Origin of the sequence: Cronobacter dublinensis subsp. dublinensis LMG 23823 (assembly GCF_001277235.1) — a bacterium.
Lineage (GTDB): Bacteria > Pseudomonadota > Gammaproteobacteria > Enterobacterales > Enterobacteriaceae > Cronobacter > Cronobacter dublinensis.
Genome location: NZ_CP012266.1, coordinates 400,687 through 458,357, shown reverse-complemented (window position 1 = coordinate 458,357; position 57,671 = coordinate 400,687). Strand labels below are relative to the sequence as shown.

Below are 57,671 nucleotides of genomic sequence, written 5' to 3'. Positions count from 1 at the left end.
CGCGCCATGCCGCCGGAGAGTTCAGACGGCATCAGTTTCGCCGCGCCACGCAGCCCAACCGCTTCGAGCTTCATCATCACGGTGCTGTGCAGCAGCGGTTCCGGCAGGCGGGTATGTTCACGCAGCGGATACGCGACATTCTCGAAGACGTTCAGATCGGTAAACAGCGCCCCTGACTGGAACAGCATGCTCATGCGCTTGCGCACTTCATAGAGACGCGAGCGCGACATGGCGGGAATGTTTTCACCGTCGAAGAGGATCTCCCCGCAGTCCGGCGCTATCTGCCCGCCAATCAGGCGCAGCAGCGTGGTTTTACCGATCCCCGACGGCCCCATAATGGCGGTCACCTTACCGCGCGGCACGGTAAGCGAGATATTATCGAAAATAGATCGGTTGCCGCGCGTAAAGCTCACACCTCGCACGTCAATCAATGTCTCACCGATCTGGCTCATCAACGCATCCTTTATCGTTCACAGAGTTGTTCATAATGGCGCCAGTCGACACCGCAAAAGGGTTATTTTTACAGAATATACCCGGTTGAGGTTAGCGAAAGCTGGCATTTGTTTTACTTTTGGCGCGCATCTGGTCAAAATTAAGAATTTACTTCGTTCCTTGACGATCTGTATGCGCGGCCAGCAACTCAGGCACAGTGGACCGGCGATTATACCTGAAGAAAGGACTTTGCATGCTTTTAGCTACGGCGCTGTTGATTATTGGTTTGCTTTTGGTGGTATACAGCGCCGATCGTCTGGTTTTCGCCGCCTCGCTTCTCTGCCGCAGCCTGGGCGTACCGCCGTTGCTGATAGGCATTACCGTCGTCGGTATCGGCACTTCCCTGCCTGAAATTATCGTCTCTGTCGCCGCCGCGCTGCATGGCGAAACCAGTCTCGCCGTCGGTACGGCCATAGGCTCGAATATCACCAATATTCTGCTGATCGCCGGATTAACCGCGCTGCTGCGCCCGCTGGCGGCGCACTCGTCGATGCTGCGCCGCGAGCTCTCCGCCATGCTGCTGGTCAGCGCGCTGGCGGGACTGGTGCTGTGGGATGGCGTGCTCGCGCGCGCCGAAGGTCTTTTCCTGTTGCTCATCGCCGCCGCCTATTTATGGTTTATCATCCGCATGGCGCGCCAGGCGGAACGTGAAGGTAACGACAGCCTGACGCGCGAGCAGCTCGCCGAACTGCCGCGCGAAGGCGGACGCTCAGTGGCGTTTCTCTGGCTTGGCGTGGCGCTGATTATTATGCCGATGGCGACGCGCATGGTGGTCGATAACGCCACCGTGCTGGCTCACGGGTTCGCCATCAGCGAGCTCACCGTCGGTCTGACCGCCATCGCTATCGGCACCAGCCTGCCGGAACTCGCCACCGCCATCGCCGGTGCGCGCAAAGGCGAAGACGATATCGCCATCGGCAATATTATCGGCTCGAATGTTTACAATCTGGCTATCGTGCCTGGCCTGCCCGCGCTGCTGGCGCCCGGACGCTTCGATGCGCTGGCGTTTACGCGCGATTACGGCGTAATGCTGCTGGTCAGCGTCATTTTCGTGGTGTTGTGCTGGCGTCCTGAGCAGTATCTCGGTAAAAAAACCGGCGCCGGATTATTATGTGGGTTTATCGTTTGGATGGTGATGCTGTTCTGGGCGTCGCCGCGTCTCGTTGGATGAATCGGAATCGCACTTATGTCACAACTAGATTTACCGCCAGGTTTTGACTTTGAACAGGCAGGGAAGGATGTCCTGACCATTGAACGCGAAGGTCTGGCCCAGCTGGATCAATACATCAACGCCGACTTTGCCCGCGCCTGCGAAAGCATGTTCTATTGCCGCGGAAAAGTCGTGGTCATGGGCATGGGCAAATCGGGCCATATCGGTAAAAAAATGGCGGCGACGTTCGCCAGCACCGGCACGCCCGCGTTCTTTGTTCACCCGGCGGAAGCAAGCCATGGCGATTTAGGCATGGTGAGCGGACAGGATATCGTCATCGCGATTTCCAACTCCGGCGAATCCAACGAAATTCTGGCGCTGATCCCGGTACTCAAGCGTCTTCAGGTACAGCTCATCTGCATTACGGGCCGCCCGGAGAGCGCGATGGCGAAGGCCGCGGATATCCACCTGTGCGTCAAAGTGCCGCAGGAAGCCTGTCCCCTCGGCCTCGCGCCGACCACCAGCACCACGGCCACGCTGGTGATGGGCGACGCGCTCGCGGTCGCGCTGCTGAAAGCGCGCGGCTTTACCCCTGAGGATTTCGCGCTTTCGCATCCCGGCGGCGCGCTCGGGCGCAAGCTGCTGCTACGCGTGAACGATATCATGCACACCGGCGACGAAATCCCGCATGTCAGCAAAGACGCGTCGCTGCGCGACGCGCTGCTCGAAATTACCCGTAAGAATCTGGGCATGACGGTTATTTGCGACGACCTGATGAAAATCGAGGGCGTCTTTACCGACGGCGACTTGCGCCGCGTCTTTGATATGGGCGGCGACCTGCATCAGATGAAGATTGTCGATGTGATGACGTCAGGCGGTATTCGGGTGCGTCCCGGCACGCTCGCCGTCGATGCGCTGAACCTGATGCAGACGCGCCACATTACTTCCGTCATGGTGGCTGATGGCGACCAGTTGCGCGGTGTGATACATATGCATGATTTGCTGCGCGCAGGCGTGGTGTAACAAAGGAAAGGTTTAATGAGTAACCCTGATGGCGCCATCTCTACCTGCTACGGGCCGGTGAGCGCGCAGATCATTGAGCGGGCGGCGCAAATCCGCCTGCTGATTCTGGATGTCGACGGCGTGATGTCCGACGGCCTGATTTACATGGGCAACAGCGGCGAAGAGCTGAAAGCCTTTAACGTGCGCGACGGCTACGGCATTCGCTGCGCGCTGACGTCCGGCATTGAGGTAGCGATCATCACCGGGCGAAAAGCGAAGCTGCTTGAAGACCGCTGCGAAACGCTCGGTATTACGCACCTTTACCAGGGCCAGTCCGATAAGCTCATCGCTTACCGCCAACTGCTGGAAACACTGGCGCTTGCGCCGGAAAATGTCGCTTATGTCGGCGACGATTTAATTGACTGGCCTGTGATGGCGCAGGTCGGGCTCAGCGTCGCGGTGGCGGATGCGCATCCGCTGCTGACGCCGAAAGCCGATTACGTCACCCAAATCCCGGGCGGACGTGGCGCGGTGCGCGAAGTCTGCGATCTCCTGCTGCTGGCGCAGGGAAAATTAGCTGAGGCCATAGGGCAATCCATATGAGTAAGACCAGACGCTGGATAATTATCCTGCTGGCGCTGGCCGCGCTGGTGCTGATTGGCATTAACCTGGCCGATCAGGATGAAAGCGGCCCGCTGACGGTAAATAACAACGAGCCGACGTACCAGAGCGAGCAGTCCAACACGGTTGTCTACAGCCCGGAAGGCGCGCTGAACTATCGCTTAATCGCGCAGCACGTCGAGTATTTCTCGCAAGACGGCGTCTCCTGGTTTACGCAGCCGGTAATGACCACCTTCGATACCAACAAAGTGCCGACCTGGTCGGTCAAAGCGGATCGTGCCAAACTGACCAATGACAGGATGCTCTACCTGACCGGTCATGTGGAAGTGAACGCGCTGACGCCAGATTCGCAATTGCGCAAAATTACGACCGACAAGGCGGAGATCAACCTGGTCACCCAGGATGTTACCTCTGATACGCTTGTCACTCTTTACGGCACCAGCTTTAATTCCAGCGGCCTGAAAATGCGCGGGAACCTTCGCAGCAAAAATGCCGAGCTGATTGAAAAGGTTAGAACCTCCTATGAAATCCAGAATAAACAAACTCAGCCTTAATCTCGTACTGACTAGTACGCTGCTGGCGGCAGGCTTCCCGGCGTTCGCGCTGACAGGCGACACCGAACAGCCTATCCATATTGAATCTGACCAGCAGTCGCTGGATATGCAGGGCAATGTGGTGACGTTCACCGGTAATGTCGTCGTGACGCAGGGCACGATTAAAATCAACGCCGACAAAGTTGTCGTCACGCGCCCCGGCGGTGAGAAAGGCAAAGAGGTGATTGACGGTTACGGCAATCCGGCCACGTTCTTCCAGATGCAGGACAACGGCAAACCGGTTAAAGGCCATGCCTCGACGATGCACTACGAGCTGCAAAACGACTTCGTGGTGCTGACCGGCAACGCCTACCTTGAGCAGCTCGACAGCAATATCAAAGGCGACAAAATCACCTATCTCGTGAAAGAGCAGAAAATGCAGGCGTTCAGCGAGAAAGGCAAACGCGTGACCACCGTACTGGTACCGTCGCAGCTGCAAAATAAAGACGGCAGCGCCCAGGCGCCAGCTCAGAACAAGAGTAACTAAACCCTTATGGCAACACTCATTGCGAAACACCTGGCGAAAGCCTACAAGGGCCGCCGCGTAGTGGAAGATGTCAGCCTGACGGTGAACTCAGGCGAGATTGTCGGCCTGCTGGGCCCGAACGGCGCGGGTAAAACCACCACCTTCTACATGGTCGTGGGCATTGTGCAGCGCGACGCGGGCAATATCATCATTGATGACGAAGACATCAGCCTGCTGCCGCTGCACGCCCGCGCGCGTCGCGGCATCGGTTATCTGCCGCAGGAGGCGTCGATTTTCCGCCGCCTGAGCGTCTACGACAACCTGATGGCCGTGCTGCAAATTCGCGACGATCTCAGCACCGAGCAGCGCGAAGACCGCGCCAAAGAGCTGATGGAAGAGTTTCACATCGACCACCTGCGCGACAGCCTCGGCCAGTCGCTCTCCGGCGGCGAACGTCGTCGTGTGGAGATCGCCCGCGCGCTGGCGGCGAACCCGAAATTCATCCTGCTTGACGAACCTTTTGCGGGCGTCGACCCGATTTCGGTTATCGATATCAAACGCATTATCGAGCATCTGCGCGACAGCGGCCTTGGCGTACTCATTACCGACCATAACGTACGTGAAACGCTGGCGGTGTGCGAGCGCGCCTATATCGTTAGTCAGGGGCATCTTATCGCCCACGGCACCCCCGACGATATTCTGCAGGATGAACAGGTTAAACGCGTATATCTTGGGGAAGAGTTCAGACTCTGATAGGGTAGAGCAACAGGCAGAAACGGCGCGCCTCCCTGCGCGCCCCGCCGCAACAGGTCTTTTTGACGTTTACACCTGAGGATTTTTGCCCTGAATATGAAGCAAGGTTTGCAACTAAGGCTTAGCCAACAGCTCGCCATGACGCCGCAGTTGCAGCAGGCCATTCGCTTGTTGCAGCTCTCCACGCTGGAGCTCCAGCAGGAGTTGCAACAGGCGCTGGAAAATAATCCCCTGCTTGAGCAAACCGACATTCACGACGAAATTGCCACTCAGGAAACACCGGACAGCGAAGGGCTCGATACCGCCGAAGCGCTGGAGCAAAAAGAGATGCCGGACGAGCTGCCGCTTGACGCCAGCTGGGACGAAATCTACACCGCCGGCACGCCGTCAGGCACCGGCACCGACTACATCGACGACGAACTGCCGGTCTATCAGGGCGAAACCACCCAGAGCCTTCAGGACTACCTGATGTGGCAGGTGCAGCTGACGCCCTTTTCCGACACCGATCGCGCCATTGCCACGGCGATTGTCGACGCGGTGGACGACACCGGCTACCTCACCGTTTCGGTGCAGGATATTCTCGACGGTATGGGCGATAACGATGACGACATCGGCCCGGAAGAGATTGAAGCCGTGCTCAAGCGCGTGCAGCGTTTCGATCCAGTCGGCGTCGCCGCCCGCGATCTGCGCGACTGCCTGTTGATCCAGCTTTCGCAGTTCAGCGCCGACACGCCTTTTCTCGCGCAGGCGCGGCAGATAGTCAGCGATCACCTCGATCTGCTGGCCAATCACGACTTTCGCAGCCTGATGCGCGTCACGCGCCTGAAGGAAGATGTGCTGAAAGAAGCGGTCAATTTGATCCAGTCGCTCGATCCGCGTCCCGGCCAGTCGATCCAGACCGGCGAGCCGGAATATGTCATCCCGGACGTGTTAGTGCGCAAGCATAACGGCCGCTGGGTGGTGGAGTTGAATTCCGACAGCATTCCCCGGCTCAAAATCAATCAGCAGTACGCCGCGATGTCCAACAGCGCGCGTAACGAATCCGACAACCAGTTCATCCGCAGCAACCTGCAAGAGGCGAAATGGCTGATTAAAAGCCTGGAGAGCCGTAACGACACGCTGCTGCGCGTCAGCCGCTGCATCGTTGAACAGCAGCAGGCGTTCTTCGAGCAGGGCGAAGAGTTTATGAAGCCGATGGTGCTGGCGGATATCGCGCAGGCGGTTGAGATGCATGAATCCACCATCTCCCGCGTCACCACGCAAAAATATCTGCACAGCCCGCGCGGCATTTTCGAATTAAAGTATTTCTTCTCAAGCCACGTGAACACCGAGGGCGGCGGCGAAGCCTCGTCCACGGCTATCCGGGCGCTGGTGAAGAAGTTGATTGCAGCGGAAAACCCCGCGAAACCCTTAAGCGACAGCAAACTGACATCTATGCTGTCCGATCAGGGGATCATGGTGGCCCGCCGTACCGTTGCGAAGTATCGAGAGTCTTTATCCATACCGCCGTCAAACCAGCGCAAACAGCTGGTCTGACCCAACCGATAAGGAAGACACTATGCAGCTCAACATCACAGGACATAACGTCGAAATCACTGAAGCGCTGCGCGAGTTTGTCACCACGAAATTCGCCAAGCTGGAGCAGTATTTCGAAAGGATTAATCAGGTCTATATTGTGCTGAAGGTGGAAAAGGTGACGCAAATCGCCGACGCCACCCTGCATGTGAACGGCGGGGAGCTGCATGCCAGTTCGGAAGGCCAGGATATGTACGCCGCCATCGACGGTTTGATTGATAAACTGGCGCGGCAGCTCACTAAACACAAAGATAAACTGAAACAACATTAATTGTCCGGGCGTTTCGCTGGGACATCGACGGCCCGGCCCGTCTGGCGGGCCGTCGCACCAGAAAACGCTTAGGTGAAATTATGATGAATAATGATTCCGCTCTGCCATTGAGCAATGTATTAAACCAGGAATGCACCCGTAGCGGCGTACATTGCCAGAGTAAAAAACGCGCCCTGGAAATTATCAGCGAGCTGGCGGCAAAGCAGCTCAGCCTGCCGCCGCAGGTAGTGTTTGAAGCGATCCTTACCCGCGAGCGGATGGGAAGTACCGGGATCGGCAACGGCATCGCCATTCCGCACGGCAAGCTTGAAGAAGACACGCTGCGCGCCGTGGGCGTTTTTGTTCAGCTCGAAACGCCGATTGCCTTTGACGCCATCGATAACCAGCCCGTCGATTTACTCTTCGCGCTGCTGGTGCCGGCGGATCAAACCAAAACGCATCTGCATACGCTGTCGCTGGTGGCCAAAAGGCTGGCGGACAAAACGATTTGCCGTCGTCTGCGCGCCGCGCAAAGCGATGAAGAGCTCTATCAGATAATCACTGAAACCAGTGAAGAGAGTGAATGACCGTGCCGAAAGGCACAATCCAGGAAGCGCCGGTTAACCGGTCTGAAGTGTGGAGAAACAGCAGATGGTTCTGATGATCGTCAGCGGACGTTCAGGGTCAGGGAAATCGGTCGCCCTGCGTGCGCTGGAAGATATGGGGTTCTACTGCGTCGATAACCTGCCTGTTGTGCTGCTGCCTGAGCTGGCGCGCACGCTTTCTGACAGGCAGATATCCGCCGCGGTGAGCATTGACGTTCGCAATATGCCGGAATCCCCGGAGGTGTTTGAGCAGGCGATGAATAACCTGCCGGACGCGTTCTCTCCGCAACTGCTGTTCCTCGACGCCGATCGCAACACGCTGATTCGCCGCTACAGCGATACGCGTCGTTTGCATCCGCTCTCCAGCAAAAACCTGTCCCTGGAAAGCGCCATTGATGAAGAAAACGATCTGCTGGAGCCGCTGCGCTCGCGTGCGGATCTGATTGTCGATACCTCGGAAATGTCGGTGCATGAGCTGGCGGAAATGCTGCGCACCCGACTGCTCGGCAAGCGCGAGCGTGAACTCACGATGGTGTTTGAATCCTTCGGCTTCAAGCACGGCATTCCGATCGACGCCGATTATGTCTTCGACGTGCGTTTTCTGCCAAACCCGCACTGGGACCCGAAACTGCGCCCGATGACCGGCCTCGATAAGCCCGTCGCGGCGTTTCTCGACCGGCACACTGAAGTGCATAACTTCATCTACCAGACGCGTAGCTATCTGGAACTCTGGCTACCAATGCTGGAAACCAACAACCGCAGCTACCTGACTGTCGCCATCGGCTGTACTGGCGGTAAACACCGCTCCGTTTATATCGCCGAACAGCTGGCGGATTACTTCCGCTCGCGCGGCAAAAACGTTCAGTCCCGCCATCGTACGCTGGAAAAACGCAAATCATGACCGTAAAACAGACCGTCGAAATCACCAATAAGCTCGGGATGCACGCCCGCCCGGCCATGAAGCTGTTTGAACTGGTGCAGAGCTTTGACGCGGAAGTGTTGTTGCGTAATGAAGCGGGCACCGAGGCGGAAGCCAGCAGCGTGATAGCGCTGCTGATGCTGGATTCCGCGCAGGGCGGCCATATTGAGATTGAGGCCACCGGCCCGCAGGAAGAAGAAGCGCTGGCGGCCGTCATCGCGCTGTTTAACGCAGGCTTTGACGAAGACTGACCGCCCTACTCTCAGCGCAGCGCGTGCTGCGCCATTGCGCCGCGCTCTGTTAAGCCCGGGCTATATGACCAGCTGGCAGCAGCTATGGAAGGTGCAGTGCCGGTAATTCTCGCGTGCGAGAATACCGTCCATGTCAGTGATTGTTGAGTGCGTACGCGTGAATTGGCGCATCATAATGTCGTTGAGAAAGTCAGCGTCGTTGACAGCATCTGCACGGTCGCGCTCAAGGGCACTGGTCAATGCATCGCGCAACCCAAAGCTAGTGTCAGGGTGGTCAACGTCTCCTGAATCTCTGCGTTAATTGACTCGGGCGTTGTGTCTTAGTTCTGTTGAACTCCTATCCAGTAGGCATCATGCCAGGCCTGTTCAGGGTAGCCTCCCATGAACTCGGGGTGAAATGGCGAATGTTCACGCTGCCCTACACGGTCATAGAGGGCATCATTCAAGCCCTGGCGGTGGCCTTCTTACTCGCAGAACTGCGGTAGTTCCACGACTTTTATTCCTGAAAATTCCGAGACATGTCGGCCGCTCTACGGCATGCGGCCGAAATGGTTGTAGGAGACTGTCGGGGCGTACTCAGTGGAGTTTTCGTGAGCAATGATCAGGGCCATAAATTACGTCCTTCCGTTGATAGTGTTCATGGTCGTTTTCCAGTGACAGGCAGCTCACCCAAGCTGCCCCCAAAATTCGTACACCCCCCCATCAAAGGCAGAACAAGCAGCCAGCCTTCACAAGCCTTCTCGGCAACCCACTTCAAGCGTTCCATTTTCGACGCACTCATGCGTGGCCAGGGTCAGCAGGTGGGTTTATCGTGTGTGCGTAACTGGGCGAACAGCGCGCTAATCTGCTTGCCGTATTGCTGGGCCCTGGGGATGCGCAGCTGCTTGAGGTAGGCGGCAATCCCATCGCCCTGCCCAAGCAGGGCAAACTCGATCAAGTGCCCGAGCGGGAGCGTCAACGGCAGAGGCTCGTTGACGATGTTGTCCTTGCCGCCTTCGGGCTCGGCGAACATCTCGAGCTTAGCGCCAATGTAGCGCAGGCTCGCCTCGCGCTGCTGCTCGGTGATGGCCAGCAGTGCGCTGGCGTCGAGTCCGGCCAGTTCCAGGCAGTGGTCGTAGAAGTCGCTCAGACCTTCTTCCAACGGCACACGGCCGACCGGCTGGCCCAGTTGCTGCTCCAGCCTGTCGAGAAAGCTGCGGTAATGCGCCAGGGTAATCAGTTCGTCGATGTGCATGGTCATTTCCTCGTGCAATTGCCGGTTCAAGGATTGCCCATCACGCGCTTGAGCGAGAAGTCGAAGTCTTCGTCTGGCAGGGCTGGGGGCAACTGCTGCACCGCCTCCAATCGCAAGCCGTAGCCGAACGGATTCAGGGGCGCTGCCAGTGCGCTGTATCCGCTGATGGCAACCAGATACCGGCCCGGAGCCACCTCCAGGTAGTCGTTGTTCTTCAGCCGTAGCGGGTAGTTCTCCTGGTAGTTGCAGAAGAACGCTGCGTCCCAGTCCATCAACGCGCCGAGGTCCGCCGCAACGAGCACACCCGAGGTGATATGCAGTGGCGCGCCCTGGTAGGTGAAATGCCGCTGTGCGCTGGCGGGTGGCAGGACGCCTTGCTCGAGAAATACCGCGTAGTCGTCGTCGGGTATCTGGTAGATGGGGAAGACTACCCCTTCGCCGATGGCCTGGGCCCCGATCGCCTGATCGTCGATGAACAGGCCGAACACATCGCTGCCCTGGTAACCGACGCGTTGCAGGAAAGCCTGCAGCGTCAGAGGGTCGAACAGCACGATGCCGGAAACGTGCAAGGTGATATTGGCGATGTTCTTCATAGGTCGCATCCTGGTGTTGCAGGAGTCGGTAATTTCAGATAGCCAGCGCCTCTTGATGGGCGCGGGCATTGTCGATAAGTGTTTGCTCCGGCTTTATGATAGCCATGGCCGTTCCCTCATTCCGCCCGGCTTATCCGGCGTATCTACTGGCGGTTCATGAGGATCGGACTAAAGGACTCCCCGCCAAGCTGGCGCATCTGGCGCAAAATCCACTGCTGACGCGTACGCACGTAGCCTGACGGCGCGCTCACTTTAAAACGTATCGGGTTAGGCAAAACGGCCGCGAGCAATGCTGCTTCCGACGCCGTCAGACGACGGGCGGGCTTGTTGAAATACCGCTGCGACGCCTCTTCCACGCCAAACACGCCCTCGCCGAATTCCGCGATATTCAGATAGACCGTCAGGATGCGGCGCTTGCTCCAGACGGTTTCGATGCCGAGCGTTAAACCCGCCTCCAGCCCTTTGCGCAGCCAGCTGCGCCCGTCCCATAAAAACAGGTTCTTCGCCGTCTGCTGAGAGAGCGTCGAAGCCCCGCGAATGCGTCTGCTGCGCTCGTTATGGGAGACGGCTTTCTGTATGGCCGCCATGTCAAAACCCCAGTGCTCCGGGAATTTCTGATCTTCCGCGGCAATCACCGCAAGCCCCATCCACGGCGAGATCTCATCCATGCTCACCCAGTCGGAATGTGCCACATAGCTGAAGTCGCCGCTAAACCAGGCGGAGAACTGCCGCTCGACCATCACCGCGGAAAACGGCACCGGCATAAAACTGAACAGCAAAATACCGGCAAGCCAGACGCCCGCCACGATAAGAAACGCCCTCAGCAGCAGACGCCGCAGGCGAGCAAACAATGAACCGCGCGCTTTACTCATGCGCACATCGCCACCAGCCGCGCCACCAGCTTTTCAATACCGGCCGCGGCTTCGTCAATGCTTTCAGCCAGCATATAGGCGGGCGTGGTCAGGACTTTATTCTCTTCATCCACCACGATATCGTCCACCGGGCACGGCACGTGTTCGCCGCCCATCTCTTCCACCAGCTCGGCCGTGTCGATATCAGTGCCGATGGTCAGGCGCAGCGGCGCGGCGATAATTTTCGGCAGCATGGCGGGCGCGATGCAGATAAACCCGAGCGGCTTACCGGCTGCATGCATCGCCGTTGCGAGCGCATGAAGCGCCGGGTCGACCGCGCATTCGCTGCCGCGCGTCGCAAAATCGCACAGGTTTTTCGCAGCGCCAAATCCGCCAGGCACCACCAGCGCGTCGAGCTCTTCGGCGCGCGCGTGTTCAAGCGGCGTTATTTTGCCGCGCGCGATACGGGCCGCTTCCGCCAGCACGTTGCGCGTCTCGCCCGTCGGTTCGCCCGTTAAGTGATTAATCACGTCCGCTTGTGGTTTATCGGGGGCGAAACAGACCGCCTGCGCGCCGTTGCGGGCCAGCGCCAGCAAGGTAATTACTGCCTCATGTATTTCCGAGCCGTCATAAACGCCGCACCCACTTAACACCACGCCGATTTTTTTCATGATTCATCCTTAAGTTAAACCGTTGAAAATGTGACTAAAACAACATTTAAACGCTATGCTTCACACATTTTACTGATTCATATAACAAATCATTTAAGATTTGCTATCTTATGTACGAGCGCAATGATCACTCAGGCCGCGCCACGTAGTTAAAAAGATCAACATCATTAATCAATGGCGAGGCCACGATTTCCCTGGTGTTGGCGCAGTATTCGCGCACCCCGGTATAGCCGGGGTCATTTTTTTCCGGCACCGGCAACCCACGCTTTCAGCGCCTCAACGTCGTGCGGCCACTCCTGCTTCAGCTCTTCAATCCATTCACCAACGTTATCCCACCACGCCGGCAGATCGGGCGACTGGATTTTCTGCGCCAGCTGCTGCAAATGACGCAGCCCTACCGCGCCAGCGGCGCCTTTGATTTTATGCCCCTCTTCCACGATGCCCTTTTGATCGCGCGCGGTGAGGTTAGATTCCAGAACGCTCAGGTAGCCCGGCATCATCTTTTCGAACATCGCCAGGCCATCGGTGATGAGCTTCGGGCCAACCAGTTGCAGATATTGCTCCAGCATCGGGAGATCCAGCAGCGCCTCCTGCTTGCCGTCATCGCTTGTCGTCACGTCATGCTCCTCGTCGTCAGGTTGCGTATCCCAGAACTTTTTAATGGTCGCGGTCAGGGCCGGCACCGCCAGCGGCTTGCTCAGCACATCGTCCATTCCCGCTTCCAGATACTCTTTTTTATCTTTCAGCACGTTGGCCGTCAGCGCCACCAGCGGCGGCAGCGCGTCGCGAGTGTAGCGGCGGTGCAGTTCGCGTGAGATATCAAGGCCGGTCATGTCCGGGAGCTGGATATCGAGCAGCACCAGGTCGAATTCGCCGGGGCTGAACATCTCCAGCGCCGCGTTGCCCGTCATCGCCACCTCGACGCTACAGCCGAGTTTTTCCAGCACCGAGCTTGCGACAATCACGTTCAGCTCAATGTCTTCCACCAGCAGCACATGCAGCGCCGGCAGCGGCATTTCGTCGTCGGTCAGCGTGTCTTCCACTTCTTCCGCCACGCGCGGCGCCTGCACCGTCAGCACAAACGTCGAGCCCTGGCCTGGCTTGCTGGATACCGTGATATCTCCGCCCATGCTTTTCGCAAGGCGGCGCGACACCGCCAGGCCAATCCCGGTGCCGGTCGCCGGTTTGCCGCCCTGGCTGTCTTTCACCTGGTAATACATGGCGAAGATCTTATCCTGCTCCTCCTGCGGGATGCCGATCCCGGAATCTTCCACCTCAAAGCGTAGCTGCTCATTTTCGTTATAGCTGACGCGCACCGCCACCTGCCCCTGCTGGGTGAATTTCACGGCGTTGCTGATGAGGTTCCAGAGGATCTGGCGAAGACGCGTGCCGTCGGTCAGCACTTTATGCGGCACCGGTCGTACCGGCTCCATCACAAAGCGCAGCCCTTTCTGCTGCGCCTGCAGGCCGGAGAGGTTTTCCAGGTCCGCCAGGAAGCTGGTGAAATCGACAGGCTGATTGTCGAGCTGCACTTTGCGCCGCTCGATTTTATCCATGTCGATAATATCGTTGAAAATATTGCCGAGCGTCACGGCAGAAACGTGGATCGTCTTCAGGTATTTTTCCTGCTCGGCGCTCAGCTCGGTGTCCAGCAGAATGCGGCTCAGGCCCACGATGCCATTAAGCGGCGTGCGCAGCTCATGGCTGATGGTGGAGATAAACGTGGTTTTGTCGCGGCTGGCGCGCTCCAGCGCGTCCTGATAGCGCTTACGCTCGGTGATATCGCGCCCGAAGCCCATCAGCCCGTGACGTTTGCCCACGCGGTCGTAATACGGCACCTTGCGGATCTCAAAACAGGCTTTGCGCCCGTCCGGATAGTCGAGCCACTGCTCGTAGGTCAGCGAGACGTTATGGCGGAAGACTTTTTCGTCGGTCTCCAGCACCTTTTCCGCCGCTTCGGGTGCATAAACTTCATGCGGTTTCAGGCCAATGAGTTGCTTTTCGCTTTTGCCGGTGAGCAATTCCATGGCGCGGTTGCAGCCGGAAAATTCTTTGTCTTCATTGCGGTAGAACACCAGATCCGGCGAGGCGTCGAGAAACGAGCGCAGGAAGGAAGATTGCTGCTCCAGCTGGATTTGCGTCACTTCGCGCTCTTTCATCTCCACTTTCAGCTGCTCCAGCATATGCTGACGCTCGGCTTCCGCTTTTTCGCGATCGGCAATTTCCTGATTGAGCTGGGCGATGTTGTCCTTGAGCTGAACATTGAGCTTCAGGTCGCGCTCGCGCATCTCTTCGAGCTTATCGACCAGTTTAGAGAGCCGCTGACGCGACTCCTCAAGCTGTTCCACCACCACCGACAGGAAATAGACCGCCCAGGGCGTAATCAACAGACCAAAGAAAATCGACCGGATAACGTCGATGCTCTCGACCTGGCCGTGCAGCACCATCGTCACGGCCATTTGCACCGCCATCGCCAGCACCACCAGCGCAAGGGCCAGCAGCAGCGAAAAGCGCACCAGGCCAAGCTTTACAAGTAAATCAACGTAATACTGCGCCAGCATGCGGATCTGTTTCATAAAGGATTCCTGTACTGATATTCCGTTCAATAATACCTAAATCCGCCCCTGAGGCGGCAATTCAGGCAAAAAAGTGCGGGGTAAAAAGGCGGGTGGCCAAAAAAGCAGCGCTTACGGGACGTCAGGCACGCCAGACCAGGGGCGTCCGAGCGCCGAACCCTGAACGCCATACTGGTTGAGATAGCGGTCAATCTCCACCATGCCGGTCCAGCGATTTTCGCACCATAGCGGGGCCAGCAGCGTCGGGCGGCGGGCGCTGGCGGAGATACGATGGTAGATTATCTCAGGCGGCGTATGGCGAATCATCTCCCCGGCCGTCGCGGCGTACTCCTCAAGCGCGATACCCGTAAGCCGCCCCGCCCGCCAGGCTTTCGCCATAATGCTGCCTTCGACGATATGCAGCGGATGCAGTTTGATGCCGTCCACGCCGGTCTCCGCGACGCGCTCAAGCGAGGTCAGCGCGTCGGTAGCGGTCTCGCCCGGTAAACCGACGATAAGATGCGTGCACACCTTAAGCCCCCTCGCCCGCGCCCGGCGCGCGGTAGCCTGATAACAGGCGAAGTCGTGCCCGCGGTTGATGCGGCGCAGGGTTTTATCCTGCGCGCTTTGCAGCCCCAGCTCCAGCCAGACTTCATACTCCTGTTCACGGTAGCCCGCCAGCAGATCAAGCACGCTCTCCGGCACGCAGTCGGGCCGGGTGCCGACGCACAGCCCAACGATATCCGCCTGGCTTATCGCCTGCTGATACATCCCCCGCAGGACGTTAACTTCTGCAAAGGTGCTGGTGTAAGCCTGAAAATAGGCGAGATAGCGCCGCGCGCGATCCACCCGCACGGCCTGCTGCGCCAGCTGTTGGGCAATAGAGAGATGCTGCTGGGCTTCATCGGCGAACGAGGCGACATTACAGAAGGTGCAGCCGCCGCGTCCGAGCGTGCCGTCGCGGTTGGGGCAACTGAAGCCGCCATGCAACGAGAGTTTATGAACTTTTTGCCCGTAACGACGCATCAGGTCGCCGCCAAACATATTGACTAATTTTTGTAACTGCATAATCTGAAAAGCCGCCCAGCCAAAGGGCGTCAGCCTGCCATTTTTCTCTCTTTTCGGCGATGACCTGGATCAAGCGCCCCGGCCAGCTTTTATCTAATGAATAATCATTCAGCATAAACGCCGTTTTAGTCATCAGAACACTAATTACTTTTCCTTATGATCGCAGCGATTATTTAAGGATTATGACGGACCGGAAAAAACAGAGCGTTTATGCGGCTTGTAGGCCATAAGCAACAGATTGTGCTGCTTTAAAAAGCAATAACAGCGCGCTATCTATATATAGCCGCTTTCTTATAGTGAGTCAGATCACACATCACCGCCGCTTATCACCCGAAAAAGGCAATGTAAAAAGGGTTAAATTTACTTTGCATTCAAATAGATGAGTGTTCTTTAGCACAGTTTTGAATAAATAAGAATGACATTTGACCTGTGTGCGGATTCCCGATAAGTTGGAATTTCGCTGGAAGCTTTCTCGATGGGCGTTCTGCTCATCATATTTATGCAGTAAATGAGATTCCCTCTTAAGTAAGTCCTCAACGACGATGTACCGATGAAAAAGGATATCTGGAGGGCGACACGCAAGGTGTGCGTATGACGCGCAATACCCTGTCGCCACACCCTTTTTGCGCCCGCGCGCCATCGGTACAGGAGGGAGTCCCGCAGAGCCTGGGGAGGTTCACTGATATGTTGTACGATAAATCTCTTGAGAGGGATAACTGTGGTTTCGGCCTGATCGCCCACATAGAAGGCGAACCTAGCCACAAGGTCGTGCGTACCGCGATCCATGCGCTGGCGCGCATGCAGCACCGCGGCGCTATCCTCGCAGATGGTAAAACCGGCGACGGTTGCGGCCTGCTGCTGCAAAAACCGGATCGCTTTTTCCGCATGGTCGCCGAAGAGCTCGGCTGGCGTTTAGCCAAGAACTATGCCGTTGGCATGCTGTTCCTGAATCAGGACCTTGAGAAAGCCAGCGCCGCGCGCCGTATTGTGGAAGAAGAGTTACAGCGGGAAACCCTGTCTAACGTGGGCTGGCGCGTGGTGCCGACCAACGAAGGCGTGCTGGGTGAAATAGCGCTCTCGTCCATGCCGCGCATTGAACAGATTTTCGTGAATGCCCCGGCAGGCTGGCGTCCACGCGATATGGAGCGCCGCCTGTTTATCGCGCGCCGTCGCATTGAAAAACGTCTGATTGAAGATAAAGAGTTCTACGTCTGTAGCCTCTCGAACCTGGTCAATATCTATAAAGGTCTGTGTATGCCGGCGGATCTGCCGCGCTTCTACCTGGACCTGGCGGACCTGCGTCTGGAATCGGCCATCTGCCTCTTCCACCAGCGCTTCTCCACGAACACCGTGCCGCGCTGGCCGCTGGCGCAACCGTTCCGCTACCTGGCGCACAACGGCGAAATCAACACCATTACCGGTAACCGCCAGTGGGCCCGCGCGCGTACCTATAAATTCCAGACGCCGCTTATCCCTGATTTGCACGACGCCGCGCCGTTCGTCAACGAAACCGGCTCTGACTCCAGCTCCATGGATAACATGCTGGAGCTGCTGCTGGCGGGCGGGATGGATATCGTGCGCGCTATGCGTTTACTGGTGCCGCCAGCCTGGCAGAACAACCCGGAGATGGACCCGGACCTGCGCAGCTTCTTCGATTTTAACTCCATGCATATGGAGCCGTGGGACGGCCCGGCGGGCATCGTGATGTCCGATGGGCGCTTTGCCGCCTGTAACCTCGACCGCAACGGCCTGCGTCCGGCGCGCTATGTCATTACCAAAGATAAGCTCATCACCTGCGCCTCTGAAGTCGGCATCTGGGATTATCAGCCTGACGAAGTGGTGGAAAAAGGCCGCGTCGGGCCTGGCGAGCTGATGGTTATCGATACCCGCGGCGGGCGCATTCTGCACTCGGCGGAAACCGACAACGATCTCAAGAGCCGCCACCCGTATAAAGAGTGGATGGAGAAAAACGTCCGTCGCCTGGTGCCGTTTGAAGATTTGCCAGACGATCAGGTCGGCCAGCGTGAGATGGACGACGCACTGCTGGAAAGCTATCAGAAACAGTTCTTCTACAGTAACGAAGAGCTGGACGCCGTTATCCGCGTGCTGGGTGAAAACGGCCAGGAAGCGGTGGGCTCGATGGGCGACGATACGCCATTCGCCGTGCTCTCCAGCCAGCCACGCATTATCTATGATTATTTCCGCCAGCAGTTCGCCCAGGTGACTAACCCGCCTATCGATCCGCTGCGCGAAGCGCACGTGATGTCGCTTGCCACCAGCATTGGTCGCGAGATGAACGTTTTCTGCGAAGCCGAAGGCCAGGCGCACCGCCTGAGCTTTAAATCGCCGATCCTGCTCTACTCCGACTTTAAACAGCTCACCACACTTGAAGAAGAGCACTATCGCGCCGATACGCTCGATATTACCTTCGAACCGGCGCAGACGACGCTCGAAGAGACCGTGAAAGCGCTGTGCGATAAAGCGGAGCAGATGGTACGAAATGGCACCGTGCTGCTGGTACTCTCGGATCGCAATATCGCCAAAGACCGCCTGCCAGTGCCCGCGCCGATGGCCGTCGGCGCTATCCAGACGCGTCTGGTGGAACAAAGCCTGCGCTGCGATGCCAACATCATCGTAGAAACCGCCAGCGCCCGCGACCCGCACCACTTCGCCGTACTGCTCGGCTTCGGCGCGACCGCCATCTACCCGTACCTCGCCTACGAAACGCTGGCGAAACTGGTCGATACCGGCGCTATCGAAAAAGATTACCGCAGCGTGATGCTGAACTACCGCAACGGCATCAACAAAGGGCTGTACAAGATCATGTCCAAAATGGGCATTTCGACGATTGCGTCTTACCGCTGCTCCAAACTGTTTGAAGCCGTCGGCCTGCATCGTGATGTCTCTGAGCTCTGCTTCCAGGGCGTGGTCAGCCGTATCGGCGGCGCGGGCTTCGCGGATTTCGAGCAGGATCTGCAAAACCTGTCGAAACGCGCCTGGCTTGCCCGCAAGCCGCTTACCCAGGGCGGACTGCTGAAATATGTGCACGGCGGCGAATACCACGCCTATAACCCGGATGTGGTGCGCACGCTTCAGCAGGCAGTGCAGAGCGGCGACTACAGCGACTATCAACAGTACGCGAAACTGGTAAACGAACGCCCGGCGGCGACGCTGCGCGACCTGCTGGCGCTGAACCCGCAGGCGGACGCGGTACGTGTGGAGGATGTCGAACCGGCGAGCGAACTGTTCAAACGCTTTGATACCGCGGCGATGTCTATCGGCGCGCTGAGCCCGGAGGCGCACGAGTCGCTGGCGGAGGCGATGAACAGCCTCGGCGGTTTCTCGAACTCCGGCGAAGGCGGCGAAGATCCGGCGCGCTACGGCACCAATAAAGTCTCGCGCATTAAACAGGTGGCCTCTGGCCGCTTCGGCGTCACGCCGGCGTATCTGGTGAACGCCGACGTGATTCAGATTAAAGTGGCCCAGGGCGCGAAACCTGGCGAAGGCGGCCAGCTGCCTGGCGATAAAGTCACGCCGTACATCGCGCGCCTGCGTTATTCGGTGCCGGGCGTGACGCTTATCTCCCCGCCGCCGCACCATGATATCTACTCGATTGAAGATCTGGCGCAGCTGATTTTCGACTTAAAACAGGTCAACCCGAAGGCGATGATCTCCGTGAAGCTGGTGTCCGAGCCGGGCGTTGGCACCATCGCCACCGGCGTCGCGAAAGCGTATGCGGACCTCATCACTATTGCCGGTTATGACGGCGGCACGGGCGCAAGCCCGCTCTCCTCCGTGAAATACGCGGGCTGTCCGTGGGAGCTTGGTCTGGTGGAAACCCAGCAGGCGCTGGTGGCGAACGGTCTGCGTCATAAGATTCGCCTCCAGGTGGACGGCGGCCTGAAAACCGGCCTTGATATCATCAAAGCGGCCATCCTCGGCGCGGAAAGCTTCGGCTTTGGCACAGGTCCAATGGTGGCGCTCGGCTGTAAATACCTGCGTATTTGCCATCTGAACAACTGCGCGACCGGCGTCGCGACCCAGGATGACAAACTGCGTAAAAACCACTATCACGGTCTGCCGTTCAAAGTGACGAACTACTTTGAATTCATCGCCCGTGAAACGCGTGAACTGATGGCGCAGCTTGGCGTAACGCGCCTGGTGGACTTGATTGGCCGCACCGACCTGCTCAAAGAGCTGGAAGGCTTTACGGCGAAGCAGCAAAAGCTGGATCTGGCGAAACTGCTGGAAACCGCCGAGCCGCATCCTGGTAAAGCGGTCTACTGCACCGAGAGCAACCCGCCGTTTGATAAAGGCGATCTGAACGCGCAGCTGCTGGCGCAGGCGAAGCCTTATGTGGAAAGCCGCCAGAGCAAAACGTTCTGGTTTGATATCCGCAACACCGACCGCTCCGTAGGCGCGCTGCTGTCGGGGTATATCGCGCAGTCGCATGGCGATCAGGGCCTCGCGTCCGACCCGATTAAAGCGTACTTCACCGGCACGGCAGGCCAGAGCTTCGGCGTCTGGAATGCGGGCGGCGTAGAGCTGCATCTGACGGGCGACGCCAATGACTACGTCGGCAAAGGCATGGCTGGCGGTCTGCTCGCCATTCGCCCGCCGGTAGGGTCATCATTCAAGAGCTATGACGCGAGCATTATCGGCAACACCTGCCTGTATGGCGCGACGGGCGGCCGTCTCTACGCCGCAGGCCGCGCGGGCGAGCGTTTCGCGGTGCGTAACTCCGGCGCCATCACGGTCGTGGAAGGCATCGGTGATAACGGCTGTGAATACATGACCGGCGGCATCGTCTGCATTCTCGGCAAAACCGGCGTCAACTTCGGCGCGGGCATGACGGGCGGTTTCGCCTACGTGCTGGATGAAGACGGCGAATTCCGCAAGCGCGTCAACCCGGAGCTGGTGGAAGTGCTGAGTGTCGACGAATTAGCGATTCACGAAGAACATCTGCGCGGGCTTATCACCGAGCATGTTCAGCAGACCGGTTCGCATCGCGGCGAAGAGATCCTGGCAAACTGGCCGGCGTTCTCCTCAAAGTTCGCGCTGGTTAAACCGAAGTCCAGTGATGTCAAAGCATTGTTGGGTCACCGTAGTCGTTCCGCAGCCGAGCTGCGGGTGCAGGCGCAGTAAGAGGTCACGATTGATGAGTCAGAACGTTTACCAATTTATCGACTTACAGCGCGTTGATCCGCCAAAAAAGCCGCTTAAGATCCGTAAAATTGAGTTTGTGGAAATTTATGAGCCCTTTTCAGAAGGCCAGGCCAAAGCGCAGGCAGACCGCTGCCTGTCGTGCGGCAACCCTTACTGTGAATGGAAATGTCCGGTCCATAACTACATCCCCAACTGGCTGAAACTTGCCAACGAGGGGCGCATTTTCGAAGCCGCGGAGCTTTCTCACCAGACCAACACGCTGCCGGAAGTCTGCGGCCGCGTCTGCCCGCAGGACAGGCTGTGCGAAGGCTCCTGCACGCTGAATGATGAATTCGGCGCGGTGACCATCGGCAATATCGAGCGCTATATCAATGATAAAGCGTTTGAAATGGGCTGGCGGCCCGACCTCTCCGGCGTGAAGCCGACCGGCAAACGCGTCGCGATTATTGGCGCGGGTCCGGCGGGCCTCGCGTGCGCCGACGTGCTGACGCGCAACGGCGTGAAGGCTGTCGTGTTCGATCGTAACCCGGAAATCGGCGGCCTGCTGACGTTCGGCATTCCGGCCTTTAAGCTGGAAAAAGAGGTGATGACCCGCCGCCGTGAAATTTTCACTGGCATGGGCATTGAGTTCCAGCTCAATACCGAAGTGGGCCGTGACGTTCAGATGGACGCGCTGTTGCAGGACTATGATGCGGTGTTCCTCGGCGTCGGCACTTATCAGTCGATGCGTGGCGGGCTGGAGAACGAAGACGCGCCGGGCGTGTATGAAGCGCTGCCGTTTCTTATCGCCAATACTCGTCAGATCATGGGCTTTGAGGAAGACGCGCAGCAGCCGTTTATCAGCATGGCGGACAAGCGTGTCGTCGTGCTGGGCGGCGGCGACACCGCGATGGACTGCGTGCGTACCTCGGTACGCCAGGGCGCGACCCACGTTATCTGCGCCTATCGTCGTGATGAAGAGAACATGCCGGGCTCGCGTCGTGAAGTGAAAAACGCGCGTGAAGAAGGCGTGGAGTTCCAGTTCAACGTGCAACCGCTCGGCGTTGAGATCAACGCCAGCGGCAAAGTGTGCGGCGTGAAAATGGCGCGCACGCAGATGGGCGAGCCCGATGAGAAAGGCCGTCGTCGCGCGGAAATCGTGCCGGGCTCTGAACATGTTCTGCCTGCCGATGCCGTGGTAATGGCGTTCGGCTTCCGTCCGCACAGCATGGAGTGGCTGGCGCAGCACAGCGTTGAGCTCGATTCCCAGGGCCGCGTGATTGCGCCGGAAGGTAACGACAACGCCTTCCAGACCAGTAACCCGAAAATCTTTGCTGGCGGCGATATCGTGCGCGGCTCGGATCTGGTGGTGACCGCTATCGCTGAGGGCCGTAAAGCCGCAGACGGCATTATGAATTATCTCGAAGTCTGAGCCGGGCGCTCATACGCGCGCTAAGGGAGGCCTCGCGCCTCCCTTTTTTATTTTGTTAATTAATAAATCAACATTTTTTCTTTCCGAAAAAAGACTATTCAGCGGACTGAGCGATTTTGTTCTCTATAACGTCTTTGGTTCTGAATCGGCCAGAATCTCCTTTATAGTCCGCGTGTTTCCTCAGATATTCCGCACGTTATTTACCAAATCAATCATTTCCCCCCCCGTCTGAAACCGGACCGCCAAATTCATAGATATTTTATATTTATAAATTCTGCATCTTTTGGAAAGCATGTTATTTGCGCGAGCAATGAAATAAGCTGCGGCGACGCCGCCCCCTTATTTAACGCATTATTATATTGGACGTAATTATGAATGCTTCTAAATTATTCAGGAAAAACAGAATTGCAACCCTCATGGCAGGCGTCTTTCCTGCCATGGTGCTCTTCACCCCTTCGCTCTCGTATGCCGTCACCAATATCGATGAAGATACTGAAGACACCTATATCTTTAGCGGTGACAAAGAGTATGTGATTGCCGATGGCGTAACGATGTCGTCTACCACCAGCGATCCAAGCGCGATGGTTAAAGGCAAAAGCATTACCTCGATTATCAATAACGGCACCATTAAAAACGATAACGGCAACGCAATGGTGATTGATATTTCCAGTCAGTCATCAGCCATGATGACGCTGGAAAATAAAGGCGACATCACCAGCGCCGGGACCGCCATTGACGTTCTGAATGGCGATAACGTCACCATCATTAATACCGGCACTATCTCCGGCAGCGATTATGCGATCTCTTTTGAAAGCGGCGGTAATAACGCGCTGGTGCTGAAAGCGGGCTCGAGTCTGCAGGGCGATGTGATCACGAAAGGCTCCGCGAATAATACAATTACCCTTAACGACAGCGGCAGCGAAGACAGCAATTTTATTGGCGCAGATAAAGGCGACGGTTTTAAATCGCTGACGATGGATGGCAGCGAATGGACGCTGACCGGCGATATCGATCTGACAGGTCAAGGCGACAGCCTTATCGTGAAGACGGGCAAACTGACGCTCGGCGGCGAGGTGACAAATACCGGCGCATCGCTCATCGATGCTGACGCCACGCTGCAAATCGGTACCGGCAGCGGCGATAACGCGTCGCTCCAGGGCAACGTCACCAATAACGGTACGCTGGTATTCAACCAGGCGGCAGATTACACCTTCGCGGGCGATATTTCCGGCTCCGGCAATCTGGTGAAAGAGAACACCAGCACCCTGACGCTGAGCGGCAATAACCGCTACAGCGGCGATACCACGCTTAACGGCGGCACGACGATGCTCGCTGAAAACGGCACGATCGGGCCTGACGGCGGCACAGGAAATATCAATATCAACGATGGCGCCACGTTTACTTCCGCGGGCACGGTAAACAGTAACGTGGTTATCGCCGCAGGCGGCGTGCTGGCTTCCTGGAACGCGGTAAGCGGCAATGAAAACGCCACAACGCCTGCGTCCGGCAACACGATCACCGGCGATGTCACCAACCAGGGCACGCTGCAGATCGCGGGCGGCAACAACGTCGGTAATGCGTTCACCATTGACGGTAACTATACCGGCGACGCGGGCAGCCGTATCGTCATGAATACCGAGGCGGGCCTGGATGATTCTCCTACCGATCACCTCGCCATTACCGGCAACAGCGCGGGCAGCTCTGCGCTGGACGTCGCTAATATCGGCGGCCAGGGCGCGCAGACGATAAACGGCATTGAGCTTATCAGCGTGGGCGGCGCGTCTGATGCCACCTTCACGCTGGATAAACCGGTCGTGGCCGGGATGTGGGAATACGACCTTTATCAGCATGACGATGGCAACTGGTATCTGGAATCGAAAGCCAGCGACACTCCGGACCCGACGCCCGATCCGACGCCAGACCCGGATGACAATGGTGGTGACGATAACGGCGGCGATACGCCTGCACCGGAAGTCTACCGCCCGGAAGCCGGCGTCTATATGGCCAACTACCTGGCCGCGCAGCAGATGTTCATCCATAAGCGCGACGACCGCGATCAGCTGATGCTGCGCGACGCCGACGATCTGAATACCTGGATGTATGTGAAAGGCGAGTACAACGACGGCAACTTCGCCGACAGCAATCTGAAATACAAGATTCGCTCCGCCGTGGTGCAGCTGGGTAGCGACGTGCTGAGTAAAAACCTCTCAACCGGCACGCTGCACAGCGGCTTTATGCTCGGCGCAGGCTACAGCGACACCACTGCGGATGCGCGTCATAACACGCGCTCGGCAGATGGCCGCGTCAATGGCTACAACCTCGGTGTTTACGCCACCTGGCAGGAAGACGAGAAGCTGCGTCTTGGCAGCTATGTCGACAGCTGGGCCTCCTACAGCTGGTATAACAGCCAGGTGAACGGCGACGACATGCCGGGCGAGAAATATGACAGCCAGGGCTACGCCGCCTCGCTGGAGCTGGGTCACGCCTGGCTCGTGCCGTCAGAGAAAGCGCGCACCATGAAGTTCGAACCACAGGGCCAGGTGATTTACAGCAATCTGGATCAGGATTATCACGTCGAATATAACGGCACCCGCGTCGGTACGCCGGATAATGACGCCGTGCTGGGCCGTGTCGGCCTCAAGGCGAGCTATGTGGATCAGAAAGCGGTGGAGGCCTGGCAGCCTTATGGCGCAGTGAACTGGCTTATCGGTAACGGCATGAGCGATCTCAGTTTCAACAACGAGACGCTGGATTCTAACGTGCCGTCTAACCGTTTCCAGCTTGAGACCGGCGTGAGCGGCAAAATGAACGACGCGACGACCGTGTCATTCCGTGTCAGCAGCGAATGGGGCGATAACTCCTACAACGCCTACTCCGGCCACATGCTGGTGAACTACCGCTGGTAACAGAGCGGAGATGATATCCCAACCGCCTTTCGGGGCGGTTAGACACAAAAAAAGCCGGTATGCGCAAACATACCGGCTTTTTACTGTGCGCAGACGCGATTACTTCACTACGCGCAACGCAGGACGTCCGCCACGCGGCGGCGGCTCGTCATCCGGGCCATTATCTTCCGCATCGTCAGGCTTATCGCCATCAATCACGGACATTACGGTTTCCGGCTCTTCAGCGCTGTTCTCGTCGTTCAGGCTCGCCATCGCTTCATCATAAGCGGCCTCTGGCTCGAACATCGTACCGGCGCCATTTTCACGGGCATAAACCGCCAGCACGGCGGCCAGCGGTACGGTGACCTGACGCGGTACGCCGCCGAAACGGGCGTTGAAGCGCACTTCATCATTCGCCAGTTCCAGATTGCCGACCGCGCGCGGCGCGATATTCAGGACGATTTGCCCGTCACGCGCGTACTCCATCGGCACCAGCACGCCCGGCAGCGTCACATCCACGACCAGGTGCGGCGTCAGCTGGTTATCCAGCAGCCATTCATAAAAGGCACGCAACAGATAAGGACGACGTGGAGAGAGCTGAGACATATCCATAAGGTTTAGCCCCGGGTTTGCAGGCGGATTTCGCGCTCGGCTTCGGTCAGCGAAGCAAGGAACGAATCACGCTCAAACACGCGAGTCATGTAGCCTTTAAGCTCTTTCGCGCCCGCGCCGCTGAATTCAACGCCCAGTTGCGGCAGACGCCACAGCAGCGGCGCCAGGTAGCAGTCTACCAGGCTGAACTCATCGCTCAGGAAATAGGGCTTCTGACCAAACACGGGCGCGATAGCCAGCAGCTCTTCGCGCAGCTGTTTACGCGCGGCATCGGCTTCCTGGGCAGAACCACTGACGATAACGTTCATCAGCGTGTACCAGTCTTTCTCGATACGGTGCATGTACAGGCGGCTTTCACCGCGAGCGACCGGATAAACCGGCATTAACGGCGGGTGCGGGAAACGCTCATCAAGATATTCCATAATGATGCGCGACTCCCACAGAGTCAGTTCACGGTCTACCAGCGTCGGCACGCTTTGATTTGGGTTGAGGTCAATCAGATCCTGCGGCAGGTTATCCGTTTCCACATGCTCAATTTCAAAGCTGACACCCTTTTCAGCCAGCACAATGCGGACCTGATGGCTGTAGATATCAGTAGGACCAGAAAACAGCGTCATTACCGAACGTTTGTTGGCAGCGACAGCCATGAAAACCTCCAGGTATATTCAGAAAGTTACTGCTACCAGCCGCAAACACGGCCGGCCTTATCGATTACCCTTCCGTGCCGAACTTACTTCCGTCTGCAAAACGAACAAAACGTGAACAGTTACCAGCATTTGGGCACAAAATTGGATGATAGTTTACCAGATTTTGCGCAGCTTGTGGTGAGAGGTTTTAGCCGTTTGCCGTAAATGGACGGGATTTCAGTAGATTAGGGACAGATAAAAATTCCGGGCATAAAAAAACCCGGCTGTATGCCGGGTTTTTCGCCAATACGATTCTGCAAAAGCAGAAAAATATTAACGTTTGGAGAACTGCGGACGACGACGTGCTTTACGCAGGCCGACTTTCTTACGTTCAACCTGACGAGCGTCACGAGTAACGAAGCCAGCTTTACGCAGTTCAGAACGCAGAGACTCATCGTACTCCATCAGAGCGCGGGTGATACCGTGACGGATCGCACCAGCCTGACCAGAGATACCACCACCTTTAACAGTGATGTACAGATCCAGTTTCTCAACCATGTCGACCAGTTCCAGCGGCTGGCGAACTACCATGCGGGCAGTTTCGCGACCGAAGTACTGTTCCAGAGAACGCTGGTTGATAACGATTTTACCGTTGCCCGGTTTGATAAACACACGAGCGGCGGAGCTTTTGCGGCGACCAGTGCCGTAGTATTGATTTTCAGCCATTGCCATAATCCCGATTAGATGTCCAGAACTTGCGGTTGCTGCGCCGCGTGGTTGTGCTCGTTGCCCGCGTAAACTTTCAGTTTACGGTACATAGCACGGCCCAGAGGGCCTTTCGGCAGCATGCCTTTAACCGCGATTTCAATTACGCGCTCAGGACGGCGGGCAATCATCTCTTCAAAGGTCGCTTCTTTGATACCACCGATGTGGCCAGTGTGGTGGTAGTACATTTTGTCAGAACGCTTGTTGCCGGTTACAGCAACTTTTTCTGCGTTCAGAACGATGATGTAGTCACCGGTATCAACGTGCGGAGTGTATTCCGCTTTGTGCTTACCGCGCAGGCGACGAGCCAGTTCGGTAGCCAGACGGCCCAGAGTTTTACCGGTCGCGTCAACAACATACCAGTCGCGTTTTACGGTTTCTGGTTTAGCTGTAAAAGTTTTCATTAAAAGCTTACCCAAATATAGAGTTACACGTTGGCGAACACCCAAACGCTTAAATTGAGTTGAGGTTCACACGACAAAGTCCGCAAACCTACCCCCTCGGATATGTTTTCGGCACACAAAAGTTTCGGGAAAAAAACTTTCTTGTAACGTGGGGTCGCAAGATTATAGAGAAGTCGAGTATAAAGATCGACCCCTTTTATGCGTAAAGTCACAGGATTCGCTCCTCCGGGTGCAAAGGAGCGACCCGGCTTCACGGCAAGTGGGGGCGTTTAAGGTATTCTTCGCTCTGCATCTCCTGCAAACGCGACAGGCAGCGCCTGAATTCAAACGCCAGCTGTTCGCCCTGATAGATGCTTTCCAGCGGCGCATCCGCCGACACCACCAGCTTCACCTGGCGTTCATAAAACTCATCCACCAGCGCGATAAAGCGCCGCGCCGCGTTCTCCGTGGACGTGGTCATCACAGGAACGTCAAACAGCAGCACCGTGTGGAACTGGCGCGACAGCGCGATGTAATCATGTTGGCTGCGTGCATCGACACACAACGTAGCGAACGACGCCGCGAGCGTCTGGTTCTCCACGCCAAGCGTTGGGAGCGGGCGATGGTTAATCTCAAGCGACGGCGCCTCACGACGCGGCGCGCCCGCCAGCGCCTGCCAGAGTTTATCCATCTGCTGCGCTGTCGCTTCATCGCGCGGCGACAGCCACAGGTGCGCCTGCGTCAGCGTGCGCAGACGGTAATCGATACCCGCATCGACGTTCATTACGTCGCAGTGCGTTTTAATCGCCTCGATAGCGGGCAGAAAGCGCGTGCGCTGCAGGCCATTGCGATAGAGTTCGTCAGGCGGAATATTGGAGGTCGCCACCAGCGTAATGCCACGCGCGAACAGCGCCTGCATCAGGCCGCCCAGCAGCATGGCGTCGGTGATATCAGAGACAAAGAACTCATCGAAGCAGATAACGTCGGCCTGCGCTTTAAAGCCGTCGGCGACGACTTCCAGCGGATCGGCCTGGCCCTGCAGCGCGGCGAGCTCTTCATGCACGCGTAACATAAAGCGGTGAAAGTGCAGGCGGAGTTTGCGCTCGCCCGGCAGGCTATGAAAGAAAAGATCCATCAGCCAGGTTTTGCCGCGCCCGACGCCGCCCCACATATATAAGCCGCGTACCGGCGGCGTCTGCGGGCTTTCGTCGCGTTTGCCGAACAGCCTGCCGACTTTCGTCAGCAGGCCGCCGCGCGCGGGTTCGGGCCCGGCGGATTTTTGCGAAAGCGCCTGCCAGATAAGATTCAGACGATTTACCGCTTCATGCTGGACGTCGTCCGGCTGATGGGTGCCCTCGTTCAGGGCCTGTTGGTAGCGCGATGTCGGAGAGAGGCTCTGCATATATTATTATTACTTCCTGAAAACGGTTCGCCACAGCGTGATTTGGCCAAAAAAAGGCCGCTCTACACTACGCCATGCCGCTCCAGGATTCCACTTCTCCTGAATTAGCGGTTATAGTGGGTTCACCGGTCGACGGCACGCAGACGAGAAGCCAAGCCTCGCCGTTACCACCCTACGGAATCACAAGACAACGGGAGATGTTCATGACCTGGGAATATGCGCTTATTGGGTTAGTCGTCGGCATCATTATCGGCGCCGTCGCTATGCGTTTCGGTAACCGCAAATTACGTCAACAGCAGGCTCTGCAATACGAGCTTGAGAAAAACAAAGCGGAGCTTGACGACTACCGCGAAGAACTGGTCAGCCACTTCGCCCGCAGCGCCGAACTGCTGGATAACATGGCGCATGACTATCGTCAGCTCTATCAGCACATGGCGAAGAGCTCAAGCAGCCTGCTGCCGGAAATGTCCGCTGAAACCAACCCATTCCGCAACCGCCTTGCAGAATCGGAAGCCAGTAACGATCAGGCGCCGGTACAGATGCCGCGCGACTATTCTGACAGCGCGTCCGGCCTGCTGCGCACTGGCGCGAAGCGCAACTGATCCGCTGTAAAATCCTTACCGTCGGGCGCCTGTCGCGCCCGCTTTTCTTTCAGCGCTGACTATGCTTATTCTGAGCGCTGCCGTCCCGATGACAGCATTGTTACAACATTGAGAATTCAATAATATCCGTCTTTTCAGGTTACGGTTTATAACCAGGTTGCGAGAGCTGCGTTCATGAAAAAACAAACCCTGCTGTTAAGTACGTTAGCGTTAAGTCTCGGTTTATCTCTTCCGGTCGCCGCGCCGGTATTCGCCGCGCTGCCCTCGCAGGTGCCGGGCCAGCCTGCGGTCCCAAGCCTCGCGCCGATGCTGGAAAAAGTGCTGCCTGCGGTCGTCAGCGTACAGGTGCAAGGCACCGCCGTGCAGGAGCAGCGCGTGCCGGAAGAGCTGAAAAAGTACTTCGGCGAATCGATGCCTGAACAGCAGGCGCAGCCGTTTGAAGGGCTCGGCTCCGGCGTCATTATTGATGCCGCGAAAGGCTATGTGCTCACCAACAATCACGTGATTAATCACGCCGAGAAAATCAGCGTGCAGTTAAACGATGGTCGCGAGTTTGAGGCCAAACTGATCGGCGGCGATGACCAGAGCGATATCGCGCTGATCCAGCTGCAAAACGCCAGTAACCTGACGCAAATCCAGGTGGCGGATTCTGACAAACTGCGCGTCGGGGATTTCGTGGTGGCCGTCGGCAACCCGTTTGGGCTCGGCCAGACCGCCACTTCCGGCATCGTGTCGGCGCTCGGGCGCAGCGGGTTGAATCTGGAAGGCTTTGAGAACTTCATTCAGACCGATGCCTCCATCAACCGCGGTAACTCCGGCGGCGCGCTGCTGAACCTCAACGGCGAGCTTATCGGCATTAATACCGCCATTCTCGCGCCGGGCGGCGGCAGCGTCGGTATCGGCTTTGCCATCCCCGCCAATATGGCCCAGACGCTCGCAAAACAGCTGATGCAGTCCGGCGAGGTGAAACGCGGCCTGCTTGGCATCAAGGGCACGGAGATGAGCGCCGATATCGCCAAAGCCTTTAACCTCAACACGCAGCGCGGCGCGTTTGTCAGTGAAGTGCTGCCGAATTCCGGCTCCGCCAAAGCGGGCATTAAAGCAGGCGATGTGATTGTCAGCCTCAATGGCCGTCCGCTCAACAGCTTCGCGGAGCTGCGCTCGCGCATCGCCACCACTGAGCCTGGCACCAAAGTGAAGCTTGGCCTGCTGCGTGATGGCAAAGCGCAGGAGGTGGAAGTGACGCTCGATAAGAGCACGTCGTCTTCCGCCAGCGCCGATATCATTGCGCCCGCCTTACAAGGGGCGACGCTGAGCGACGGTCAGCTTAAAGACGGTACCAAAGGCATTACTATTGATAACGTCGAGAAAGGCAGCGCGGCCGCGCAGGCGGGCCTGCATAAAGATGATGTGATTGTGGGCGTCAACCGCGAGCGCGTCAGCACGATTGCTGAAATGCGCAAGCTGCTGGCCAGCAAGCCTGCTATCGTCGCCCTGCACATTGTTCGCGGCAACGACAGCCTCTATTTACTGCTGCGTTAATAAACTGAGATAACGGACATCACGCCCCGTGTGATGTCCGTTTAACTCATGGTATGCTGCGCCCGTCCCCTGGCTACTTATCTCATACACATGTTTCTGAAGCTTTTACGCTCGGTAATGGCGGGATTGATCGTCGCAGCGCTGCTGCTGACGCTTGTGCCTTCCCTGCGCCCGTATAATCCGCTGTTGCAGCCGCGTCTGGACAGCAACGATGAAGCGCCCGTGAGCTATAACCGGGCGGTGCGTCGTGCTGCGCCCGCGGTCGTGAATGTTTATAACCGCAGCCTTGGCGGCAGCAACCGCAGCCAGCTCGAAATCCGCACGCTCGGCTCCGGCGTTATCATGGATCAGCGCGGCTATATTCTGACCAACAAACATGTGATTAACGACGCCGACCAGATAATCGTGGCGTTACAGGATGGCCGCGTGTTCGAGGCGCTGCTGGTCGGCTCCGACAGCCTGACCGACCTCGCGGTGCTGAAAATCAACGCCACCGCCCTGCCGGTTATCCCTATTAATCCGCAGCGTATGCCGCACATCGGCGATGTGGTGATGGCGATAGGCAACCCTTACAACCTCGGGCAGACCATCACCCAGGGGATTATCAGCGCGACCGGGCGCATCGGCCTTAACCCTTCAGGTCGTCAGAACTTCCTGCAAACCGACGCCTCCATCAACCACGGCAACTCCGGCGGCGCGCTGGTGAATTCGCTGGGCGAACTGATGGGCATCAACACGCTCTCCTTTGATAAGAGCAACGACGGTGAAACGCCGGAAGGCATCGGTTTCGCTATCCCGACCCAGCTTGCCACGCGCATCATGGAAAAACTGATCCGCGACGGGCGCGTGATCCGCGGCTACATCGGCATCAGCGGCCGTGAAATCACGCCGATGCATACGCCTGCGGCGGGTATCGATCAGATTCAGGGGATTGTGGTTAATGATGTGGCACCGGACGGCCCGGCGGCGCGCGCGGGCGTTCAGGTGAACGACGTGATTGTGTCGGTGAACCACAAGCCCGCGATCTCCGCTCTGGAAACGATGGACCAGGTGGCGGAAATCCGTCCGGGATCGGTTATCCCAGTGGAAGTGATGCGAAACGATCGCAAGCTCACCATCCAGGTGACGATTCAGGAATACCCGGCAACCCCGGAATAGCGGGCGCGCAGGCATAAAAAAACCGGAACCTGAGTTCCGGTTTTTTTCGTTCGTCAGCGCTTACTTGTTAACGAACTCTTCGCCCAGGGCGATATCTTTTTTCAGCGTATCCAGCATGCCTTCCAGCGACTGCTGTTCATACGCGCTCAGCGCGCCAATGGATTTACGCTCTTCAATACCGTTTTTACCCAGCAGCAGCGGCTGTGAGAAGAAACGCGCGTATTCGCCGTCGCCTTCCACGTAGGCGCATTCCACTACGCCCTGCTCGCCCTGCAGCGCACGCACCAGCGACAGACCGAAACGCGCGGCCGCCTGGCCCATAGAGAGGGTCGCAGAGCCCCCGCCCGCCTTCGCTTCCACCACTTCGGTGCCCGCATTCTGGATGCGTTTGGTCAGATCAGCCACTTCCTGCTCGGTGAAGCTCACGCCCGGGATCTGGGAGAGCAGCGGCAGAATGGTCACGCCAGAGTGGCCGCCGATAACCGGCACGTCCAGCTCAGCCGGTTTTTTACCTTTCAGTTCCGCCACAAAGGTGTTGGAGCGGATGATATCAAGCGTGGTCACGCCGAACAGTTTGTTCTTGTCGTACACGCCCGCTTTTTTCAGCACTTCCGCCGCGATAGCCACCGTGGTGTTTACCGGGTTAGTGATGATGCCGATACACGCTTTCGGGCAGGTCGTCGCAACCTGCTGGATCAAGTTTTTCACGATCCCGGCGTTCACGTTGAACAGATCGGAACGGTCCATACCTGGTTTACGAGCAACGCCTGCGGAGATCAGCACCACATCTGCGCCTTGCAGCGCCGGGGTGGCGTCTTCGCCGGAGAAACCTTTTATTTTCACGTCGGTAGGGATATGACTTAAATCCACCGCCACCCCAGGGGTAACCGGTGCAATGTCATACAGAGAGAGTTCTGAACCTGAAGGCAGCTGGGTCTTGAGTAGAAGGGCAAGCGCCTGGCCGATACCGCCCGCCGCGCCGAGGACTGCAACTTTCATCCTAAACTCCTTATTATGGTTAGCAATTGTGTGCCGTTACTCCATGAGGTGGCGACCATAATCATCCTGGGAGGAAGTTATAGCACTGTTTTCGCCCGCAGTTTGCGATCGTAGCGCGCTTTAACTGAAAGCGATGTGGCCTTCTCGCCGGGTGCAGACGACGCGGTTGCCGCCGGGTCACTACCGAAGCAACATCTCAACAGGCGGTTACATTACACCCTCTTTAAGCATCAAAACAACATCATTTTGATAACATTTAGTTTACTTAAAGGCTTATTTGCGAGTCGTGACGCAGGCATGTTCCTCGATAACGTAATTTGATAAAATTCGTCTCTTTCATAACATTATTTCAGCCCGCCGCAAGGCAGACCATTTGCATAAAAATTCATCACAATGCATAATAATGTTGTTTATTGGCCTGTATACGGGTGATATATGCGTAGCTCCGCAAAACAAGAAGAATTAGTCAAAGCCTTCAAGGCGTTACTAAAAGAAGAGAAGTTCAGTTCCCAGGGCGAAATCGTCCAGGCGCTCCAGGATCAGGGTTTCGAAAACATCAACCAGTCCAAAGTCTCCCGCATGTTAACCAAGTTTGGCGCCGTGCGTACGCGCAACGCCAAAATGGAGATGGTCTACTGCCTGCCGGTTGAGCTTGGCGTGCCTACCACTTCCAGCCCGCTGAAAAACCTGGTGCTGGATATCGACTACAACGACGCCGTGGTGGTCATTCACACAAGCCCTGGCGCCGCGCAGCTTATTGCGCGCCTGCTGGATTCTCTCGGCAAGGCCGAAGGCATCCTGGGCACGATTGCGGGTGATGACACCATTTTCACCACGCCCGCGCGTGGCTTTACGGTAAAAGATCTCTACGAAGCCATTCTGGTGCTCTTCGAGCAGGAACTTTAAGTCCTGCGTTGCCGCCGGTTCTGCCGGCGGTCACGCGTTTTACTCCGCATTTCCTCTTCTTTTAATGACGCATCCAGCGTAATCCGCCTGGTTTTAACGCTAACACCCGCCGTTCGGCTTAAAAACCGCACAAATTATCAAATTGCGACAACTCGTTGATTATTAATCATATTAACTGCAAAACCGTCTTTTTATGCCTATTTTTATAACGATCGGTAATAAAAACGCGCGCTGAAGGCGAAAAGTTTCATAGGAAATCATTAGCATCGTATTAATTTTTTGGGTGATTAGTGTATACTTGATTTTGTGATGAGGGTCACACAATAAGACCCCACCAATAACAATTACGACGAGGAAAAGAACATGAAAACCACATCTACTGTAACAGCTCTGACACTTCTCTCTATGCTGTCCTTCGGCGCTTTCGCAGCCGACTCTATCAGCGCAGATCAGGCGCAGAACCGCCAGTCAATCGGCACCGTTTCCGTTGACGCTATCAGCGGCGCACCGATGGATCTCCGTCAGATGCTGAATGAAAAAGCAGAAGCGAAAGGCGCGACGGCTTATCGTGTTATCGAAGCCCGCACCGGCGATCACTGGCACGCCACTGCTGAGCTTTATAAATAAGCGTTATTACCGTCAGACACGCTAACGCGCACTACCCGTAATACCTCTCAGCGGCCCGATAAAAACCGTACGTTAACCATTAAGGCCGCTGAAGACACCTGCATGAGGAATAGATAATGAAAACCACATTGACCATCGCTGCTCTGGGCCTTGCTTCTGTACTCTCTTTCGGCGCGAGCGCCGCAGTACAACAAGTTAACGCTCAACAGGCGCAAAATCTCCAGCCGATGGGTTCCGTCTCCGTGACGCAGCTGACCGGCTCGCCGATGGATGTCCGCCAGCAGCTGGCCGCGAAAGCGGAAAAAGAAGGCGCCAGCAGCTATCGCATCACTGAACTGACTCAGGGCGATCACTGGCACGCCACGGCAGAACTGTACAAATAAACCCTCGTCGTCTTCTCCGACGACTTTTGCCCCTGCTTCGCGGGGGCCTTTTTGAGGGTTTGCAGTATGGTTATTGCCGGATATTGAAGAGGAGCTGACCTTCCAGCTCCTCTTCTGCTTCATCAAACAGCAAAATCAGCGCGCCGAAACGCCGCTTTATCTCCGCCGTCACATGCAGGAAGACAATCTCCAGCGGCAACGGCAGCTCACCTTCCGTCACCACCTTCCAGAGACTATCCAGATCCCCGACGCGTTCTGGCGTCACGCCAAACGTCGCGGCAAATGCCTGATAAAAATCATGCTGATCGGCTATGGTACTGAAATCGAAACTGTAGCTTTTCATTGTCGCCACCACGTTCATTAGGCGGCAGTGACGCCGCCCTCACGCTTATAACCCGCCCAGATGCAGCGTTTTCACTTCCATAAACTCTTCCAGCCCCAGCACGGAACCTTCGCGCCCGAGGCCGGACTCCTTGACGCCGCCGAATGGCGCAAGCTCGGTCGAGACCGCGCATTCGTTAACGCCTATCATGCCGCTTTCCAGCTGCTGCGAGACGCGGAACACGCGCTGCAAATTCTGGGTATAAAAGTACGCCGCAAGGCCATAAGGCGTGTTGTTGGCGCGCGTGATGACTTCTTCTTCGGTTTTGAAGCTGAAACAGGCGGCGAGCGGGCCGAACGTCTCTTCCTGCGCGAGTTTCATCTCTTCAGTCGCGTCAATCAGCACCGTCGGCTGCCAGAAATTGCCGCCGAGTTCATGCGCTTTGCCGCCCGTCAGCACTTTCGCGCCTTTCGCCACCGCGTCGTCCACATGCTCGCGGACTTTATCAACCGCCGACGGTTCAATCAGCGGCCCGACAATCACGCCTTCTTCCATGCCGTTGCCCACTTTCAGCGCTTTCACCGCTTCCGCCAGCTGATTCACGAAACGATCGTAGACGCCTTCCTGAATGTAGAAACGGTTAACGCTGACGCACACCTGGCCTGCGTTACGGAATTTATTGGCGATGGCGCCTTTCACCGCCGCGTCGATATCGGCATCGTCAAAGACGATATACGGCGCGTTGCCGCCAAGCTCCATCGAGACTTTTTTCATCGTTTCGGCGGCATTGCGCATTAGCGTTTTGCCCACCGCCGTGGAGCCGGTAAACGAAATTTTACGCACCTCCGGGCTCGCCATAATGGCGTCGCTGATTTCTGACGTGTTGCCTGCGACCGCATTGAGCACGCCGTCCGGCACGCCAGCCTCCTGTGCCAGCGCCAGCAGCGCGAAGGCGCTAAGCGGCGTGTTATTGGCGGGCTTAATCACGCCGGTACAGCCTGCGGCCAGCGCCGGGCCGAGTTTACGGGTCAGCATCGCCATCGGGAAGTTCCAGGGCGTGATCGCCGCCACCACGCCGACCGGTTCACGGGTCGCAAAGATCCGCGAGCCAGGCTTCGCAGGCGGAATGATTTCGCCGTTGGCGCGTTTGGCCTGCTCGGCGAACCACTGGATAAAACTCGCCGCGTACTCGACCTCGCCTTCGGCTTCTTTCAGCGGCTTGCCCTGTTCGCTCGTCATCAGCTCGCCAAGCCAGCGCTTGTTTTCAAGCATCAGCTGATACCAGCGGTAGAGAATTTCAGAACGTTCTTTCGCGGTTTTGGCACGCCAGGCGGGGAAGGCGCGGCTCGCGGCGGCGATGGCGGCCTCGGTCTCTTTTTTCCCGGCTTTCGCCACCTGGGCTATCACCTCGCCGGTCGCCGGATTGCGCACATCAAAGGTTTCCTGCGCGGTTTGCCATTTCCCGTCAACAAAATAGCCGGTCTTAAAAAACGCATGTCCTGCAAATGGTTGTGCGGTCATTGTCCCCTCCTGCACGTGAAATTCCGTGGATGGAGGTAAGTATAGACATAAAAAAACCGACGCTTTGGGCGTCGGTTTGAGGCTAGCTGTTGGTCAGCGCGTGCTGATATTTCTGCAGCATATCGGTAAGGCGCTTCACGGAATCGATAACCGACTGCGGCGCCGCCCAGACATGCAGCTTCTCCTGATAAACCGCCAGTTCATCCAGCAGCTGTCGGAACGTGGCGCGCCGTTTTTCATCGCTTGAGGCGGAAATCAGGCGATCCGCCGTGCGCCGGAGCTGACGGTGAAACGCGGAGAGATCGTCATTGACCGGCACCGGCGCATCGCGCAGGCGCTGATGCGCGATAATCAGGTTCAGCGCCAGGCGAAACTTCGCCACGTCACCGGGGAATTTACTCAGCAGCATAAAGAGCTGCTGATAGAGCGCGGGCAGATGGTTCTCTTTGCGCCGCGCCTTGTTGGTGGTGAGCGACGACACCGCCGCCGAGACAAACTGATTCAGCAGCATACGCCCGGTCTGCGCCTGGGAGTTATCGCGGATAACGAGAATGACCATCGTCGCCAGCACGCAGCCCACCAGTTGCCCCAGCGCGCTGTCGAGAAACTGGCTGAAATGAAACGTCATCGGGTTATCCAGCACCAGAATATTGATGGTGCCCGCCAGCGCGCCCATCGAGCCGAGCCGCCGTTTCTGCACTTCGATGCCGATAAAAAAGCCGAGCAGCGCCAGGCTGATGCACAGCAACAGCATACTTTGCTGCGTCGAGGGCAGCACGACCAGGAAATAGAACGCCCCGAGCGGCAGCGCCGTCAGCATGCCGTAGAGGAAATCGAGTGATACCATGCGGGGGTTTGGCAGACGCATCGCGAGCGCCGTCACGACGGCAATCATGATCATCGCCCCGCTGCCGGAGGTCCAGCCGGTCCAGAGCCAGAACAGCGTGCCCAGCAGGCAGGAGACCGTGGTGCGCCAGAAGTTAATCATGGCGTGGTGGCGCTCCGCCGAGGCGGGCTTGATAACCACTTCGTCGGTCAGCACGTCTTCTTCCACCGCGCTGATTTTCGCGTTGGTGATAACGCCGCGTTTGAGCAGCAAATAACGCGTGGCGGCGCCGACCCAGGTGTAAATCGTCACCGGGGTATCGTGCTCGCCGGTCCAGGAGAGTACGCGACGGATGAATTTCAGGCGGCGGTGCACATCGGCGGCGTTGTCCACCGGCTCGACGAACAGTTCGCGGTATTCAGGCGCTATCGACTCTGGCCGGGTATTCTGGATGAGATAGGTTTCGCAGGCCTGGGTGATTAACGTCAGCGAGAGCGTGTTCAGCGCTTTCAGCCGCCGGTTCGCCCGTCCCCAGCGCGACGACTCCATATTGAGGTTCACGCGCATGCCGTCGAGCGCCGCGGTGCGCCGCACCAGCGCGCCCCAGGCTTTATCGACCTCTTCGCTGTCGCCGTGCGCCATGCAGAGCTGCATCAGGCGGAACTGCTCTACCAGCAGCGCGTCGAGTTCGCGGTCAATCTCTTTTTTAATCGAGCGCGGCGAAAATAACAGGTCGGCGATAATCGCGCAGAAGATCCCAAGCACGATTTCACTACAGCGCTCCAGCGCGAACTGCGGCGCTAGCAGCGGCTCGGTCTGAATGGTGATGACAATAATCAGCGCCGTGTAACCCGCAAGCCCCCAGGCGTAGGAGTTTTCCACTTTCACCAGCGAAGAGACCCAGGTGCAGAAACCTGCCCAGACGCAGCAAACCGTCAGCATCACGACCGGCGCGCGGATCGTGCCGATGATAATCACCAGCGCGGCGAGACAGCCGATAAACGTGCCGATGATGCGTAGCATGCCGCGATAGCGGATAGCGCCGGACCAGGGCTCGCCGCCCGCCGCGAATGCCGGGCCCGCCGCCACGATAGCGGCGGTCAGCACCGCCCAGCGCGGCGTTTCCAGCTGAAAGTGAAACCCGACAAACAGCGCCAGCACAATCGCGGTGGCGAGTTTTATGGCAAAGCGCAGATGCCGGGGATCGATAGACAGGAAGCCCATAGCGGTTAACCGAATTCGCGCAGGCGGTGCATCAGCTTGTTAAAGGCCGATTCGTGGCTGCGGTCGCGGTCGCGCTCGCCGGTCACGACCACGGTCGCCGTGGTGCCGGAAGGGTAAAGATTACCGGGCTGTTTATCGAGGCGAATGCGCACCGGCACGCGCTGGGCCAGACGCACCCACTCGAGGTTGGAATCGACCGTCGCCATGCCTTTATCATCGCGGGTGCTGCTGGCGTTGGTGACGCCCGCCGACACGCTGTCGACGGTGCCGTGCAGCACGTTATTGCTGCCAAGCGGCGTTATCTCCACGCGGAACCCCGGACGCACGCCTTCAAGCTTGGTCTCTTCCATATACGCCTGAACGTAGAAACTGTTCTGTTTGACCAGCGCCACGGCGGTGGAGCCGCGCGTGATAAATTCGCCGGTATAGACGTTAAGGTTAGTGACCCAGCCATCCGCAGGCGCGCGGATCACGGTGCGCTGGAGGTCGAGTTTCGCCAGGTCGCGCGTCGCCTCGGCTTTCGCCAGCTGATGCAGTACGGTTTGCAGGACGTTATTGGCCTGGTCAATCTCTTCACGCGACATCGCCTGGATGCCCAGTTGGTTACGACGACCCGCCTCGCGACGTTTTTCATTCACCAGCGCCTGATAATAGGCGACATCGGCTTCCGCTTCTTCCAGCGACTTCTGGTAGCGCGGTTGGTCTATAGTGAAGAGCACCTGATCTTTCTTCACCAGTTGGTTGTCATGCACGTCGACCGACGTGATAAGCCCGGCGACGTCGGGCGCAATGGCGACCACGTCGGCGCTAAAGCGCGCATCGCGCGTCCAGGGCGACTCGGTATAAAAACTCCAGGCGCGGAAAATGGCGATGAAGGCGAGCACGACCAGCACCACGGTGATGGCTGTGCGGGTTATTTTTGTTGTTAGTACTTTCACATCAACCTCAGACAAACAAGCGCGACAGCAGATAGAACAGACAGCAATAGAGCGCCGTATTGAATAACGCCGGATGCCAGACAAAATCGTAGATCCCGGTCGGGATCAGCGCACGGCGCACCAGCCAGAAAATCGCCAGCGACAGCAGAAGCTCAAAAAAGATCGGCGGAAAGGACAGACCGAATATCACAATGACCGGAAAAAGACTCATGTTGACCTTGATTTGCGTGCAGGCGATTGATTTATAAACTATATTCCGCAACGAGTGACCAGGAATGGCCGGGCGAGAGTGCGGCGGTAGTTATATTGGAAATAATATATTAGCGTAACTGATAGTAAGTTATCTATGATATGTGATCTAAATCACTTTTAAGCCAGAGTGAATAATGGAACGACTAAAAAGAATGTCGGTGTTCGCCAAAGTGGTGGAGCTGGGCTCGTTTACCAGCGCCGCAAGGCAGCTTGAGATGAGCGTCTCCTCTATCAGCCAGACCGTCTCGAAACTGGAAGACGAGTTACAGGTCAAACTGTTAAACCGCAGCACCCGCAGTATTGGCTTAACCGAAGCGGGCCGGATCTACTATCAGGGCTGCCGACGCATGTTGCATGAGGTGCAGGAAGTCCACGAACAGTTATACGCGTTCAACAATAGTCCTATTGGCACGCTGCGCATCGGCTGTTCTTCAACCATGGCGCAAAATGTGCTGGCCAGCCTGACGGCAGGCATGCTACGCGACTATCCGGGGCTGTCGGTCAATCTGGTCACCGGTATTCCCGCGCCGGATCTGATTGCCGACGGGCTGGATGTCGTTATCCGCGTGGGCGCACTCCAGGACTCCAGCCTGTTCTCGAAACGCCTGGGTTCCATGCCGATGGTGGTCTGCGCGGCGAAGAGCTATCTCGCCCAGGCGGGTACGCCGGAAAAACCTGCCGACCTTGCCAACCATTCATGGCTTGAATATAGCGTGCGTCCTGACAACGAATTCGAGCTTATCGCCCCGGAAGGCATCTCGACCCGCCTGCTGCCGCAGGGCCGCTTTGTCACCAACGATCCGATGACGCTCTCCCGCTGGTTAAAAGCAGGCGCAGGTATCGCGTATGTACCGCTAATGTGGGTGATCGATGAGATCAATAGCGGCGAGCTGGAGATCCTCTTTCCACGCTACCAGTCCGATCCGCGGCCGGTCTACGCGCTTTACACCGAAAAGGACAAGCTGCCGCTCAAGGTGCAGGTCTGCATTAACGCGCTGAACGATTATTTCGTGAAGGTGGCGCAGGTCTATCAGGAGATGCGGGGGAGAAACGGAAAGGGAAAAGAGAGCCGCGCGTAATCTCGCCCCTCGCAGTGGAGGGGCGAACAGAAGGCTTACGCGGTACCGCCGACCGTGAGGTTATCCACTTTCAGCGTCGGCTGACCGACGCCCACCGGCAGGCTCTGACCCTCTTTGCCGCAGACGCCGACGCCGTTATCGAGCTTCACATCGTTGCCCACCATCGAAATCTGCTGCATCGCCTCGATACCGGAGCCGATAAGCGTCGCGCCCTTCACCGGCTTCGTTACTTTCCCTTTTTCAATCAGGTAGGCTTCAGAGGTCGAGAAGACGAACTTACCGGAAGTAATATCCACCTGGCCGCCGCCAAAATTCGGGGCGAAGATACCGTACTCTACAGACTCGATAATCTCCTGCGGCGTCGATTTCCCGGCCAGCATATAGGTGTTGGTCATACGCGGCATCGGCAGGTGCGCGTAAGATTCACGGCGACCATTACCGGTCGGCGCAACGCCCATCAGGCGCGCGTTAAGCTTATCCTGCATGTAGCCTTTCAGGATGCCGTTCTCGATAAGCACGTTGTACTGCCCCGGAACGCCTTCGTCATCAATCGCCAGCGAGCCGCGACGGTTGGCAAGCGTGCCGTCGTCGACAACGGTGCAGAGTTCAGAAGCGACCAACTGGCCCATCTGACCACTGAATACCGACGTGCCGCGACGGTTGAAATCGCCTTCGAGACCGTGACCGACCGCTTCGTGCAGCAACACGCCAGGCCAGCCCGCGCCCAGCACCACCGGCAGCGTACCGGCGGGCGCCGCGACGGCGCTCAGATTGACCAGCGCCATACGCACGGCTTCACGCGCCCAGGCCTCGGCACGTACTTCGCCGTCGGTATCTTCCATAAACCACTCGTAGCCAAAACGTCCGCCGCCGCCGCTGGAGCCGCGCTCGCGCTTGCCGTCGTCTTCCACCTGCACGCTAACCGAGAGACGCACCAGCGGACGCACATCCGCCGCCAGCGTGCCGTCGGTCGCAGCAACCAGAATCAGTTCATAGACGCCGGTCAGGCTCGCGCTAACTTCCTGCACGCGCTTGTCTGCCGCGCGCGCGGCGTTATCGACACGGCGTAAAATATCGAGCTTCTCTTCACGGCTCAGGCTCTGCAGCGGATCGAGCGTAGTGTAGAGCGGGGAATACTCCACGGCGCTCAGGGTCTTGATGCGCCCTTCGCCCTGCTCGCGCACGATGCTGCGCGCGGCCTGCGCGCTCTGCGTCAGCGATTCAAGGCTAATCTGGTCGGCATAGGCGAAGCCGGTCTTCTCGCCGCTGACGGCGCGCACGCCCACGCCCTGGTCGATATTGTAAGAGCCGTCTTTAATGATGCGGTCTTCTAAAACCCAGGATTCGTGATAACTGGACTGAAAATAGAGATCGCCGTAATCCAGGCGACGCTCATAAAGCTGGCCCAGGATGGAGAAGAGATCCTGATGGCTCAGGCCATTTGCAGACAGTAGCTGCTCACTTACCAGGTTCAGACTCATTGTTTGCTACTCTCATGGTCCTGCCCGCACGGGCAATGAAAAAGGTTATCAGGCGAGCTTGCGGTAATTCAGCCGCGGCGTCAAATCATTGCGCCACTTCCGCGCGCGGCTGGCGCATCACCTCATTGATTTGCGGCTTATCGACAGGCCCGGTGATGTGATAGCGCAGCACCGAGATTTTATTCCACAGCGGGCCGAGCACTTTACTGGCCGCGAACACCGCCGCGCCAACGATAGGGTTGACGGCGAACGCCGCCGCCACACCGACCGTCGCTGAAATCTCCGGCGCGACGACCGCTTCCATATCCAGCGTGCGCGCGGGCAGGTTAACGGAGCCTTTCATGGCGATATCCGCTTCCAGTCCATCCACCAGCGTATCGTCGGTATGCAGCACGCCATCTTTGATCCACGCGGTACTGCGAATCGAATCGTAATAAAAACCTTCGCCGAAGGTGTCGCTGAAGTCAAAGCGCAGCTTGCGCAGCAGCGCGTCAAAGCTTAGCAGGCGCAGGAGCTGTCCGGCGTGGCCGGTGCCGAGGTCGGCGATTTGCCCTTTGCCGAGCCGCGTATGCAGCACGCCGTTGAGCGAGGCGTCGTCCGGTTTCCACGGCGCGTCGCGCCAGTGGAGATCGTAGTCGACATTAAACGACGAGCCTTGCAGCGGGGTTTTCACGCCAAAGAAATTGGTCGCGGCGTCAAGCTGTTTGCCCTTCAGCACGCCTTTGAGCGACGTGCGCATCGCGTCGGCGCGGTTCACCCATTCACCCTGCATCGTCAGCCGCGCGAAACCGGTATCCAGCAGCCCGTTCGCAAGCGTCAGCGTATCGCCGTTAATCGTGAAATCGCCGTTGATGCGCCCATATTTCTGGCCCCACAGCCAGCATTCGGCGCAGCGCAGCGCCAGGTTCGGCCAGCCGCTGAAATCGACCGCCTGCGCTTGCTGCCCGGTTTTACCGGTAAACACGGAGGCCGCCTCGTTTTCACGTGCCGGGTTGTAATAGAGGTAATCGATCGTCGCCTGCCACGGCGCGCCGTCGCGCATCACAAGTCGCCCGTTGATTTCACGGCCCTGCGCGGAGACTTCCGTGCCGCCAGCCTGTGGTTTGGCCATCACGCTTAAATTATTCCAGCGCTGCCCGCCGAAGGTAAGCGCAGGAGTGCGCAGCGTCACCTCTTCCGGGAACAGCGTCGTGCTGCTGACCTTCTGCGCCGCGCCCTGGTTAAAGAGCGCCAGCCACTGCGCGCCGTCCATCGCGGGCAGGTTCAGCTCGACCCCGCGGTTTTCCGGCAGCGGCGGCGTGGTACGGCTGTCCGTCGCCCAGATAGCGCGGTCGAGCGTCAGCTTGCGGCCCAGCAGCCAGCGGCTGTTGAAATGGTTTGCAGAGCCCGCGTTGCCGGTGATATCGAAGCTTTTCAGGTCGCCTTTCGCGCGCACGTTGAACGGCAGCGCTTTGCCCGCGGCTTTGTCCACCGGTTCAGGTAAGTGACTGCTTACATTCTTCAGATCGCCTGCGATATCGACCTGATAATTGACGCCAGCGTGATACGGCAGCGAAATCGCCACTTTACCGCTCCAGGGAACCGAACCACTGAGCGCATCGTTAACCGGCTTCGGCAGCAGCCCAGTGCGGGTGGGCTGCCAGTCGCCGTTCATATTCACTTCAACCTGATAGGCTTTTTCTTCTTCGCGGGTAGAAAAATCGATATTGAGCGGCTGATTAAACCAGGTGGCCTGTAACGGTTCGCTCTTAAGGTTGCCGTTCACAAAGCTGAATTTGCCGTTCAGGTTATGCAGCGTACTGTTCAGCGGCTTAACGTAGAGCGCGTTGTTGCGCAGCCACACGTCGCCCTCAGCGGTGGTCATGCTGCCGTCAAGCGGGATATCAAGATGTAAGCGAGCATTCACATCGCCGTCGAGCTGGAGTTCATCGAGCGTCGCGCCCAGCGAATCCGCAAGCGGCGTGTCGTTGAAGTACGGCCCGACCGCCTTGCCCGGCCCGGCGATGTCGGCATCGATAAACAGCTTTTCCTGTGAATAGTCAGGGATCACCGCCGTCAGGTTTTTCCCGGTGACGCCGCCAAGCCCCACCTGCGGCGCCGCCATCCACAGGCCGTCGTTGCGGAAATCGAGATCGATGGCGAAATCTTTCAGCGCGGGCCAGTCCGGCTGGAACGCGTAGGTGGCGTTACGCAGCGGCACATAAACCTCAAACTGCCCGTCGTTTTGCTTATACGGAAAGTGTTGTGGATTGCCCACGTAGACCAGCGTGGCGTTGTCCACCTGGCCGCCCTGAATGGCGCCGCTCAGGTAGTCCACCAGCGCCTTGCCCATCAGGTTTTCCGGGAAGTAGCGCCAGGCCTGCTTCGCGTCACTCGTCTGAATACCGGCCAGAATCTCAAGCCACGGCGCGCCGCGCTTCGGCTGCTCATAGCGGAAATCGCCCCGCGCCCATAGCGCATTGGCCCGTACATCCAGATTTTCACCGTCCAGCGTGAAGCCGTCAGCGTTGCTGCGCCAGTCGAAGGTCGCCTCGCCGCGCGTAATCTCCAGCGGCGCGCGGAAAACGCTCTCATAGGGCATCCGGGCGTCGTTCATGGTTATCGTCGCGCGCCCGCGCTCAAGGCTGCCCGCGACCGTGCCTGAGAAATGCTCGGCCCCCGGCAGGAGTTTCCATTGCTGCCAGGAGAGATCGCGCCATTTGGCCATGAAACGAGTTTTGTCGGTGGCCTCAAGCGGAATATCAAGCGCCAGCGCGTCGATTTTCCCCTGCGGGCGCGTGCTGCCCCAGACGTCGCCGAGCGACGGCGCCAGCCGGGTCGCCAGCGGCAGAAACCCTTCGAGCCCGCTCAGTTCCAGATTGCTGGCGCGCACGCGCAGTTCGCCGCTGCGCCGCACTTTATCGCCCTCAACCGGCTGGTCGGCAAGCCACGCCAGCTTCAGCGAGCCCGCAGGCCAGGGCTTGTCATCGACGGTGATACGCGTTTGCGGGATAGCGACCTGCCAGGCGTTATCGTCATGGCTGATATGTGCGGTAAGGTTATCGACGGACAACCGGTGGCTGCGCGCGTCGCCGCGCCATGTGGTACCGCCCTGCTTCAGCCAGATGTCGCCGCCTGCGACTTCGCCGTCGCGCAGCGTCATCCAGGCTTCAAGGCTGAACTGCGCACTGGTAAGGTCGACATTGTCTTTCATCCACTGGCCCAGCCAGGGTTTAACGTCCACATCGTCGGCCTGCATCCAGACCGTGCCGCGGTTCAGCAGGCCGTTATCGTCCCGCAGATCCATACGCACCTGCATCACGCCGTGCTGGCCGGTCAGGCTGGAGAGGCTCACCTGACCTTCGGCGCGGTGACGGTTTTTCCCGTTAAGCCAGGTTAACTGCGGCACGGCGAGTTCGGCGCGCTGGCCGGAGATCGTAATAAAGCTGAGCGTGCTGTCGCGCAGATCGAAGTGATCGAACTGGCGGAAGAAGAGATCGCCCAGTTGGTTGCCTTCCAGCGGGTTGCCGCCTTCGCTCTGCTTAATGGGCGTGTTAGTCCGCACCTGGAGCTGATAAAAGGTGAGATCGCGAAACTGCCAGCGCGCATGCAGAAGGCTCTGCCAGACGTCCAGCGCGAGGGTAACGCGCCTGACCGAGAAGTGACCGCCGTCGTTGAGCTGCGCATGAATATCGCGCACGTCGAGGGTCGGTCCGAAGGTTTGCCAGGAGGCTTCGACGCGGCTTGCCTGTACCGGCACGCCGGTGGCTGCTGAGATTTTTTCCAGCAGCGCCGGGCGCCAGGCGTCGAGATGAGGCAGCACGAGCCGCAGTCCACTCACCATCAGTGCGACGATAACAATCAGCGTTGCGCCTGTGAGTAGCAAAATGCCCGGCAGTCGCCTCACCCTTCTCTCCTTGTCAGCCGCCGCGGCGGTACTTTCACTCACACAGTCGACCGCTGCGCGCTACATCATTACCACGTCGAACTGCTCCTGGTTATAGAGCGGTTCAATTTGCACCTTAACCTGTTTACCGACAAAAATCTCCACTTCGGCCAGCGCATGGGATTCATCGCTTTTCAGCGCTTCCGCCACGGCAGGCGAGGCGTAGACCAGGAAGCGGTCGGAGTCGTATGCGTGATGCACGCGCACGATTTCACGCATGATTTCATAGCAGACGGTCTCCACCGTTTTTACGGTGCCGCGGCCATGACAGGTAGGACAGTCGTTACACAGCACATGTTCAATGCTTTCGCGGGTCCGCTTACGGGTCATCTCCACCAGGCCGAGCTGTGAGAAGCCGTTGATGCCGGTTTTCACGCGATCTTTGCTCAGCGCCTGTTCCAGCGAATGCAGCACACGGCGGCGGTGATCTTCATTACTCATATCGATAAAGTCGATGATGATAATGCCGCCGAGGTTGCGCAGCCGCAGCTGACGGGCAATTGCCTGCGTCGCTTCGATGTTGGTGTTGAAAATGGTGTCGTCGAGATTGCGGTGGCCGACAAACGCGCCGGTGTTGATGTCAATCGTCGTCATCGCTTCGGTCTGATCGATAATCAGATACCCGCCCGATTTCAGCTCAACTTTACGCTCCAGCGCGCGCTGGATTTCGTTTTCAACATCATAGAGATCGAAAATTGGCTGGCGGCCGCTGTAGTGCTCAAGCTTGCTGTTCATCTCCGGCATATACTCCGCCGTAAATTCCAGCAGCATTTCGTAGGTGAGACGGGAATCGACGCGAATGCGGTCAAGCTGGGCGACGGCGAAATCGCGCAGCACGCGCTGGGCGAGCGCCAGTTCGCCGTAAAGCTGGTAGCGCGTCTGATGGCGTTTTTTACGCTCCATCACTTTGGTCCAGACGCGCTTAAGGTAGGCGGCGTCAGACGATAAATCTTCTTCGCACACCCCTTCGGCGGCGGTACGGATGATAAACCCGCCCTGCTCGTCGCAGTATTCCGCCACGATGTTTTTCAGACGCTCGCGCTCGGTTTCACTCTCAATGCGCTGCGAAACGCCGACGTGAGACGCGCCCGGCATAAATACCAGATAGCGCGACGGCAGCGTAATGTCGGTCGTAAGACGCGCACCTTTGGTGCCGAGCGGATCTTTCACCACCTGCACCATGAGATCCTGCCCCTGACGCACCAGCTCAGAGATATCGCGCACGGTGAAGTTCTTCTGTTCATCGCCCGCCACGCATTCGGTGTGCGGCATGATGTCGGAGGCGTGAAGAAACGCGGCTTTGTCGAGGCCAATATCTACAAATGCCGCCTGCATTCCAGGAAGAACGCGACTGACCCGACCTTTGTAGATATTGCCTACTATCCCGCGGCGGGCTTCGCGTTCGATATGGATTTCCTGCAAAATACCGCCATCTATATACGCCACCCGGGTTTCCGACGGGGTAACGTTAACCAACAATTCAGCCGTCATGTTGTTTTATCCCTCACGCAGTGAGTTGAATTCGCTCAGCAATTCCCAGGTTTCTACCAGCGGAAGGCCCACCACAGCGTGGTAGCTTCCTTCAATGCTTCTGACAAAACAGCCGCCCAGCCCCTGTATGCCGTAGGCGCCCGCTTTATCCATCGGCTCGCCGCTTTCGACATACGCCGCGATATCCTGCGCCGTCAGCGCTCTGAACGTCACGCGGGTAATGACCAGACGCTCGCGCACGCGCAGGCTATCGGCCAGCGCCACGGCGGTCATCACCTGATGCGTTTGCCCGGAAAGCCTTCGCAGCATTTCGGCTGCATGGGCGGCATCGCGCGGTTTTTCCAGCACATCGCCGTCGAGCACCACGATGGTATCCGCGCCGAGCACCGGGAGATCGCGCGCGGCCAGCGCCACGCCAGCGCGGGCTTTGTCGCGGGCCAGACGGGTGACATAATCCTGCGGCGCTTCCTTTTCGGCGCGCTGCTCTTCCACCCCAGGCACCAGGCGTTCAAATGAGACGCCCAGCATACCCAGCAGCTCTTGACGACGCGGCGAACCCGAGGCGAGATAAAGATCTGTCATAACTGTCCCTTATTGTACAGCAAACTGCTGGCGCACTTTGCGCATCAGCAGGAATATCCAGGGCCAGAGCACGCCGTTCACCACGCCGCTCCAGAACACTTCCGGACGAAAAGCGACATCGATAACCAGGAATTCCGCCCAGAAGACAACAATATCCGCAGCCAGCGACAACAGCATCACCACCAGCGCCTGTTGCCAGAGCGCCAGATTGCGGAATAGCTGAAATTTCAGCGCGACCAGATAGGCGATGATACTCAGTGAAAGGGCGCGAACCCCCAGCGTGGAGCCGCTGATAAGATCCAGTATGGCACCCATCACAAAACCCGTGCCGACATTTACGCGATGCGGCAGAGCGAGGATCCAGTACAGCAAAATCAGCAGCACCCAGTTTGGCCGGAACACGATGATCGCATCCGGCCAGGGCATGATCTGCAACAGCAGCGCGATTAAGAAAGAGAGCCAGATAACCCAGCGCCCCTGGCTACGGTAGCTCGCCACTACTGCCCTCCCTGCGCGGGAGGCGTGCCGCCAGACGGCGACGCGGTTGTGGACGCGGCATTCGCCGGCGCAGGCGGCCCCATCGCATCCGGCGAAGGCAACACCTGCGGCATCATCTGCATCAGACGTTCATTCGCCACGCGATGCACTTCTTCCGGCGTCATCGGGTTGGCGCCTTCGCGATCCGCGCCCCAGAGCAGCAGCAGATAGCGCAGACGTTGCAGGCCCGCGGTCGGACGCGCCTGAATGACGGTATACGCGCGCTGGGTGTCGAGCTTCACGGATGACACGACGCCTACCGGATACCCTTCCGGGAAGCGACCACCGAGGCCGGAGGTGACCAGCACATCACCGACGCGAATGTCGGTGTTGGCCGGCAGATGCTCCAGCTGTAAATCATCGGTGCAGCCGCTACCGGCCGCAATCACGCGGATGTCGTTACGCAGCACCTGGATGGGCAGCGCATGAGTGGCGTCGCAGATAAGCAGCACGCGGCTGGTGAGTTTCGCCACGGCGACGACCTGACCGACCACGCCTTTATCGCTGATAACCGGCTGGCCTTCATAAACGCCGTTAACGCTGCCTTTATCAATCACGACCTGATCGCTGTAGGGATCGTTTACGGTCGAGATCACCTGCGTGACCATTTTCTGTTCATCCTGACGCAGCGGCGAGCCGAGCAGTTCGCGCAGACGCGCGTTTTCCTGCTTGTATTGCCCAAGCATCAGAATTTCGCTGTTCTTCAGCAACAGCTCCTGACGCAGCGCCCGGTTTTCCAGCTCAAGCTGATCGCGGGACGCCAGCGTTTGCGAGACGCTGTCGAGTAATTCACGTGGACCGTTGGAGATAAAGTAGAAAGGACTGACGGCGGTATCCATGTACGTTCGGATCTGGCTGAACGTACCGAGGCGGCTGTCGGCGATGATGACACCAAGCGCCACCAGCACCGCCAGAATAAGGCGAATCTGTAGCGACGGGCCACGGCTAAAAATTGGCTTCATAGGCTATGCGTATTCCCAAACCAACAAGAAGGGCAACCTGAGTTGCCCTTTCCTGCGGCTGTTACTCTTCGCTGAACAGGTCGCCGCCGTGCATGTCGATCATTTCCAGCGCCTTGCCGCCGCCTCGGGCCACACAAGTGAGCGGATCTTCCGCCACCACGACCGGAATGCCGGTCTCTTCCATCAGCAAACGGTCAAGGTTACGCAGCAGCGCGCCGCCGCCAGTCAGAACCATACCGCGCTCGGAGATGTCGGAAGCCAGTTCCGGCGGGCACTGTTCCAGCGCAACCATAACGGCGCTGACGATGCCGGTCAGCGGTTCCTGCAGCGCTTCGAGAATTTCGTTGGAGTTCAGAGTGAAACCGCGCGGTACGCCCTCTGCCAGGTTACGGCCGCGCACTTCGATTTCGCGGACTTCGTCACCCGGATAGGCGGAGCCGATTTCATGCTTGATGCGCTCAGCGGTGGCTTCACCGATAAGCGAGCCGTAGTTACGGCGTACATAATTAATGATGGCTTCGTCAAAGCGGTCGCCGCCGATACGCACGGAGGAGGAGTACACCACGCCGTTCAGGGAGATAACCGCCACTTCGGTCGTACCGCCACCGATATCCACAACCATGGAGCCGGTCGCTTCAGACACCGGCAGGCCAGCGCCAATCGCGGCGGCCATCGGCTCTTCAATCAGGAAAACTTCGCGGGCGCCTGCGCCCTGAGCGGATTCGCGAATAGCGCGGCGTTCAACCTGGGTCGCGCCGACCGGCACGCAGACCAGCACACGCGGGCTCGGACGCATGAAGCTGTTGCTGTGCACTTGCTTGATGAAGTGCTGAAGCATTTTTTCCGTGACAAAGAAGTCGGCGATAACGCCATCTTTCATCGGGCGGATAGCGGCGATATTGCCCGGCGTACGGCCCAGCATCTGCTTCGCTTCATGACCTACGGCCGCAACGCTCTTCGGCGAGCCGGCACGATCCTGGCGAATGGCGACCACGGAAGGCTCATTCAGTACGATGCCTTGCCCTTTTACATAGATAAGGGTATTCGCGGTACCCAGGTCAATGGACAGGTCATTGGAAAACATGCCACGAAATTTTTTAAACATACTAAGGGATAATCCTGAAAGCTGGGGCGGAAAACAAAATCCGCTTACTTTACCAACCACACGAAGCAGCGACAAGGCGCAAAAAATGTTCTGCATCGGTGAAAAATAGTGCGGCTTTTTCTCCTGCTAAACCGTCGTCGCCCCGGCCTTTCCGGCTGGCGATATCGCGAGCGTTGCTGGCCCGACGACGTCTTATGCGCTAAGAGTTAAAGCCTGCTTCAATATGCTGCGACACTCTGGCCGGCAGGCGTACGCCCCCTTAAGATGCAGCGCGCGTTATTCTACGTGAAAACAAGTTAAACGGCAGGTCAAACCGAGTATCTTTGCGAATATTTTTTCACATTAGTATCGAGAGGTTGCGAGGCGGCAAAAAAATCGCCCTGACCTCCCGTCACGCCACGCTCGACCAGCGTCTGCCATTCACTTTTAGTCCTGACGCCGGTCGCAAAAACCCGCGTCTGCGTTCCATTGCACGCCTCCACCAGGCTCTGAACAAAAAGCTGGTTTTCGGTGCGCTTGTTGATATCCCGCACCAGTCCAGGATGCAGCTTGATGATTTCGACATCGAGCGCTTTGATCCAGACCGTGCTGACCACCGTTAATCCCGCCTGAACCACCGCGATGCGAAGCCCAAGCGCCCTGATTAAACGCACAACCGGTTGTAAACGGCTGAGATGTTGACAAACATCTGCCTCGGCAAGTTCAAAAAGAATGCGTTTTCGATGCGATTTTTCGCATTGCATCAGCGTATCGCGCAGCCAGCGCTGAAACGGCGGGCGGATCAGCGACTCCACCGTCACCGGCAGCGCCAGGGTTTCGTCGGGCCAGAAGCGCAAGAAAGGCAGGACGCGGCCAATCAGCTGACGATCGTATTGTTCGGCAAGCCCAAACTGCTGCACCATCGGCATATACTCCGCCGCCAGCACTTCCTCGCTGCCGTCAAAGATACGGCACATCAGTTCGCGATGATGGACATAGCCGTCGCGCAGCACCGCCGGTTTCTGGTAGAAACGCGGGCCGCCGCGCTGCAACGCATTTTCAATCAGCGTGCGCCAGCGAACATTGCCGCGCCCTTTATCCGGCAGCGTGTTGTCGTAAACCGCCCAGCTGTTCGTGCCCTGCAACACCGCGTTGCGCGCCGCCACTTCGGCGTGCTCCATCACCTGCTCGGTGGTCTGTCCGCTGCGCCAGGCGCAAATACCAATATGCAGCATATCGCTGCTGTCGAGCATCCGGGTGGGCGGCAGCGCGCCGACAGCCTTCAGCAGCTGGCTGGCGATACTGTCGGCCTCTTTCAGCGTACGGTGCGGCAGCAGCACGGCGAAATCGCTGCGAAAATAGCGGGCCAGCAGCGCGCCGGGGTAGCGCATGATAAAGGTAGAAAGCATGTTGATGAGCGTGAAGAGGTACTCTTCAACGGCGGTTTTTCCCCAGCTGTCACGCAGCATGTCGAAATCGGGCAGGCGGATCATCATCACCACGCCGTGGGTGCCAACTTTTTCCTGGTCTTCAAGCAGCGTCGCCAGTTGGTTATCAAAGAAGATGCGGTTGCTAAGACCGGTTTTGGCGTCCTGGGCGGCATAGGCGCGAATGAGCGTATCCATACGGCTGCGCTGTTCACCGGCAAGCTGGAGCTCCGAGAGCAGGATGTCGAGCGCGCTGCTGGCGTGGGTCGGCCATTCATGAATATTGCCGCGCGCGTTGGCGCCGCGCTCGCCGTTAAGGATGCGCACCGCCCGGCCTTCCAGCAATTCCTGGCCCGCCAGCTGGCGCGTTATCCAGCGTACCGAGAGATAAATCATCACGACCATCAACGCGAAAGCCAGCGTCAGCGGTGCGGTGGTCAGCAGGGAACGATAATAGGTCACCAGCGGGTCCTGCCACGTTAAACGCAGCGTCATGCCGGGGTGTTTGATAAGCGGTACGCTGAGCTGGCGATCGCGGGTCTGTACGGTGGATTCCCGATAGCTTTCGGGTCTTTCGTGGCTGAAAATCACCTTGCCGCCCAGTTCGAATTCAATGCGCACAATATCCAGCGGCACCATCATCTCATCGAGGCGATGCTGCATCGCCTGCGGCGACTGAAAAACCAGTTCGTTATCCACCACGGATGCCACGGACGCGACGCGCTGCGTCACTTTATGTTGAATGGCGTTGAAAAAACTCAGCGAGCAGCCCAGCAGGGTAACCAGCATCGCCAGCCCGACCAGCAGCGTGACAAAGGCGGAAAATTTCGTCGTTAAGCGCATCCTTGTGTTAACTCCGTAGTTGGGCGTCACGCGGGGGAACCGCCTTTCGGTTCTTCACGCTAATGAACAGGTGGAAGTGAGTGCTAACTTTAAATATCTGGCCGCGCATACTACCAGAAATGGGGGCGCGACTATGCCGTTTTATTGCGGCAAATCGGCATAACGTTTCATTATGCGAGTATAGTCCTCAGAAGTGATTTTCCAACTTAAGTCGTTTTTAAGGAGCGTTAACATGCAGGCTTTACTTCTCGAACAGCAGGATGGCAAAACCCTGGCATCGGTAAAACCGGTTGAGGAGACGCTGCTGCCGCAGGCGGAGGTGACGGTCGATATCGACTGGTCCAGCCTTAACTATAAAGACGCGCTGGCGATCACTGGCAAAGGCAAAATCATTCGCGAGTTCCCGATGGTGCCGGGTATTGATTTCGCGGGCGTGGTTCGTGAAAGCGCCGACGAGCGCTTTCAGCCTGGTCAGCCGGTGCTGCTGACCGGCTGGGGCGTCGGCGAGAACCACTGGGGCGGGCTTGCCGAGACGGCGCGCGTGAAAGCCGACTGGCTGGTGCCGCTGCCAGAGGGGCTCGACGGACGTCAGGCGATGATTATCGGCACGGCGGGTTTTACCGCGATGCTGTGCGTTATGGCGCTGGAAGACGCGGGCGTGCGCCCCGAGAGCGGCGAAGTGCTGGTGACGGGCGCAAGCGGCGGCGTAGGCAGCACGGCGGTCGCGCTACTGCATCATCTGGGCTATCAGGTGGTGGCGGTGAGCGGCCGTGAAAGCACGCATGAGTATCTGAAAAGCCTTGGCGCGAGCCGTATTCTCAGCCGTGATGAATTTGCCGAAAGCCGCCCGCTTGAGAAACAGCTGTGGGCAGGCGCGGTAGATACCGTCGGCGATAAAGTGCTGGCCAAAGTGCTCGCGCAGATCAACTACGGCGGCTGCGTGGCGGCCTGTGGTCTCGCGGGCGGTTTCGCGCTGCCGACCACGGTGATGCCTTTTATTTTGCGCAACGTGCGTTTGCAGGGCGTCGATTCCGTGATGACGCCCGCGCCGCGCCGTCTTGAGGCCTGGCAGCGCCTGGTACGCGACCTGCCCGCGTCGTTTTATCAGCAGAGCGCGACCGAAATCACGCTGGACCAGGCGCCCGCCTTCGCCGAAGCCATTATTGGCAACCGCGCGCAGGGCCGTACGCTGGTAAAAATTCGCTAATGCTTAAATTTATTTACAGATAATTAACCTCTCCACTCGCAGGCTGACTTGTGCCCTGTCATGATTAAGGCGTAGCGTTACGTGTCGTTATTGCGGAGCCGAGCATGAAAAAAGTCAGCCGATTAACCGAAGCCGATGTCACTGCCGAGTCGGCTTTCTTTATGCAGCGTCGCCAGGTGCTCAAAGCCCTGGGGATCACCACCGCAGCGCTCTCGCTGCCCACCGCCACCCATGCGGATGTGCTCTCCTGGTTTAAGGGTAACGATCGGCCCAAAGCCCCCGCGGGCGCACCGCTTGATTTCACGCGCCCTGCGCAGTATCAGGCGAAGCTTGATCTGACGCCGGAAGACAAAGTGACCGGCTATAACAACTTCTATGAGTTCGGGCTGGATAAAGCCGACCCTGCGGCCAATGCCGGGATCCTGAAAACCAACCCGTGGACGCTGAAAATTAGCGGCGAAGTGGCGAAACCGCTGACGCTCGATCACGACGACCTCACCAAAAAGTTCCCGCTCGAAGAGCGCATTTACCGGATGCGCTGCGTCGAAGCGTGGTCGATGGTGGTGCCGTGGATAGGGTTCCCGCTTCATAAACTGCTCGCCCTGGCGGAGCCCACCAGCAACGCGAAATATGTCGCATTCGAAACGCTTTACGCGCCCGATATCATGCCCGGCCAGAAAGACCGCTTTATTGGCGGCGGACTCGAATATCCGTATGTCGAAGCGCTGCGCCTTGATGAGGCGATGCATCCGCTCGCCATGCTGACGACGGGCGTCTACGGTAAAGCGCTGCCGCCGCAAAACGGCGCGCCGGTGCGCCTGACGGTGCCGTGGAAATATGGCTTTAAAGGCATTAAATCGATCGTCAGCATTAAACTGACCCGCGAGCGCCCGCCAACCACCTGGAACCAGGCGGCACCCGATGAATACGGCTTTTACGCCAACGTGAATCCGCATGTCGATCATCCGCGCTGGTCGCAGGCGAGCGAACGCGTGATTGGCGCAGGCGGCGTGCTAGACGTTAAGCGCCAGCCGACGCTGCTGTTTAATGGGTATGCCGATAAGGTGGCGTCACTCTATAAAGGGCTCGATCTGCGGGAGAATTTCTGAGTGCGTTTAACGGCAAAACAGATTGTCTGGCTGAAAGTGGCGCTGCATCTCGCCGCGTTTTTGCCGCTGCTCTGGCTTTTCTATGCCGCAAGCCAGGGGTTATTCAGCGCCGATCCGGCGAAAGATATTCAGCATTTTACCGGCAGAATGGCGTTAAAACTGCTGCTTGCCACGCTGCTCGTCACGCCGCTGACCCGCCTGTTAAAACAGCCGTTGCTCATTCGCACCCGTCGCCTGCTGGGGCTGTGGTGCTTTGCCTGGGCGACGCTGCATCTGGTCAGCTATTCGCTGCTGGAGCTGGGGCTCAATAACCTGTCGCTGCTGGGCAGCGAGCTGGTCTCACGCCCTTACCTGACGCTCGGCGTGGTCAGCTGGCTGATTCTGCTGGCGCTGGCGCTGACCTCTTTCCAGGCAGCGCAGCGAAAACTGGGGCGGCGCTGGCAAACGTTGCACAACGTCGTCTATCTGGTCGCGATTCTCGCGCCAGTACATTATCTCTGGTCGGTGAAGATCCTGTCGCCGCAACCCATCCTCTACGCGCTGGGCGCGATCGTCCTGCTGGCATGGCGTTATAAAAAGCTCCGCCAATGGTGGCGAACATGACGCGTTTATGTGCGTTTTCCCGCACTTCTGTTATTCCCCGATAACGTTTTCCTAAGGGTGGTTGATAATCTTCCCTGATAAGACCAGTATTTAGCTGCCAAATGCTACGAAATCGTTATAATGTGCGACTTTGGTTTTTCAGCCGCGGCTTTTTACGCGCCGACGGGTGACAACCAGACGATGAAGGTATATTTTGACATTTACCGGAAAATGGCAGGAGATAGCGCCAGGATGACCGAGAAATTTCACATTTTGCTTTTGAACGGCCCGAACCTTAACATGCTCGGCACCCGCGAGCCGGAGAAGTACGGCACGCAGACGCTCGAACAAATCGTTAACGAACTCGCCGTCGAAGCGCAACGGCTGAATGTGTCGCTCGATCACCTGCAATCTAACGCCGAGTACGCGCTTATCGACCGAATTCATCAGGCTAAAGACAATATTGACTATATCCTGATCAATCCGGCCGCGTTTACGCATACCAGCGTGGCGCTGCGCGACGCGCTGCTGTCGGTGAGCATTCCGTTTATCGAGATCCACCTGAGCAACGTGCATGCTCGCGAGCCCTTCCGGCATCATTCATACCTTTCTGATATCGCAGCCGGCGTCATCTGCGGTTTAGGCGCCGACGGCTATACCTATGCTTTACAGACGGCGGTCAAACGCCTGTCACAATCACACTAAACAAAGAGTACGGAACCCACTCATGGATATTCGTAAGATTAAAAAACTGATCGAGCTGGTTGAAGAATCAGGCATCGCTGAACTGGAAATTTCTGAAGGCGAAGAGTCTGTACGTATCAGCCGCTCACCGGCTAATACGGGCTTCCCGATGATGCAGCAGGCCTATGCCGCGCCGATGATGCAGCCGCAGCAGGCGCTGTCTAACGCTGTTGCTCCAGCTGCCGCTCCGGCAATGGAAGCGCCGGCTGCCGCAGAAGTCAGTGGTCACATCGTACGTTCCCCGATGGTTGGTACCTTCTATCGTACCCCGAGCCCGGATGCGAAAGCGTTTGTGGAAGTGGGCCAGAAAGTCAACGTGGGCGACACCCTGTGCATCGTTGAAGCGATGAAAATGATGAACCAGATCGAAGCCGACAAAGCCGGCGTGGTGAAAGCGATCCTGGTAGAAAGCGGTCAGC

52 protein-coding genes (2 of these 52 only partly in view) are annotated in these 57,671 nt (G+C 57.8%); 26 read left to right on the top strand and 26 right to left on the bottom strand.

Annotated features, from left to right (window positions below; all coding sequences use genetic code 11):
* A protein-coding gene (gene mlaF / locus AFK67_RS02145) for a phospholipid ABC transporter ATP-binding protein MlaF (RefSeq protein ID WP_038875203.1) crosses the window boundary here: on the bottom strand, positions 1-452 show its 5' portion. Its footprint begins 364 nt before the window's first position; the window shows 452 of its 816 coding nt (coding positions 1-452); its start codon is at positions 450-452; its stop codon lies off the left edge, out of view.
* A 233-nt stretch (positions 453-685) separates the two neighbouring features.
* Between mlaF and AFK67_RS02140 the strand changes: the two genes are divergently transcribed.
* From AFK67_RS02140 to npr, 11 genes are all read left to right on the top strand, one after another.
* Complete coding sequence (locus tag AFK67_RS02140; RefSeq protein ID WP_007714785.1) at positions 686-1,663, top strand: calcium/sodium antiporter; 978 nt, start codon at positions 686-688, stop codon at positions 1,661-1,663.
* 15 nt (positions 1,664-1,678) lie between these two features.
* Positions 1,679-2,665, top strand: coding sequence for an arabinose-5-phosphate isomerase KdsD (gene kdsD, locus AFK67_RS02135; RefSeq protein ID WP_007714781.1), 987 nt, complete (start codon positions 1,679-1,681; stop codon positions 2,663-2,665).
* A 15-nt stretch (positions 2,666-2,680) separates the two neighbouring features.
* On the top strand, positions 2,681-3,247 hold the full coding sequence (kdsC, locus tag AFK67_RS02130; protein ID WP_007714779.1) for a 3-deoxy-manno-octulosonate-8-phosphatase KdsC: 567 nt from the start codon (positions 2,681-2,683) through the stop codon (positions 3,245-3,247).
* Positions 3,244-3,819, top strand: a complete 576-nt coding sequence (gene lptC, locus AFK67_RS02125; RefSeq protein WP_032966695.1) for an LPS export ABC transporter periplasmic protein LptC — start codon at positions 3,244-3,246, stop codon at positions 3,817-3,819. Before kdsC ends, lptC begins: the two co-directional genes overlap by 4 nt.
* Positions 3,788-4,345 carry a lipopolysaccharide ABC transporter substrate-binding protein LptA gene (gene lptA / locus AFK67_RS02120; RefSeq protein WP_007753410.1) on the top strand — a complete coding sequence of 186 codons (558 nt, stop codon included), beginning with the start codon at positions 3,788-3,790 and terminating at the stop codon, positions 4,343-4,345. The genes lptC and lptA overlap by 32 nt, the downstream gene beginning before the upstream one ends.
* Positions 4,346-4,351: 6 nt before the next feature.
* The gene (gene lptB, locus AFK67_RS02115) at positions 4,352-5,077 is read left to right on the top strand and encodes an LPS export ABC transporter ATP-binding protein (protein WP_007714774.1); all 726 of its coding nucleotides are present in this window, start codon (positions 4,352-4,354) and stop codon (positions 5,075-5,077) included.
* 96 nt (positions 5,078-5,173) lie between these two features.
* A complete protein-coding gene (gene rpoN / locus AFK67_RS02110; RefSeq protein WP_007714772.1) occupies positions 5,174-6,613 on the top strand; it encodes an RNA polymerase factor sigma-54 in 1,440 nt (479 codons plus the stop codon).
* A gap of 22 nt (positions 6,614-6,635) precedes the next feature.
* The gene (gene hpf / locus AFK67_RS02105) at positions 6,636-6,923 is read left to right on the top strand and encodes a ribosome hibernation promoting factor (RefSeq protein ID WP_007714769.1); all 288 of its coding nucleotides are present in this window, start codon (positions 6,636-6,638) and stop codon (positions 6,921-6,923) included.
* An 80-nt stretch (positions 6,924-7,003) separates the two neighbouring features.
* Positions 7,004-7,489 (top strand): PTS IIA-like nitrogen regulatory protein PtsN, encoded by a 486-nt coding sequence (ptsN, locus tag AFK67_RS02100; protein WP_007714766.1) that lies wholly within the window; start codon positions 7,004-7,006, stop codon positions 7,487-7,489.
* Between the two features lie 64 nt (positions 7,490-7,553).
* Positions 7,554-8,408: an RNase adapter RapZ gene (gene rapZ / locus AFK67_RS02095; protein ID WP_007714763.1), complete on the top strand. Its 855-nt coding sequence runs from the start codon at positions 7,554-7,556 to the stop codon at positions 8,406-8,408.
* Positions 8,405-8,677, top strand: a complete 273-nt coding sequence (npr, locus tag AFK67_RS02090) for a PTS phosphocarrier protein NPr (RefSeq protein WP_007714761.1) — start codon at positions 8,405-8,407, stop codon at positions 8,675-8,677. Before rapZ ends, npr begins: the two co-directional genes overlap by 4 nt.
* A 793-nt stretch (positions 8,678-9,470) precedes the next feature.
* Here the strand turns inward: npr and AFK67_RS02080 are convergent.
* The 6 genes from AFK67_RS02080 to AFK67_RS02055 form a co-directional block, all read right to left on the bottom strand.
* Complete coding sequence (locus tag AFK67_RS02080) at positions 9,471-9,911, bottom strand: hypothetical protein (protein ID WP_007714758.1); 441 nt, start codon at positions 9,909-9,911, stop codon at positions 9,471-9,473.
* A 26-nt stretch (positions 9,912-9,937) separates the two neighbouring features.
* Positions 9,938-10,504, bottom strand: coding sequence for a hypothetical protein (locus AFK67_RS02075; RefSeq protein ID WP_007714756.1), 567 nt, complete (start codon positions 10,502-10,504; stop codon positions 9,938-9,940).
* 143 nt (positions 10,505-10,647) lie between these two features.
* Entirely contained in the window at positions 10,648-11,376 is a 729-nt protein-coding gene (mtgA, locus tag AFK67_RS02070; protein ID WP_007714754.1) for a monofunctional biosynthetic peptidoglycan transglycosylase, read from the bottom strand.
* Positions 11,373-12,026: an isoprenoid biosynthesis glyoxalase ElbB gene (gene elbB / locus AFK67_RS02065; protein ID WP_007714749.1), complete on the bottom strand. Its 654-nt coding sequence runs from the start codon at positions 12,024-12,026 to the stop codon at positions 11,373-11,375. The genes mtgA and elbB overlap by 4 nt, the downstream gene beginning before the upstream one ends.
* Before the next feature lie 236 nt (positions 12,027-12,262).
* A complete protein-coding gene (gene arcB / locus AFK67_RS02060; protein ID WP_007714743.1) occupies positions 12,263-14,602 on the bottom strand; it encodes an aerobic respiration two-component sensor histidine kinase ArcB in 2,340 nt (779 codons plus the stop codon).
* 111 nt (positions 14,603-14,713) lie between these two features.
* A complete protein-coding gene (locus tag AFK67_RS02055; RefSeq protein WP_007714740.1) occupies positions 14,714-15,649 on the bottom strand; it encodes a tRNA modification radical SAM protein MnmL/YtqA in 936 nt (311 codons plus the stop codon).
* 684 nt (positions 15,650-16,333) lie between these two features.
* Between AFK67_RS02055 and gltB the strand changes: the two genes are divergently transcribed.
* The 3 genes from gltB (at position 16,334) to AFK67_RS02035 (ending at position 25,132) form a co-directional block, all read left to right on the top strand.
* Complete coding sequence (gene gltB / locus AFK67_RS02045) at positions 16,334-20,794, top strand: glutamate synthase large subunit (RefSeq protein ID WP_085958817.1); 4,461 nt, start codon at positions 16,334-16,336, stop codon at positions 20,792-20,794.
* A gap of 13 nt (positions 20,795-20,807) precedes the next feature.
* Positions 20,808-22,226 (top strand): glutamate synthase small subunit, encoded by a 1,419-nt coding sequence (locus AFK67_RS02040; protein WP_007714738.1) that lies wholly within the window; start codon positions 20,808-20,810, stop codon positions 22,224-22,226.
* 416 nt (positions 22,227-22,642) lie between these two features.
* Positions 22,643-25,132 carry an autotransporter family protein gene (locus tag AFK67_RS02035; RefSeq protein ID WP_085958816.1) on the top strand — a complete coding sequence of 830 codons (2,490 nt, stop codon included), beginning with the start codon at positions 22,643-22,645 and terminating at the stop codon, positions 25,130-25,132.
* A 99-nt stretch (positions 25,133-25,231) separates the two neighbouring features.
* Here AFK67_RS02035 and sspB read toward each other — a convergent pair whose 3' ends face one another.
* The 5 genes from sspB to zapE all read right to left on the bottom strand — a co-directional run bounded on the left by sspB (position 25,232) and on the right by zapE (position 28,899).
* Positions 25,232-25,723, bottom strand: a complete 492-nt coding sequence (sspB, locus tag AFK67_RS02030) for a ClpXP protease specificity-enhancing factor (protein WP_007714736.1) — start codon at positions 25,721-25,723, stop codon at positions 25,232-25,234.
* Positions 25,724-25,728: 5 nt separating this feature from the next.
* Positions 25,729-26,370, bottom strand: coding sequence for a stringent starvation protein SspA (sspA, locus tag AFK67_RS02025; RefSeq protein WP_007714734.1), 642 nt, complete (start codon positions 26,368-26,370; stop codon positions 25,729-25,731).
* 312 nt (positions 26,371-26,682) lie between these two features.
* On the bottom strand, positions 26,683-27,075 hold the full coding sequence (gene rpsI / locus AFK67_RS02020) for a 30S ribosomal protein S9 (protein ID WP_000829818.1): 393 nt from the start codon (positions 27,073-27,075) through the stop codon (positions 26,683-26,685).
* 14 nt (positions 27,076-27,089) lie between these two features.
* Entirely contained in the window at positions 27,090-27,518 is a 429-nt protein-coding gene (gene rplM / locus AFK67_RS02015; protein ID WP_002437467.1) for a 50S ribosomal protein L13, read from the bottom strand.
* 250 nt (positions 27,519-27,768) lie between these two features.
* On the bottom strand, positions 27,769-28,899 hold the full coding sequence (gene zapE / locus AFK67_RS02010) for a cell division protein ZapE (RefSeq protein WP_007714728.1): 1,131 nt from the start codon (positions 28,897-28,899) through the stop codon (positions 27,769-27,771).
* Between the two features lie 203 nt (positions 28,900-29,102).
* On the opposite strand from zapE, the gene zapG reads away from it, so the two are divergent.
* From zapG to degS, 3 genes are all read left to right on the top strand, one after another.
* Positions 29,103-29,501 carry a Z-ring associated protein ZapG gene (gene zapG, locus AFK67_RS02005; protein WP_004385113.1) on the top strand — a complete coding sequence of 133 codons (399 nt, stop codon included), beginning with the start codon at positions 29,103-29,105 and terminating at the stop codon, positions 29,499-29,501.
* A gap of 174 nt (positions 29,502-29,675) precedes the next feature.
* A complete protein-coding gene (degQ, locus tag AFK67_RS02000; RefSeq protein ID WP_007714725.1) occupies positions 29,676-31,043 on the top strand; it encodes a serine endoprotease DegQ in 1,368 nt (455 codons plus the stop codon).
* Between the two features lie 90 nt (positions 31,044-31,133).
* Positions 31,134-32,201 (top strand): outer membrane-stress sensor serine endopeptidase DegS, encoded by a 1,068-nt coding sequence (degS, locus tag AFK67_RS01995; RefSeq protein WP_007714723.1) that lies wholly within the window; start codon positions 31,134-31,136, stop codon positions 32,199-32,201.
* A gap of 60 nt (positions 32,202-32,261) precedes the next feature.
* Here degS and mdh read toward each other — a convergent pair whose 3' ends face one another.
* Positions 32,262-33,200, bottom strand: coding sequence for a malate dehydrogenase (gene mdh / locus AFK67_RS01990; protein ID WP_007714720.1), 939 nt, complete (start codon positions 33,198-33,200; stop codon positions 32,262-32,264).
* A gap of 435 nt (positions 33,201-33,635) precedes the next feature.
* Here mdh and argR point away from each other — a divergent pair, with 435 nt between their 5' ends.
* The 3 genes from argR to yhcN (AFK67_RS01975) all read left to right on the top strand — a co-directional run bounded on the left by argR (position 33,636) and on the right by yhcN (AFK67_RS01975) (position 35,116).
* On the top strand, positions 33,636-34,106 hold the full coding sequence (gene argR / locus AFK67_RS01985; RefSeq protein WP_004385120.1) for a transcriptional regulator ArgR: 471 nt from the start codon (positions 33,636-33,638) through the stop codon (positions 34,104-34,106).
* Between the two features lie 363 nt (positions 34,107-34,469).
* Entirely contained in the window at positions 34,470-34,733 is a 264-nt protein-coding gene (yhcN, locus tag AFK67_RS01980) for a peroxide/acid stress response protein YhcN (RefSeq protein WP_032966689.1), read from the top strand.
* A gap of 116 nt (positions 34,734-34,849) precedes the next feature.
* On the top strand, positions 34,850-35,116 hold the full coding sequence (gene yhcN, locus AFK67_RS01975) for a peroxide/acid stress response protein YhcN (protein WP_007714709.1): 267 nt from the start codon (positions 34,850-34,852) through the stop codon (positions 35,114-35,116).
* 70 nt (positions 35,117-35,186) lie between these two features.
* On the opposite strand, the gene AFK67_RS01970 is transcribed toward yhcN (AFK67_RS01975), so the two are convergent.
* The 5 genes from AFK67_RS01970 to aaeX form a co-directional block, all read right to left on the bottom strand.
* Positions 35,187-35,459 (bottom strand): barstar family protein, encoded by a 273-nt coding sequence (locus AFK67_RS01970; RefSeq protein WP_038884919.1) that lies wholly within the window; start codon positions 35,457-35,459, stop codon positions 35,187-35,189.
* Between the two features lie 45 nt (positions 35,460-35,504).
* Positions 35,505-36,959: an NAD-dependent succinate-semialdehyde dehydrogenase gene (locus AFK67_RS01965; RefSeq protein WP_007714690.1), complete on the bottom strand. Its 1,455-nt coding sequence runs from the start codon at positions 36,957-36,959 to the stop codon at positions 35,505-35,507.
* Positions 36,960-37,041: 82 nt separating this feature from the next.
* On the bottom strand, positions 37,042-39,009 hold the full coding sequence (aaeB, locus tag AFK67_RS01960) for a p-hydroxybenzoic acid efflux pump subunit AaeB (RefSeq protein ID WP_007714683.1): 1,968 nt from the start codon (positions 39,007-39,009) through the stop codon (positions 37,042-37,044).
* Between the two features lie 5 nt (positions 39,010-39,014).
* Complete coding sequence (aaeA, locus tag AFK67_RS01955) at positions 39,015-39,947, bottom strand: p-hydroxybenzoic acid efflux pump subunit AaeA (protein WP_007714678.1); 933 nt, start codon at positions 39,945-39,947, stop codon at positions 39,015-39,017.
* Positions 39,948-39,954: 7 nt separating this feature from the next.
* Positions 39,955-40,158, bottom strand: coding sequence for a p-hydroxybenzoic acid efflux pump operon protein AaeX (gene aaeX / locus AFK67_RS01950; protein ID WP_004385128.1), 204 nt, complete (start codon positions 40,156-40,158; stop codon positions 39,955-39,957).
* A 175-nt stretch (positions 40,159-40,333) separates the two neighbouring features.
* Here aaeX and aaeR point away from each other — a divergent pair, with 175 nt between their 5' ends.
* Positions 40,334-41,278, top strand: a complete 945-nt coding sequence (aaeR, locus tag AFK67_RS01945; RefSeq protein ID WP_023899589.1) for an HTH-type transcriptional activator AaeR — start codon at positions 40,334-40,336, stop codon at positions 41,276-41,278.
* 35 nt (positions 41,279-41,313) lie between these two features.
* On the opposite strand, the gene tldD is transcribed toward aaeR, so the two are convergent.
* From tldD to csrD, 8 genes are all read right to left on the bottom strand, one after another.
* A complete protein-coding gene (tldD, locus tag AFK67_RS01940; RefSeq protein ID WP_007714670.1) occupies positions 41,314-42,759 on the bottom strand; it encodes a metalloprotease TldD in 1,446 nt (481 codons plus the stop codon).
* An 85-nt stretch (positions 42,760-42,844) separates the two neighbouring features.
* Positions 42,845-46,645, bottom strand: a complete 3,801-nt coding sequence (yhdP, locus tag AFK67_RS01935; protein WP_007714668.1) for an AsmA2 domain-containing protein YhdP — start codon at positions 46,643-46,645, stop codon at positions 42,845-42,847.
* Between the two features lie 60 nt (positions 46,646-46,705).
* Positions 46,706-48,175 carry a ribonuclease G gene (gene rng, locus AFK67_RS01930; RefSeq protein WP_007714660.1) on the bottom strand — a complete coding sequence of 490 codons (1,470 nt, stop codon included), beginning with the start codon at positions 48,173-48,175 and terminating at the stop codon, positions 46,706-46,708.
* A gap of 6 nt (positions 48,176-48,181) precedes the next feature.
* A complete protein-coding gene (locus tag AFK67_RS01925; protein WP_007714652.1) occupies positions 48,182-48,757 on the bottom strand; it encodes a Maf family protein in 576 nt (191 codons plus the stop codon).
* A 9-nt stretch (positions 48,758-48,766) separates the two neighbouring features.
* Positions 48,767-49,255, bottom strand: coding sequence for a rod shape-determining protein MreD (mreD, locus tag AFK67_RS01920; RefSeq protein ID WP_007714640.1), 489 nt, complete (start codon positions 49,253-49,255; stop codon positions 48,767-48,769).
* A complete protein-coding gene (gene mreC, locus AFK67_RS01915; RefSeq protein ID WP_038884922.1) occupies positions 49,255-50,256 on the bottom strand; it encodes a rod shape-determining protein MreC in 1,002 nt (333 codons plus the stop codon). Before mreC ends, mreD begins: the two co-directional genes overlap by 1 nt.
* Before the next feature lie 61 nt (positions 50,257-50,317).
* The gene (mreB, locus tag AFK67_RS01910) at positions 50,318-51,361 is read right to left on the bottom strand and encodes a rod shape-determining protein MreB (protein ID WP_004385136.1); all 1,044 of its coding nucleotides are present in this window, start codon (positions 51,359-51,361) and stop codon (positions 50,318-50,320) included.
* Between the two features lie 308 nt (positions 51,362-51,669).
* On the bottom strand, positions 51,670-53,610 hold the full coding sequence (gene csrD / locus AFK67_RS01905) for an RNase E specificity factor CsrD (protein ID WP_007722981.1): 1,941 nt from the start codon (positions 53,608-53,610) through the stop codon (positions 51,670-51,672).
* 232 nt (positions 53,611-53,842) lie between these two features.
* Here csrD and acuI point away from each other — a divergent pair, with 232 nt between their 5' ends.
* The 5 genes from acuI to accB form a co-directional block, all read left to right on the top strand.
* Positions 53,843-54,817, top strand: a complete 975-nt coding sequence (gene acuI / locus AFK67_RS01900) for an acrylyl-CoA reductase (NADPH) (protein ID WP_007722979.1) — start codon at positions 53,843-53,845, stop codon at positions 54,815-54,817.
* Between the two features lie 104 nt (positions 54,818-54,921).
* Positions 54,922-55,926, top strand: a complete 1,005-nt coding sequence (msrP, locus tag AFK67_RS01895) for a protein-methionine-sulfoxide reductase catalytic subunit MsrP (RefSeq protein WP_038884925.1) — start codon at positions 54,922-54,924, stop codon at positions 55,924-55,926.
* Positions 55,927-56,529 (top strand): protein-methionine-sulfoxide reductase heme-binding subunit MsrQ, encoded by a 603-nt coding sequence (gene msrQ / locus AFK67_RS01890; RefSeq protein ID WP_007720893.1) that lies wholly within the window; start codon positions 55,927-55,929, stop codon positions 56,527-56,529.
* 231 nt (positions 56,530-56,760) lie between these two features.
* Entirely contained in the window at positions 56,761-57,213 is a 453-nt protein-coding gene (gene aroQ, locus AFK67_RS01885) for a type II 3-dehydroquinate dehydratase (protein WP_007720896.1), read from the top strand.
* Between the two features lie 22 nt (positions 57,214-57,235).
* A protein-coding gene (accB, locus tag AFK67_RS01880; RefSeq protein WP_007720899.1) for an acetyl-CoA carboxylase biotin carboxyl carrier protein crosses the window boundary here: on the top strand, positions 57,236-57,671 show its 5' portion. Its footprint extends 38 nt past the window's final position; 436 of the gene's 474 nt are visible here — the first part of the coding sequence; its start codon is at positions 57,236-57,238; the stop codon falls past the right edge of the window.

Bases quoted from the DNA above. Each gene is read 5' to 3' on its own strand.
- AFK67_RS02140 (WP_007714785.1), top strand. From the start codon at position 686: ATGCTTTTAGCTACGGCGCTGTTGATTATTGGTTTGCTTTTGGTGGTA.
- kdsD (WP_007714781.1), top strand. From the start codon at position 1,679: ATGTCACAACTAGATTTACCGCCAGGTTTTGACTTTGAACAGGCAGGG.
- kdsC (WP_007714779.1), top strand. From the start codon at position 2,681: ATGAGTAACCCTGATGGCGCCATCTCTACCTGCTACGGGCCGGTGAGC.
- lptC (WP_032966695.1), top strand. From the start codon at position 3,244: ATGAGTAAGACCAGACGCTGGATAATTATCCTGCTGGCGCTGGCCGCG.
- lptA (WP_007753410.1), top strand. From the start codon at position 3,788: ATGAAATCCAGAATAAACAAACTCAGCCTTAATCTCGTACTGACTAGT.
- lptB (WP_007714774.1), top strand. From the start codon at position 4,352: ATGGCAACACTCATTGCGAAACACCTGGCGAAAGCCTACAAGGGCCGC.
- rpoN (WP_007714772.1), top strand. From the start codon at position 5,174: ATGAAGCAAGGTTTGCAACTAAGGCTTAGCCAACAGCTCGCCATGACG.
- hpf (WP_007714769.1), top strand. From the start codon at position 6,636: ATGCAGCTCAACATCACAGGACATAACGTCGAAATCACTGAAGCGCTG.
- ptsN (WP_007714766.1), top strand. From the start codon at position 7,004: ATGATGAATAATGATTCCGCTCTGCCATTGAGCAATGTATTAAACCAG.
- rapZ (WP_007714763.1), top strand. From the start codon at position 7,554: ATGGTTCTGATGATCGTCAGCGGACGTTCAGGGTCAGGGAAATCGGTC.
- npr (WP_007714761.1), top strand. From the start codon at position 8,405: ATGACCGTAAAACAGACCGTCGAAATCACCAATAAGCTCGGGATGCAC.
- AFK67_RS02080 (WP_007714758.1), bottom strand. From the start codon at position 9,911: ATGCACATCGACGAACTGATTACCCTGGCGCATTACCGCAGCTTTCTC.
- AFK67_RS02075 (WP_007714756.1), bottom strand. From the start codon at position 10,504: ATGAAGAACATCGCCAATATCACCTTGCACGTTTCCGGCATCGTGCTG.
- mtgA (WP_007714754.1), bottom strand. From the start codon at position 11,376: ATGAGTAAAGCGCGCGGTTCATTGTTTGCTCGCCTGCGGCGTCTGCTG.
- elbB (WP_007714749.1), bottom strand. From the start codon at position 12,026: ATGAAAAAAATCGGCGTGGTGTTAAGTGGGTGCGGCGTTTATGACGGC.
- arcB (WP_007714743.1), bottom strand. From the start codon at position 14,602: ATGAAACAGATCCGCATGCTGGCGCAGTATTACGTTGATTTACTTGTA.
- AFK67_RS02055 (WP_007714740.1), bottom strand. From the start codon at position 15,649: ATGCAGTTACAAAAATTAGTCAATATGTTTGGCGGCGACCTGATGCGT.
- gltB (WP_085958817.1), top strand. From the start codon at position 16,334: ATGTTGTACGATAAATCTCTTGAGAGGGATAACTGTGGTTTCGGCCTG.
- AFK67_RS02040 (WP_007714738.1), top strand. From the start codon at position 20,808: ATGAGTCAGAACGTTTACCAATTTATCGACTTACAGCGCGTTGATCCG.
- AFK67_RS02035 (WP_085958816.1), top strand. From the start codon at position 22,643: ATGGCAGGCGTCTTTCCTGCCATGGTGCTCTTCACCCCTTCGCTCTCG.
- sspB (WP_007714736.1), bottom strand. From the start codon at position 25,723: ATGGATATGTCTCAGCTCTCTCCACGTCGTCCTTATCTGTTGCGTGCC.
- sspA (WP_007714734.1), bottom strand. From the start codon at position 26,370: ATGGCTGTCGCTGCCAACAAACGTTCGGTAATGACGCTGTTTTCTGGT.
- rpsI (WP_000829818.1), bottom strand. From the start codon at position 27,075: ATGGCTGAAAATCAATACTACGGCACTGGTCGCCGCAAAAGCTCCGCC.
- rplM (WP_002437467.1), bottom strand. From the start codon at position 27,518: ATGAAAACTTTTACAGCTAAACCAGAAACCGTAAAACGCGACTGGTAT.
- zapE (WP_007714728.1), bottom strand. From the start codon at position 28,899: ATGCAGAGCCTCTCTCCGACATCGCGCTACCAACAGGCCCTGAACGAG.
- zapG (WP_004385113.1), top strand. From the start codon at position 29,103: ATGACCTGGGAATATGCGCTTATTGGGTTAGTCGTCGGCATCATTATC.
- degQ (WP_007714725.1), top strand. From the start codon at position 29,676: ATGAAAAAACAAACCCTGCTGTTAAGTACGTTAGCGTTAAGTCTCGGT.
- degS (WP_007714723.1), top strand. From the start codon at position 31,134: ATGTTTCTGAAGCTTTTACGCTCGGTAATGGCGGGATTGATCGTCGCA.
- mdh (WP_007714720.1), bottom strand. From the start codon at position 33,200: ATGAAAGTTGCAGTCCTCGGCGCGGCGGGCGGTATCGGCCAGGCGCTT.
- argR (WP_004385120.1), top strand. From the start codon at position 33,636: ATGCGTAGCTCCGCAAAACAAGAAGAATTAGTCAAAGCCTTCAAGGCG.
- yhcN (WP_032966689.1), top strand. From the start codon at position 34,470: ATGAAAACCACATCTACTGTAACAGCTCTGACACTTCTCTCTATGCTG.
- yhcN (WP_007714709.1), top strand. From the start codon at position 34,850: ATGAAAACCACATTGACCATCGCTGCTCTGGGCCTTGCTTCTGTACTC.
- AFK67_RS01970 (WP_038884919.1), bottom strand. From the start codon at position 35,459: ATGAAAAGCTACAGTTTCGATTTCAGTACCATAGCCGATCAGCATGAT.
- AFK67_RS01965 (WP_007714690.1), bottom strand. From the start codon at position 36,959: ATGACCGCACAACCATTTGCAGGACATGCGTTTTTTAAGACCGGCTAT.
- aaeB (WP_007714683.1), bottom strand. From the start codon at position 39,009: ATGGGCTTCCTGTCTATCGATCCCCGGCATCTGCGCTTTGCCATAAAA.
- aaeX (WP_004385128.1), bottom strand. From the start codon at position 40,158: ATGAGTCTTTTTCCGGTCATTGTGATATTCGGTCTGTCCTTTCCGCCG.
- aaeR (WP_023899589.1), top strand. From the start codon at position 40,334: ATGGAACGACTAAAAAGAATGTCGGTGTTCGCCAAAGTGGTGGAGCTG.
- tldD (WP_007714670.1), bottom strand. From the start codon at position 42,759: ATGAGTCTGAACCTGGTAAGTGAGCAGCTACTGTCTGCAAATGGCCTG.
- rng (WP_007714660.1), bottom strand. From the start codon at position 48,175: ATGACGGCTGAATTGTTGGTTAACGTTACCCCGTCGGAAACCCGGGTG.
- AFK67_RS01925 (WP_007714652.1), bottom strand. From the start codon at position 48,757: ATGACAGATCTTTATCTCGCCTCGGGTTCGCCGCGTCGTCAAGAGCTG.
- mreC (WP_038884922.1), bottom strand. From the start codon at position 50,256: ATGAAGCCAATTTTTAGCCGTGGCCCGTCGCTACAGATTCGCCTTATT.
- mreB (WP_004385136.1), bottom strand. From the start codon at position 51,361: ATGTTTAAAAAATTTCGTGGCATGTTTTCCAATGACCTGTCCATTGAC.
- csrD (WP_007722981.1), bottom strand. From the start codon at position 53,610: ATGCGCTTAACGACGAAATTTTCCGCCTTTGTCACGCTGCTGGTCGGG.
- acuI (WP_007722979.1), top strand. From the start codon at position 53,843: ATGCAGGCTTTACTTCTCGAACAGCAGGATGGCAAAACCCTGGCATCG.
- msrP (WP_038884925.1), top strand. From the start codon at position 54,922: ATGAAAAAAGTCAGCCGATTAACCGAAGCCGATGTCACTGCCGAGTCG.
- aroQ (WP_007720896.1), top strand. From the start codon at position 56,761: ATGACCGAGAAATTTCACATTTTGCTTTTGAACGGCCCGAACCTTAAC.